The organism is Psychromonas hadalis ATCC BAA-638 (assembly GCF_000420245.1).
Taxonomy (GTDB): Bacteria; Pseudomonadota; Gammaproteobacteria; order Enterobacterales; family Psychromonadaceae; genus Psychromonas; species Psychromonas hadalis.
Window position 1 is genome coordinate 1 of the sequence record NZ_ATUO01000009.1, and the last position, 42608, is coordinate 42608.

General features: G+C 38.8%; 38 protein-coding genes and 1 pseudogene. 25 read left to right on the forward strand and 14 right to left on the reverse strand.

Going from position 1 to position 42608, the window contains the following annotated elements; genetic code table 11:
• Positions 1–199 (forward strand): annotated as a pseudogene (locus tag G322_RS0102155) (IS1595 family transposase); the annotation flags it as partial.
• Between the two features lie 94 nt (positions 200–293).
• On the opposite strand, the gene G322_RS0102160 reads toward G322_RS0102155, so the two are convergent.
• The 5 genes from G322_RS0102160 to G322_RS0102185 form a co-directional block, all read right to left on the reverse strand.
• Complete coding sequence (locus tag G322_RS0102160; protein WP_022940171.1) at positions 294–896, reverse strand: peroxiredoxin C; 603 nt, start codon at positions 894–896, stop codon at positions 294–296.
• A gap of 384 nt (positions 897–1280) precedes the next feature.
• Positions 1281–2117, reverse strand: a complete 837-nt coding sequence (gene menB, locus G322_RS0102170; RefSeq protein WP_022940173.1) for a 1,4-dihydroxy-2-naphthoyl-CoA synthase — start codon at positions 2115–2117, stop codon at positions 1281–1283.
• Positions 2118–2128: 11 nt separating this feature from the next.
• Complete coding sequence (gene menH / locus G322_RS0102175) at positions 2129–2908, reverse strand: 2-succinyl-6-hydroxy-2,4-cyclohexadiene-1-carboxylate synthase (protein ID WP_022940174.1); 780 nt, start codon at positions 2906–2908, stop codon at positions 2129–2131.
• Entirely contained in the window at positions 2895–4634 is a 1740-nt protein-coding gene (gene menD, locus G322_RS0102180) for a 2-succinyl-5-enolpyruvyl-6-hydroxy-3-cyclohexene-1-carboxylic-acid synthase (RefSeq protein ID WP_022940175.1), read from the reverse strand. The genes menH and menD overlap by 14 nt, the downstream gene beginning before the upstream one ends.
• Positions 4634–5902 (reverse strand): isochorismate synthase, encoded by a 1269-nt coding sequence (locus G322_RS0102185; RefSeq protein WP_022940176.1) that lies wholly within the window; start codon positions 5900–5902, stop codon positions 4634–4636. Before G322_RS0102185 ends, menD begins: the two co-directional genes overlap by 1 nt.
• Before the next feature lie 154 nt (positions 5903–6056).
• Here G322_RS0102185 and menA point away from each other — a divergent pair, with 154 nt between their 5' ends.
• Both menA and fusA read left to right on the forward strand, forming a co-directional pair.
• Positions 6057–6977 carry a 1,4-dihydroxy-2-naphthoate octaprenyltransferase gene (gene menA / locus G322_RS0102190; RefSeq protein WP_022940177.1) on the forward strand — a complete coding sequence of 307 codons (921 nt, stop codon included), beginning with the start codon at positions 6057–6059 and terminating at the stop codon, positions 6975–6977.
• 177 nt (positions 6978–7154) lie between these two features.
• Positions 7155–9251 carry an elongation factor G gene (gene fusA / locus G322_RS0102195; protein ID WP_022940178.1) on the forward strand — a complete coding sequence of 699 codons (2097 nt, stop codon included), beginning with the start codon at positions 7155–7157 and terminating at the stop codon, positions 9249–9251.
• Positions 9252–9690: 439 nt separating this feature from the next.
• On the opposite strand, the gene G322_RS19755 is transcribed toward fusA, so the two are convergent.
• On the reverse strand, positions 9691–10545 hold the full coding sequence (locus tag G322_RS19755) for an MBL fold metallo-hydrolase (RefSeq protein ID WP_022940179.1): 855 nt from the start codon (positions 10543–10545) through the stop codon (positions 9691–9693).
• On the reverse strand, positions 10542–11021 hold the full coding sequence (locus G322_RS19760; protein ID WP_022940180.1) for a PaaI family thioesterase: 480 nt from the start codon (positions 11019–11021) through the stop codon (positions 10542–10544). Before G322_RS19760 ends, G322_RS19755 begins: the two co-directional genes overlap by 4 nt.
• 265 nt (positions 11022–11286) lie before the next feature.
• Here G322_RS19760 and G322_RS0102210 point away from each other — a divergent pair, with 265 nt between their 5' ends.
• The 5 genes from G322_RS0102210 to G322_RS0102230 all read left to right on the forward strand — a co-directional run bounded on the left by G322_RS0102210 (position 11287) and on the right by G322_RS0102230 (position 13249).
• Positions 11287–11571: a DUF134 domain-containing protein gene (locus G322_RS0102210; RefSeq protein WP_022940181.1), complete on the forward strand. Its 285-nt coding sequence runs from the start codon at positions 11287–11289 to the stop codon at positions 11569–11571.
• Positions 11571–11825 (forward strand): YfgJ family double zinc ribbon protein, encoded by a 255-nt coding sequence (locus G322_RS0102215; RefSeq protein ID WP_022940182.1) that lies wholly within the window; start codon positions 11571–11573, stop codon positions 11823–11825. Before G322_RS0102210 ends, G322_RS0102215 begins: the two co-directional genes overlap by 1 nt.
• A complete protein-coding gene (locus G322_RS0102220; RefSeq protein WP_245542279.1) occupies positions 11822–12196 on the forward strand; it encodes a NifB/NifX family molybdenum-iron cluster-binding protein in 375 nt (124 codons plus the stop codon). Before G322_RS0102215 ends, G322_RS0102220 begins: the two co-directional genes overlap by 4 nt.
• A 66-nt stretch (positions 12197–12262) precedes the next feature.
• On the forward strand, positions 12263–12421 hold the full coding sequence (gene nqrM / locus G322_RS22570; protein ID WP_022940184.1) for a (Na+)-NQR maturation NqrM: 159 nt from the start codon (positions 12263–12265) through the stop codon (positions 12419–12421).
• A gap of 135 nt (positions 12422–12556) precedes the next feature.
• Positions 12557–13249 carry an endonuclease gene (locus G322_RS0102230; protein WP_022940185.1) on the forward strand — a complete coding sequence of 231 codons (693 nt, stop codon included), beginning with the start codon at positions 12557–12559 and terminating at the stop codon, positions 13247–13249.
• Here the strand turns inward: G322_RS0102230 and G322_RS0102235 are convergent.
• A complete protein-coding gene (locus G322_RS0102235; protein ID WP_022940186.1) occupies positions 13242–14033 on the reverse strand; it encodes a cytochrome C assembly family protein in 792 nt (263 codons plus the stop codon). The two genes, G322_RS0102230 and G322_RS0102235, sit on opposite strands and share 8 nt — an antisense overlap.
• A 139-nt stretch (positions 14034–14172) precedes the next feature.
• On the opposite strand from G322_RS0102235, the gene ffh reads away from it, so the two are divergent.
• From ffh to G322_RS0102270, 7 genes are all read left to right on the forward strand, one after another.
• Positions 14173–15585: a signal recognition particle protein gene (gene ffh / locus G322_RS0102240; RefSeq protein WP_022940187.1), complete on the forward strand. Its 1413-nt coding sequence runs from the start codon at positions 14173–14175 to the stop codon at positions 15583–15585.
• Between the two features lie 210 nt (positions 15586–15795).
• Positions 15796–16047 carry a 30S ribosomal protein S16 gene (gene rpsP / locus G322_RS0102245; RefSeq protein ID WP_022940188.1) on the forward strand — a complete coding sequence of 84 codons (252 nt, stop codon included), beginning with the start codon at positions 15796–15798 and terminating at the stop codon, positions 16045–16047.
• 24 nt (positions 16048–16071) lie between these two features.
• Positions 16072–16599: a ribosome maturation factor RimM gene (gene rimM / locus G322_RS0102250; RefSeq protein WP_022940189.1), complete on the forward strand. Its 528-nt coding sequence runs from the start codon at positions 16072–16074 to the stop codon at positions 16597–16599.
• A 19-nt stretch (positions 16600–16618) separates the two neighbouring features.
• Positions 16619–17368, forward strand: a complete 750-nt coding sequence (gene trmD, locus G322_RS0102255; protein ID WP_022940190.1) for a tRNA (guanosine(37)-N1)-methyltransferase TrmD — start codon at positions 16619–16621, stop codon at positions 17366–17368.
• 41 nt (positions 17369–17409) lie between these two features.
• Positions 17410–17766 carry a 50S ribosomal protein L19 gene (gene rplS, locus G322_RS0102260; protein ID WP_022940191.1) on the forward strand — a complete coding sequence of 119 codons (357 nt, stop codon included), beginning with the start codon at positions 17410–17412 and terminating at the stop codon, positions 17764–17766.
• A 217-nt stretch (positions 17767–17983) separates the two neighbouring features.
• A complete protein-coding gene (locus G322_RS0102265) occupies positions 17984–18352 on the forward strand; it encodes a YbaN family protein (protein WP_022940192.1) in 369 nt (122 codons plus the stop codon).
• Between the two features lie 210 nt (positions 18353–18562).
• On the forward strand, positions 18563–20470 hold the full coding sequence (locus G322_RS0102270) for an alpha/beta hydrolase family protein (protein ID WP_169337457.1): 1908 nt from the start codon (positions 18563–18565) through the stop codon (positions 20468–20470).
• A gap of 176 nt (positions 20471–20646) precedes the next feature.
• On the opposite strand, the gene G322_RS0102275 is transcribed toward G322_RS0102270, so the two are convergent.
• Positions 20647–22557 carry an ATP-binding protein gene (locus G322_RS0102275; RefSeq protein ID WP_022940194.1) on the reverse strand — a complete coding sequence of 637 codons (1911 nt, stop codon included), beginning with the start codon at positions 22555–22557 and terminating at the stop codon, positions 20647–20649.
• A 140-nt stretch (positions 22558–22697) separates the two neighbouring features.
• Between G322_RS0102275 and hldE the strand changes: the two genes are divergently transcribed.
• Positions 22698–24128, forward strand: coding sequence for a bifunctional D-glycero-beta-D-manno-heptose-7-phosphate kinase/D-glycero-beta-D-manno-heptose 1-phosphate adenylyltransferase HldE (gene hldE, locus G322_RS0102280; protein WP_022940195.1), 1431 nt, complete (start codon positions 22698–22700; stop codon positions 24126–24128).
• A 65-nt stretch (positions 24129–24193) separates the two neighbouring features.
• On the opposite strand, the gene tolC is transcribed toward hldE, so the two are convergent.
• Positions 24194–25540 carry an outer membrane channel protein TolC gene (tolC, locus tag G322_RS0102285; RefSeq protein WP_022940196.1) on the reverse strand — a complete coding sequence of 449 codons (1347 nt, stop codon included), beginning with the start codon at positions 25538–25540 and terminating at the stop codon, positions 24194–24196.
• 115 nt (positions 25541–25655) lie between these two features.
• Here tolC and nudF point away from each other — a divergent pair, with 115 nt between their 5' ends.
• From nudF to G322_RS0102315, 6 genes are all read left to right on the forward strand, one after another.
• Positions 25656–26291 carry an ADP-ribose diphosphatase gene (gene nudF / locus G322_RS0102290; protein ID WP_022940197.1) on the forward strand — a complete coding sequence of 212 codons (636 nt, stop codon included), beginning with the start codon at positions 25656–25658 and terminating at the stop codon, positions 26289–26291.
• Between the two features lie 189 nt (positions 26292–26480).
• The gene (gene cpdA, locus G322_RS0102295) at positions 26481–27305 is read left to right on the forward strand and encodes a 3',5'-cyclic-AMP phosphodiesterase (protein ID WP_022940198.1); all 825 of its coding nucleotides are present in this window, start codon (positions 26481–26483) and stop codon (positions 27303–27305) included.
• Positions 27305–27883, forward strand: coding sequence for a YqiA/YcfP family alpha/beta fold hydrolase (locus G322_RS0102300; RefSeq protein WP_022940199.1), 579 nt, complete (start codon positions 27305–27307; stop codon positions 27881–27883). The genes cpdA and G322_RS0102300 overlap by 1 nt, the downstream gene beginning before the upstream one ends.
• A 186-nt stretch (positions 27884–28069) precedes the next feature.
• A complete protein-coding gene (gene parE / locus G322_RS0102305) occupies positions 28070–29959 on the forward strand; it encodes a DNA topoisomerase IV subunit B (RefSeq protein ID WP_022940200.1) in 1890 nt (629 codons plus the stop codon).
• Between the two features lie 89 nt (positions 29960–30048).
• A complete protein-coding gene (locus G322_RS0102310; RefSeq protein WP_022940201.1) occupies positions 30049–31287 on the forward strand; it encodes a leucine-rich repeat-containing protein kinase family protein in 1239 nt (412 codons plus the stop codon).
• 191 nt (positions 31288–31478) lie between these two features.
• Positions 31479–33365 (forward strand): methyl-accepting chemotaxis protein, encoded by a 1887-nt coding sequence (locus tag G322_RS0102315; protein WP_022940202.1) that lies wholly within the window; start codon positions 31479–31481, stop codon positions 33363–33365.
• 742 nt (positions 33366–34107) lie between these two features.
• Here the strand turns inward: G322_RS0102315 and G322_RS24075 are convergent.
• Together G322_RS24075 and G322_RS0102325 are read right to left on the reverse strand one after the other, a co-directional pair.
• A complete protein-coding gene (locus G322_RS24075) occupies positions 34108–35280 on the reverse strand; it encodes a methyl-accepting chemotaxis protein (RefSeq protein ID WP_022940203.1) in 1173 nt (390 codons plus the stop codon).
• Positions 35281–35463: 183 nt separating this feature from the next.
• The gene (locus G322_RS0102325; protein WP_022940204.1) at positions 35464–36972 is read right to left on the reverse strand and encodes a CYTH and CHAD domain-containing protein; all 1509 of its coding nucleotides are present in this window, start codon (positions 36970–36972) and stop codon (positions 35464–35466) included.
• 159 nt (positions 36973–37131) lie between these two features.
• Here G322_RS0102325 and G322_RS0102330 point away from each other — a divergent pair, with 159 nt between their 5' ends.
• The 3 genes from G322_RS0102330 (at position 37132) to G322_RS0102340 (ending at position 39829) form a co-directional block, all read left to right on the forward strand.
• Positions 37132–37812: a TIGR00153 family protein gene (locus G322_RS0102330; RefSeq protein ID WP_022940205.1), complete on the forward strand. Its 681-nt coding sequence runs from the start codon at positions 37132–37134 to the stop codon at positions 37810–37812.
• A 19-nt stretch (positions 37813–37831) separates the two neighbouring features.
• On the forward strand, positions 37832–39097 hold the full coding sequence (locus tag G322_RS0102335) for an inorganic phosphate transporter (protein WP_022940206.1): 1266 nt from the start codon (positions 37832–37834) through the stop codon (positions 39095–39097).
• A 171-nt stretch (positions 39098–39268) separates the two neighbouring features.
• A complete protein-coding gene (locus G322_RS0102340) occupies positions 39269–39829 on the forward strand; it encodes a TIGR04211 family SH3 domain-containing protein (protein ID WP_051143719.1) in 561 nt (186 codons plus the stop codon).
• A gap of 55 nt (positions 39830–39884) precedes the next feature.
• Here the strand turns inward: G322_RS0102340 and G322_RS0102345 are convergent, their stop codons facing one another.
• Positions 39885–40640, reverse strand: coding sequence for a general secretion pathway protein GspB (locus G322_RS0102345; RefSeq protein WP_022940208.1), 756 nt, complete (start codon positions 40638–40640; stop codon positions 39885–39887).
• On the reverse strand, positions 40640–42232 hold the full coding sequence (locus G322_RS0102350; protein ID WP_022940209.1) for an AAA family ATPase: 1593 nt from the start codon (positions 42230–42232) through the stop codon (positions 40640–40642). The genes G322_RS0102345 and G322_RS0102350 overlap by 1 nt, the downstream gene beginning before the upstream one ends.
• Positions 42233–42608 lie beyond the last annotated feature (376 nt).

Consider the following 42608-nt stretch of genomic DNA (forward strand, 5'->3'; position numbering starts at 1 on the left):
AATAAACGGTAAAGTGAGAGTAATAGATAAGGTTTACCACATCCAGACCGTGAACGGTGCAATAGCGCATTTTAAGGGTTGGGTTAACGGAAAAATGAAAGGCGTAGCAACAAAGTATTTATCGAATTATCTTGCTTGGTTTAGGGAAAGCAACGCGAAGCTCAATAAACAAGAAATATTAGTCGCTGCCTATGGGTGACAACAGTGTTCTACAACAGAGCCTATTAAAAATACAAAAGGCCTCAAATAAGAGGCCTTTTAATTTTAGCTATTGGTTTAACGTTTTTAGCTATTTATAGGTCGTCAGCGTTTGCTGCTAGGTATTTTGCAACACCTTCAGGAGATGCTTCCATTGCAGGCTTGTCTTTAGCCCATTGTGCAGGACAAACTTCACCGTGCTCTTCGTGGAATTGCAGTGCATCAACCATGCGTAACATCTCATCAATGTTACGGCCTAGTGGAAGATCGTTAACCACTTGGTGACGTACAACACCCTTTTTGTCGATTAAGAAAGAACCACGTAACGCAACGCCTGCTTCTTCAAATTCTACGCCGTATGCTTGGCAAATTGTATGTTTCACATCAGCAACAAGTGGGTATTGAACTGCGCCGATACCACCGTCATTGATGGCAGTGTTACGCCATGCGTTATGCGAGAATTGAGAATCAATTGAAACACCAATCACTTCAACACCACGCGCTTGGAATTCACCAAAGCGTTTGTCGAATGCGATTAATTCAGAAGGACATACAAAGGTAAAATCAAGTGGGTAGAAAAAGATAACCGCTTCTTTACCTTTAGTGAACTCAGCAAAGTTAAAGTTATCTACGATGTCGCCATTACCTAGTACTGCGGCTGCTGTAAAGTCAGGTGCTTTTTTTGTTACTAATACCATGAGAATTTCCTATTAATAAAGAATGTTACAATCAGTTGGTTCGTGTTTATTTATACACGTAGCATGCAGGAAATGATAGGTGGAATCGAATTGTTTATATCAATTAGATTGATAGCTTATTCCTATCAATTGTTGGTAATTAAAAATTAATGACGATTAAAGTATCACCCTTATTGAGAAAATACTAATGAAATTATGGATAAGGCAGCCAAAACAATGGAAAAGCTAAAACCAAAAAATATCACCACGAAGTCACTACTCGACACAGAGAGCACGAAGACAATGCTGACAAAAGTCGGAAAAATCAAAGGGTCAGAGTCATTAATTTTTAATTTTTTTAACCTTCTTTTTTCTTCGTGCCTTCGTGGTTAATTATTTTTTGTGTTATGGGTTACGCCCAAACTTGGAGAAATCAGGTTTACGTTTTTCATTAAAGGCATTGCGCCCCTCTTGCGCCTCTTCGCTCATATAAAATAGCATAGTGGTATTACCTGCAAGCTCTTGTAAGCCTGCTTGACCATCACAGTCTGCATTGAGTGCCGCTTTTAAACAGCGTAGTGCCATTGGGCTATTTTGTAGGATTTCGCGACACCATTTGACCGTCTCTTTTTCTAAATCAGCAAGTGGCACAACAGTGTTGACGAGTCCCATATCAAGGGCTTCTTGTGCATCGTACATACGACACAGAAACCAAATTTCACGTGCTTTTTTCTGACCGACAATGCGTGCCATGTAACTTGCGCCCCAGCCACCATCAAAAGATCCCACCCTTGGGCCTGTTTGACCAAATTTTGCATTGTCAGCTGCTATCGTTAAATCACACATCATATGTAAAACATGACCGCCACCCACGGCATAACCTGCGACCATCGCGATAACAGGTTTGGGGCAGGTACGAATTTGACGTTGAAAATCAAGGACATTGAGGTGATGCCCGCCTTGTTCGTCTTTATAACCAGAATCACCACGCACACTTTGATCGCCACCTGAGCAGAAAGCAAGATCGCCTTCACCGGTTAAAATAATGACGCCAATTTTTGCATCGTAACGTGCATCACTCATTGCTTGCATCATCTCATTCACTGTTTTTGGACGAAAAGCGTTACGAATTTTGGGACGGTTAATGGTGATTTTAGCAATACCGTCCGCTTTAACATAAGTGATATCAGTAAATTCTAAGTCATTGTTTAACCATGTAATGGGTGCATAAAAATCGCTCATAAATCGCTCTTTTAGGTAAAGTTTTTTGAAATAAACGCCGCAAATTGTGTCGCGTTATATTGATGAATATTATGTCCTGCTCGTTCAAATTCGACCACGTTAATATTTGTTAGCTCATTAAGTTTACTTGAACCTTTTTTAAATTTTTTATCCTTTCCTCCATAACAGTAATGGATGGGTAACTGTGTTTTTTGCAAGTAGCTCAGGGAGTCTACTTGTTTACCAAGACTGGTTGCTAACAACATATTTGCTAAAGGCACACCGTAATTATTTAAGCGTTTACTGATAAGCATCTCTTTTTTTCGGTCGCTTAAATCGCTGAAAATATCTTGGTCATACCACTCAGAGAGTGTTTCGTTAATGCTTTGTATTGCAAATTTTCTTGCCCAACTATGATCCGACATAAAACGACGCTCTTTGGCCTGTTCATTGTCAAGTCCTGTGTGACTTGACTCCAGTAATAGTGCGATTAAACGCGGATCATGTTGTGTGCGTGCGTAATCCAATGCGATGCGACCACCGAGTGAGTAACCTATTAATGTGTATTCTTGTAGATTGAGATCGTCGAGTACATCTTTAATTAAATGATGGCAATGATTAAAGCCATCATGCAATGAGCTTTCCGTGCTCACTGACTTGCCGTGACCTGGCAAGTCAATGGCAACACAATGAAAATCATCTTTGAGTAATGTGATGGTTTCGCTCCAATCACTGCTACTGCCTAAAAAACCGTGTAAGAAAACCAGAGTGGGTTTGTTGTTACAACCTTGTTCTATTTTATGGAGTGGCATATTTTATTTGCTCTTTTAATTGTTCAAGTTGAATTGTGGTCTGCTGATTTTCTAAGGTTATCTCAATGAGTGAATGTTTTCTCTGTAAACATTGATTATAAATCGCTTTAAAATCGGCAAGTTGATTTGGATTGTGATAATCGATACAAAATTGATCACAACTTGCTTTAAAACTGAGACCGTGTGGAAGTTGATAAAAAGTCTGTTTTAGTTTTTCTGGCACGGGCAGTAGATTAAAAATAGCCCCCCCATCATTGTTGATAACAATAATAATAAAGGCTGTTTCAAGCTGCTTTAATAGTGCCAGTGAGTTTAAGTCATATAAAAATGAGTTATCACCAATTAACAGTGTGGTTATTTTTTTGCTGTTTTTAGCAATGCCTATGGTGGTTGCTAATAAACCATCAATGCCACTTGCACCTCGATTAGTGAAAATGTGCGCTTGGTTTGTATTCATCACCATATCAGTAAGGCGAATTGGCATACTGTTACCAATAAACAGTGGATTATCTGCGATTAACAAGGCATCTAACTGCTTAATAATGGTTATTTCACTTAAGGGTTGTTGTGCTAAAAAAGGCTCAACGACCTGTTTGGCTAACTGCTGATATGAGTGTTGAATGTTGTCAAACCAATCGCTTTTTATGACACTAAATTGCTGTACTTCTATCCACTGCGTGGCAGTGCAATTAAAGCGTTTATCGAGTTGATGATTTGCATCTATTCGTTGTTGGCTTTCATGTACCAAGTACAACGCACCATTGGCCTCTTTAATTAATAAAAGTAAACGTTTACTGACCAGTCGTTCCCCAAACTGAATGATTACATCTGCTTGTTGTAATTGTTTGTTGAAATTATCATTAATCAGTAACAGATCGTAATAAGCGAGATTGTTCTCTGCCCCCGATTGTGACGATTGAATATCGGCAAGCAGGGGGAACTGATGTGTTTTAGCAAATTGAACAACCGCTTTTGCCTCTTCTGTACAAGGTGTTTTAGCGAGAATAATTAATACTTTTTTGTCACTTAACGAATGTTCATTTGCCAGTTTGAACGTTTGACGATTAATATACTCTGTAAAAGGAAGGTTATTTTTTCTCCACTTTTTCAAACTGCTCAAATAATCACTGTAATCAACCATTTTCTCACTCGGATAGAGAGGCTCTGCAAAGGCAATATTAAAGTGAATGGGCGCAGGGTGGTTTTGTTGGCTATCTAAACCGTGATCAATTGTGGTGAGTAAATAATTAATATTGATCTCTGTGCTGGGTTGCACTATTTGACTGAAAAAAATGGGATAATTTGCAAATAGCCCTTGTTGATCAATCGCTTGATTTGCACCACAGTTGATAAGATCTGCCGGTCTATCTGCTGAGATGATAATTAACGGCAGGCCACTTTGTCGTGCTTCAATGACTGCGGGGTAAAGATTAGCAACGGCAGTGCCTGAAGTGGTAATAATTACCACGGGTCTTTGGCTTGATTGACATAAACCCAGTGCCAGAAAAGCTAATCCACGCTCATCAAAATGTAGGTGATGAGTGGCTTTTTTATGGTTAGCCACGGCAAGCGTTAAGGGCGTTGAGCGTGAACCTGGGGCAATACAAAAATCAGTAATACCATGACGTATTAACTCTTCAATAAAAAATGAAGCCCATAATAAGTTGATATTACTGGCGACAGCAGAGACAGTTGAGTTGGCAGAGCGTGCTTTTTTTTTGTTCATTAGTTGTCCTCTGTTTGGCTAATTATCTCTAAAACAGTATGGATTTTATTGTCAAGCTCCAGCCACTCTTGTTCCGCAATGGAGCCAGTGACAATACCCGCACCGGCAAAAAGTTTTATTTTGTTATTACTAATCAACGCGCTACGAATAGCGACACTAAAGTCACTTTTTTGCTCACTAATATAACCCACCGCACCTGCATACCAGCCCCGTAAATAGGGTTCATTATCATTAATAAATTGCAGAGCGGGCAATTTAGGAGAGCCACCTACAGCGGGTGTTGGGTGTAGTTTGTAAAGAAGATCTGCATCCGTTGTTTGTGGGGTTAATTGTGCATGAATAGGCACACAAAGGTGCTGTACATTATGCAGTTGCATTACTCTTGGCTGATCGCAAACAACATCGGCTTTTAAGCGTTTTAAGTTAGCAATAATAAATTCTTGTACCAAGTAATTTTCCCGATCAATTTTTTTGTCGGTGAGTAAGCTCTGTAATAAGATGGCATCTTCACGTGCATTGCGACCACGGTTTACTGTGCCTGCGAGTGCTTCTGTGTGTAGCTGGTTATTATGACGACTAAATAGACGTTCAGGAGAGCAACCGATAAAAATATAGTCTGCAGAGAATTGAAAACTAAAATGAAAGCTCGCGGGGTTGGCTATCTGCCACTGATAAAGTAGATCGCAGTGATTAATCGATTCACGGCAAACAAGTTCTGTTTGTCGTGATAGCACCACTTTAGGCAGTAGTGCTTTATATTCTATCGCGAGATCAACCAGTTCTGCCCACTGTTTTTTAGTGGGCAGATCGTGACGTGATAACAGTTCGGCATTCATATTTTGCAGTGCAACAGGGGGCTGTAGTTGGTCAATTAACGTTAAGCTTTGTGTTACCGAAAAGTGACTGTCAAAATGGCACGTTAATGTAAGTTTATTATCTTGTTCAATAAACTCAAGTGCGGGGCGAATAAAGCGTATCGCAGGAAAGTCTGGCCACTGCTCACCTTGTTGTTGGAACGCAAGCCCCCCATAATAACGTATATCACCCTTTACCTGTGGAATAGTCTCACTATCATCAATCGCGCCAAAGCAGACAATGGTTTGTAACAACTCTTTGTCTTGCCAATAGAGTGCAGGGAAAATAGTTTTTTGTGCTTTTAATAGCGCTAATAAGGGTTGTGATTCGAGTGTGATAAGTAAATTTTTATTGGGAAACTCTCCCTCAATCTCTCTAAAGTGTTGTAATTTTTTACGAATATTTTCAATCATTACATATACCCATGTACTAAACCGCTGTCTATATTTTTAAGTTAGATTTTGCTAATGTAGCGCGTAAATACCCATTAGCAATCAAGGTGCTGAGTTTTTCTCTTTGAATGATAACGGGTATATAGTCTTGTCACAATATAGAGTTGAATAATTAATGAAGAACCTTTCTGTTTGGTTAACTGCCTTACGTTTACGCACTTTACCACTTGCTACCGCTTCTATTATTGTCGCTGCTGGCATTGCTGTACATCATCAGATTTTCCAATTACCTATTTTCCTATTATCGCTTAGCACTGCTTTATTACTGCAAATCCTGTCAAATCTTGCTAATGATTATGGTGATGCAATAACAGGGGCGGATGATGAAAATCGCATTGGCCCATTGCGTGCGATGCAAACAGGAATCATTACACCTACTGCAATGAAAAAAGCGATACTGTTTACCACGTTACTTACTCTGCTCAGTGGCATTAGTTTGTTAATGGTTGCATTGGCAGGTGATCTGTTTAGCTGGTTACTTTTTTTAGGGTTAGGTTTGACCGCCATCATCGCCGCTATCACTTATACCATGGGCAAATTGCCTTATGGTTATCGTGCGTTAGGTGATATTGCTGTTTTTCTTTTTTTTGGTTTGCTCGGCGTGGTGGGCAGTTTTTACCTTTATGATCTGAGTTTTGATTGGTTATTGCTGTTGCCTGCATCAAGTATCGGTCTCTTATCGGCCGCCGTGTTAAACATTAATAATATGCGCGATCTGGAAAACGACCGAAAATATAATAAAACCACGCTGGTGGTTTTGTTTGGTCGAGCGCATGCTTTAAAATATCACCTCTTTATTATTTTGATAGCACCACTGCTTACTGCTTATTATTTATATCGCCTGCCTGAAACACAAACATGGCAATATATTTTTCTTTTAGCGATGAGCCCCCTGCTAAAAAGTTGTTTAGCACTTCATAATGTGATTAATGAAAAACAGCCCTCGGGTGAGCTGTTTAATGAGCAGTTAAAAAATACGGCCATTAGCACTTTTGTCTTTTCAATGTTATTTGCCTTGGTTTTAATTCCGCAATAGTCTATTTTTCAGATCTTAGCGTGAAATCCCTCATTTTTACTGAGTTCAACTAAAAATATGCTGAAAAAATCAACATATTTTTAGTTTTTTTCAAATTCTGTGTTCTGTTTAACAGAAAGATTGAGTATAATGCGCGCGGAATATTGACTACGATTTTTTACTAACAGAGTATAAAAAATGACAGAATTAAGTAAATACAGAAACATTGGTATTTTCGCGCACGTTGATGCGGGTAAAACCACAACCACAGAACGTATCCTAAAATTAACTGGCCAGATCCACAAAACTGGTGAAGTACATGACGGCGAATCTACAACTGACTTCATGGAACAGGAAGCTGAGCGCGGTATTACTATTCAGTCTGCAGCGGTAACTTGTTTCTGGAACGAGCACCGTTTAAACGTTATCGATACTCCTGGACACGTTGACTTCACTGTTGAAGTTTACCGTTCACTTAAAGTACTTGATGGTGGTATCGGTGTATTCTGTGGTTCTGGTGGTGTTGAACCACAATCAGAAACTAACTGGCGCTACGCGAATGACTCAAAAGTTGCACGTATTATCTTTGTAAACAAATTAGACCGTATGGGTGCTGATTTTTACCGTGTTGTTAAGCAAACTGAAACGGTTTTAGGTGCTAACCCACTTATCATGGTGCTACCAATCGGTATCGAAGATGAATTCGTAGGTGTTGTTGACTTGCTTACACGTAAAGCATGGATATGGGATGACTCAGGCGAGCCTGAAAACTACGAAATCACTGATGTGCCTGCGGACATGGTTGATAAAGTAGAAGAGTACCGTGAGCTGTTACTTGATACTGCGCTTGAGCAAGATGATGATCTACTTGAAGCTTACATGGAAGGCGATGAGCCATCTATAGAAGATATCAAACGTTGTATCCGTGCTGGTACACGTACAATGGACTTCTTCCCAACTTACTGTGGTTCTGCATTTAAAAACAAAGGTGTGCAAAACATTCTTAACGCTGTTGTTGATTACCTACCTTGTCCTACAGATGTTGATCCACAACCTCTTACAGACGAAGAAGGCGAGCCAAATGGTGAGTTTGCAATTGTTTCTACAGAAGAAACATTCAAAGCGTTAGCATTTAAAATCACTGATGACCGTTTTGGCGCACTGACTTTCGTTCGTATCTACTCAGGTACACTGAAGAAAGGCGATACCATCATGAACGCTGCCACAGGTAAAACTGAGCGTATTGGTCGTATGTGTGAAATGCAAGCGGATGAGCGTAAAGAGTTATCTTCAGCGCAAGCGGGTGACATTATCGCTATCGTTGGTATGAAAACTAACGTACAAACGGGTCACACATTATGTGATCCAAAAAATCCTGTTGTTTTAGAAGCAATGGTATTCCCTAACCCAGTGATCTCTATCTCTGTTACACCAAAAGATAAAGGTTCTACTGAGAAAATGGGTGTTGCTATCGGTAAAATGGTTGCAGAAGATCCAACATTTAAAGTTGAAACTGACATAGATTCAGGTGAAACAATCCTCTCGGGTATGGGTGAGCTTCACTTAGACATCAAAGTAGATATCCTAAAACGTACCTACGGTGTTGAGTTAATTGTTGGTGAACCTCAAGTTGCTTACCGTGAAACGATCACGCAAGCGGTTGAAGATTCGTACACACATAAGAAACAATCTGGTGGTTCTGGTCAATTTGGTAAAATTGATTACAACATCAAACCAGGTGAGCCAGGCACTGGTTTCGTATTCAAATCTACCGTTACTGGTGGTAACGTACCAAAAGAGTTCTTCCCAGCGATTGAGAAAGGCTTTAAAGGCATGATGGATAACGGTGTACTAGCGGGCTTCCCTGTACTTGACGTTGAAATCGAATTGACTGATGGTGGTTTCCATGCCGTGGATTCATCTGCAGTTGCATTTGAATTAGCAGCACGTGGTGCATTCCGTCAGTCTATCCCTAAAGCGGGTGCACAACTTCTTGAGCCTATCATGGCTGTAGACGTGTTCACTCCAGATGATCACGTTGGTGATGTTATTGGTGACCTTAGCCGTCGTCGTGGCATGATCGCTGGTCAAGAAGCGGGTGTTACAGGTGTTCGTATTAAAGCTGACGTACCTCTTTCAGAGATGTTTGGTTACATCGGTTCTTTACGTACAATGACATCAGGCCGTGGTCAGTTCTCTATGGAGTTCAAAAACTACATGCCTTGTCCTGCTTCTGTTGCAGAAGGCGTGATTGAGAAAGTGAAAGAAGAGAAAGAAGCCGCTAGAAAGAAATAAGTTTTCTTAACTAGCTAAGGATCGGCTTCAAAAGTACTTGCGCTTTTGTTTTCAAAATAACCAGTAATTTCAGGTTTCTTGAAAATAATTAAGGATCGGCTTCAAAATTACTTGTGCTTTTGTTTTCAAAATAACCAGTAATTTCAGGTTTTTTGAAAAGAATTTAGCGCAAGTTATTGTGTAACGATTCCTAAATCTTCTAAAGCCCTAACGATGAAAATTGTTAGGGCTTTTTTGTACCTGAAGTTTATTAATGTTTGGGTATTAAATTCAGTTTTTTACGTACAATGTTGCAGGGCGAATTAGACGGCAGTCTAGTGTTATGAGCGGAGGAACTCTGAGACTCCTTTGGTGGTCAGTTCTCTATGGCATTCAAAAATATCATGTTGTATCAGCTTGTCAATTAAAGTAAGGTGTAAGTTTTTTGTTAGGTGAAATATTAGTTTTCATTATAGATATCAAAACTAACTGTTAATCCTGCCTCACAACGCTGAACAACCTTTTCACCTAACCTCTCTTTAAGTAACGCCTGTGCTTCTTTACCTGTGCAATGGCCGGGGTAGAGTTGTTTGAGCTGTAATGATTGTAAAAAATCAGCACTGTGTTGTAAACGTTCTGAACGGGCATTGTGTAGATGTAGCCCACCTAAAATAGTATGGATCTGTTGTGTTGAAGATTGTTTTTGAATCTTGGTTACGGTGTTTTCAATACCGGCATGACAGCAACCTGTGATGATAACGATGCCCTGTTTTGTATTTATCCATAGGCTTTGATCATCGAGTAACAGATCTTCTTTATCGGCTTGTTTATCTAAATAAAACGGACCACTGCATAATTCTAATGGTTGTTTTCTCTCTATTTGACCCGTTAAGTTAATCGCTGATGTTACCTGACTCGGCTGAGAATTTGCTTTAACTCTGCATAGCAAGGTGTTTTTAATGGCGGTAACTGCACTTTCTGATAGTGCGATATTACGAATGCCTCTTGCATCTATTGAGTAACGGGTTTGTAGGCAATCTGGATGTAGGTGTAAATTAGCATTCGGGTTATTTTTTAATAACCATTCAAGATTGCCTCCATGATCATAATGGCCATGACTTAAAATAATCTCATCTAGCCCAGTTAATTGAATACCTAATTTTTTTGCGTTGTAAAACAGTGCCTCATTTTGCCCTGCATCAAACAGGATACGTTGATTATTATGTTCAATTAAAACTGCAAAGCCATGCTCCGCTTGTAAGTCCCCACTTACGTTGTTATCCACTAAAACGGTAATAGTTAATCTCTCACTCATTTTTTGATCGCCTTTTTCATAAAACGTGCATCTGCTTTGACCATTAATTTATTTCCAACGTAGATTTCTGCTTTCACTTTATAGAGTATGAAGTAGTTTGAAATGACTTCTGCTTTGATCAGTAGTTCACTGTTAATCGGCACTTCATGTAAAAACCGGATGTTCATATCGGCGGTGACCGCTTCAATATTTTTATTGAAAACGACCTGACACATTGCGCCATCTAAAAGAACCGATAAAAAACCACCATGAAGGATTCCTTGGTAGCCTTGTTGATGACTATTACCTTTAAATAAAGCCCATGCATGATGATATTGATCGCTATAAAAATTAATTTTTAAACCTAATAAAGAGTGTGATCCACACACCATACAATGTTGATGACTTTGCTGTTTATTTATCGCGTTTAATCGCACCTCAGATGTTGTTTGACTTAAGTCAGTAATTTTTTGTTTTAACCTTTTTTTAGTCTGCATTTTGATACCTATGTAAAAATAGTAGTTGGCATATGCTAACTACTGGGTTAGCATATCATTGCTACTCATAAATAGGTAATTGAACTTGTTGTCAATCAAAGTACTTTACTCAGTTGCTCGCTCAGATACCAAGGTGAATTATCTATCGACATTGATAAAATGAAAATATTTAACAATGTGTTAGGAAGTTCGATTAACTGCCGACTGGAGCCGATTCACTTCACCACTTACTAAATTTTACACCTTAAATAATAATGAGTATTAAATGAGACCAAAAATAAAACGCCATATTTGTAAAAGTAATTGTGCAAAATTCAGGCTATTCAAACCCAATGGTATACCCGCATCTGAGCTTGAAAAAATTGAACTTGCTGAAGATGAATTCGAAGCGATGCGCCTTGTTGATCTTGAGCTACTAGCACAACAAGATGCAGCACTTCAAATGCAGGTTTCTCGGCAAACATTTGCCAATATTTTAAAAAGTGCACGCCAGAAAGTGAGTAATGCGTTGGTCAATGGACATGCGTTAGTATTAGGAAAAAAAGAATAATGGATAAATTAGAGTGTAAAACGTGTGCTGGGAAATTGACAAAAATCGGCAAAGTAAATTTGTATTGTCCCACATGTGAAGTCCACTATGGTGTAAAGAGTAACTGTAAAGTGTGTGCTGATGAACTTGAACGATTGGTTGCCTGTGGTGCTGTCGATTTTTGGTGTAACCAGTGTAATGAGTTAAAAAGTAAATCATCGGCCAATTATCAATTAATACCGTCTACCGATTATCAAATAACAGAGGAAAAATGATGACTTATGCAATTGCAATGACCGATAAAAAACTATCACACCACTTTTCAAAAGCGGAAATATTTAGTTTTTATGATGAACAAAATAGAGAGGTTGCTGTTTATAAAAATCCAGTCTTGGCCGTGTCTGGGTATTCTGGAAAGAGATTGCTTATCAACTTATTAAAAGAGCGTCAATGCCATACGGTGATTGTGCGCAAGATTGGTGAGAAAACCTTAGCTAAGTTACTTAATGCGGGTTTCAACGTGGTGCAAGGAAATACACGTAATAGCGTTGAACTGCTATTAAATAACGCTCGCTTAGATACACATCGTCTCACTGATCCATCACAAGGGGTAAAGAAAAAAACAAATTGTTGTGGCCATCATTAAGAATCGGCTTCAAAATTACTGCGCTTTTGTTTTCAAAATAACCAGTCATTTCAGGTTTTTTTACTGATGTCGATAGGTGTTATTTTTAGTCAGAAAAGAATAAAGGGCAGTTGTGGTGGCCTTGCGAGTGTGGGTATTGATAAAAGTTGTGACTGCGAGGATAGCTGTGAAGCATCGATTCGATTATATCAAATTCAGGAGCCTTCGCGTCAAACCAAAAAATAATTTAGTGAGCTTTAATTAGTTAAGGGAGTTATTGAAGCTCTGTTAAACTCATTTTTTGTTTTTTCTTGGTAACCATTATTAACTATTTTTTTATCCTGCTTTTACTGCCTTTTACTGCCTTTTACTGCTTTTTCAATGCAAGGGAATCAAACGAATCACTCATTTTATCAAGCTAAAAAGATGCTTGAGGGGGATGTTTATCAAAAGGATAAACAACGCACTACTCTCTATTGTGAAGCGCGTTTTAACGTAAACAAGCAGATACGTTTTCCTGAGGGTTTTACCACCAGTAAATATAAAAAACGTGCTAAAAAAGTAGAGTGGGAGCATGTTGTGCCTGCTGAAAACTTTGGTCGTCACTTTAAAGCGTGGCGAGAGGGGGATAAGCATTGTGTGACCAGTAAAGGAAAAGCTTATAAGGGACGACGCGGTGCAGAGAAAACCAATCAAAATTACCGTTTGATGCAAGCTGATATGTACAATTTATATCCCGCCATTGGTGCTGTGAATGCAAAACGTAGCAACTATAACTTCGTGATGTTAAAGGGTGATAAAAATAGTTTTGCTCGTTGCGCCATGAAAATTTCCAATCGAAAAGCAGAACCGCCAAAAAATACACGTGGCATGATCGCCCGTAGTTACCTTTATATGCATGAGAGTTATAAAAGATACAGTATGAGCCACCAGCAACATCAACTGATGAGTGCTTGGAATAAACAGTTTTCTGTTACGCCGTGGGAATGTTTACGCGCACAGCGCATTGCTAAGTTACAAGGTAATGAAAGTGCTATTTTAGTGAAAAACTGTACGTTAGCTGGTTTTAACTAAGAATAATTTCACGCACAAATCGACTGCCAAAGTAAGCAAGTGTAAGCAGTGACGAACCAACTATGGTGATATAAACCGTTAAGCGTCCACGCCACCCCTGTCTGAAGTGCCCCCATAATAGAACACCATAGATAACCCAAGCAATCAGTGAAAGTATTGCTTTATGTGCTTTGCCTTGTGCAAACATATCTTCTAAAAAGATAAACCCCGTTAATAGCGTACAACTGAGCAGAATAAAACCGATAAAAATAAACTGAAACAAGCTTTTTTCAAGGGTCATCATGGGGGGCATATTGATTTTAGTGAGTGGTAATTTATGGTTTTTTAAGCGGTAATCTAAGTAAGCAAGTTGTAGCGCTAGTAGGCTTGCGATACTCAGTATTGAATAAGCAAGTAGTGCAAAAATAATGTGTGCTCCGACTTGTGGATGTGTTTCTAAATGGGTCACAAAATGGCTCGGAAGATAGCTTGCGGCAACAAAGTTCAGTGCGCTAAAACCATATACGATAGGTAACAGTACACCTGTATTTAAACGTTTACTGGCTAATGTACTGAGTAGCGAGATAATAAAAGTGACCAAGGAAACAACATTTAAGATTTGTAGATCTTGTCCATTAACGGTAAATAGGTGCTGGTATAACCAAAACGTATGTGTTGTTAACGCCACAACAATAAAGCTAACAAAGCTGTTTGAGAGTGTTTTTCTTGAAGAAAGTAGCTGATTGCTGGCAACCATAGCCGCCACTACATAAAAAATCCCACTTATTAATGCTAAATAATCCATATCTACCTTTCTACCTATTTCATATAAGTACTTAATTATATGCAAATTTGAGCAGATGAGAAGTTAATACTACTTTGAAAGTTAATGTTGAGTATAATATTGCACATTCTATTTTAATTTTTAGCAGTGAGAGCCAAGCATGTTTGAGAATTTAACTGACCGATTGTCGAAAACCTTAAAAACGATCAGTGGTAAAGGCCGCTTAACAGAAGACAATATCAAAGCAACGCTACGTGAAGTGCGTATGGCGCTATTAGAAGCTGATGTTGCTTTGCCTGTGGTACGTGATTTTATTAAAGCGGTAAAAAAACGTGCTGTTGGCCGTGAAGTCACTAAAACATTAAATCCTGGTCAGGCTTTCCTAAAAATTGTTCAAACTGAACTTGAATCGGCAATGGGTGAAGTAAATGAATCACTAAATCTTGCCATGCAGCCACCTGCTATTTTATTAATGGCGGGTTTACAAGGTGCGGGCAAAACAACCACGGTTGCAAAACTAGCGCGCTTATTAAAAAACAAAGAGAAAAAGTCGGTATTAGTTGTGAGTGCCGATATCTACCGTCCTGCTGCCATTAAACAGTTAGAAACGTTAGCGGGCGAAGTTGATGTTGAGTTTTTCCCGAGTGATATTACCCAAAAGCCGATTGATATTGCCAACGCGGCGATAGATCATGCGAAAAAGAAATTTATCGATGTGGTGATAGTCGATACCGCAGGTCGTTTACATGTAGATGGCGCAATGATGGATGAGCTTATCGACCTTCATGCTGCAATCAACCCAATTGAAACCTTGTTTGTTGTTGATGCAATGACCGGACAAGATGCTGCTAATACAGCCAAAGCCTTTAATGAAGCATTGCCGTTAACCGGTATTATCTTAACGAAAGCCGATGGTGATGCGCGTGGTGGTGCCGCGCTTTCTATTCGCCATATTACGGGTAAACCGATTAAGTTTATCGGCATGGGCGAAAAAGTGGATGCGTTAGAAGCATTCCACCCAGACAGAATCGCTTCTCGTATTTTAGGCATGGGTGACATGCTTACTTTAATTGAAGATCTTGAGCAAAAAGTTGATAAGAAAAAAGCTGAGAAATTGGTTAAAAAACTCAAGAAAGGCAAAGGGTTTGATCTTGAAGATTTTCGTGATCAACTGGTACAAATGAAAGATATGGGTGGCATGGCTGGCATGATGGATAAGCTGCCAGGCATGGGACAAGTCTCTGATACAATGAAAGAGCAAGTGAATGATAAAGCCACCAATCAAATGGAAGCAATTATTAACTCAATGACTAAAAAAGAGCGTAGTAAACCTGAAATCATTAAAGGCGGTCGTAAGCGTCGTATTGCCACGGGCTCTGGTACACAGATTCAAGATGTAAATAAACTACTTAAACAGTTTACTCAGATGCAAAAAATGATGAAGAAGATGTCTGGCAAAGGCGGTATGCGTAAAATGATGTCTGGTATGCAAGGCATGTTAGGTGGCGCTGGTGGCATGGGCGCAATGGGTGGTGCGGTGCCTCCTGGGTTGGGCGGTTTTAGAAAAAGATAGCGTCGTTTCCACATTAATAATTTAAAAGCCAGATGATTTTTATCTGGCTTTTTGTTTTATAGTACTTCGTTTTAGTGCCGATATTTTAATCAAAAGTGTGATTTTGATTGTTATTTTCGCGTAAAAGAGTATGATTCTGCAGCTTTCTACAAAAGCAGGCGGTCAGCATTTGCTGACTAATTATACGTTTAACAATATATAGAGGACGATATGGTAACTATTCGTTTAGCTCGTGGCGGCCAAAAAAAGCGCCCATTCTACCAAGTGGTAGTAACTGATAGCCGTAACGCACGTGACGGTCGCTTCATCGAGAAAGTGGGTTTCTTTAACCCAACAGCTCAAGGTAAAGCAGAAAAATTACGTTTAGATACAGATCGCATTGACCACTGGGTTGCACTTGGTGCACAGCTTAGTGATCGTGTAGCTAAATTAGTAAAAGATAACGCAAAAGTAGCTGCATAATTGCAGTTAGGTGAGGAGAAAAAGGTGAGCAACATAGCAGAGCCAATTGTAATCGGGAAGTTTGGTGCCGTTCACGGTATTAAAGGCTGGTTAAAAATTCACTCCTACACCGATGATGCTGAAAGTATTTTTCAATATCAGCCATTGTTAATGAAATACCAAGGGCAACTTCAAGCGGTGAATATCACTGAGTGGAAACGTCATAGTGGTACTTTTGTTGCAAAGATAAAAAGCTTTGATGTACGCGAAGAGTCACAAGCCCTTGTGGGCATTGAACTTCTTGTGAGCGAAGAAGAACTTCCTGAACTGGAAGATGATTTTTATTGGCGTGATTTGATCGGGTGTCAGGTACATACTGACCAAGGTTATCATTTAGGTGTTGTCACCGACATGATGGAAACTGGCTCTAAAGATGTGCTGGTGGTTAAAGCTAACTCGAACGATGCTTTTGGACAAAAAGAGCGGTTAATTCCGTTTATTAAAGAGCAGGTAGTATCGAATGTCGATATTGCAGGCAAACTAATTACAGTTAATTGGGAACCTGATTTCTGATTACCCTAGGAGAAAAGCGATGTGGATTGGGGTTATAAGCCTCTTCCCGGAGATGTTTCGGGCCATTAGCGAAAATGGGGTAACAGGTCGAGCGATTAAAAATAATCTGCTTTCTATTCAATGTTGGAATCCTCGTGATTTCACAGCGGATAAACATAGAACGGTCGATGATCGTCCCTATGGTGGTGGTCCGGGTATGTTGATGATGGTGCAACCTTTACGGGATGCTATCAAAGCAGCAAAACAGGCCGCTAATGAAGCAGGGCATGAGGCAAAGGTAATTTATCTTTCTCCTCAAGGTAGACGTTTAGACCATAATGGTGCACAGCAGTTATCGTCTAACGCGCAAGCGTTGATTTTAGTTGCTGGACGTTATGAAGGCATAGACGAACGCATAATTGAAAGCTTAATCGACGAAGAGTGGTCGGTAGGTGATTATGTGTTAAGTGGTGGTGAGCTACCAGCGATGGTCTTAATTGATGCTGTGGTACGTTTTGTACCGGGTGTTTTAGGTCACGCATTATCAGCTGAGCAAGACTCATTTGCGGATGGGTTGCTTGATTGTCCTCACTACACACGGCCAGAGGAATTAGACGGAAAAACCGTACCGAGTGTTTTATTAAGTGGTGATCATGAAAAAATTCGTCTTTGGCGATTGAAACAGTCACTACAACGCACGAAACAAAGAAGACCCGATCTATTAAATGGTCTAGCTCTGACTGACGAGCAAGTAAAACTACTTGCTGCTCTGGAAAGTGACTCCCACTGACTAGCGATGTTATTGGCTAACTAGATAAAAAAGGTATTAAAATGAGCAATATTATACAAGCAATTAATGACGAACAGTTACGTACTGATATCCCTGCGTTCGCGCAAGGTGATACTGTGATTGTACGTGTTCGCGTAAAAGAGGGTGATAAAGAGCGTCTTCAAGCATTTGAAGGTGTTGTAATCGCTAAGCGTAACCGTGGTCTACACTCAAACTTCACCGTTCGTAAAATGTCGGGCAGTGAAGGTGTTGAACGTGTATTCCAAACACATAGCCCACTTGTAGGAAGCGTTGAAGTTAAACGTCGTGGTGTGGTTCGCCAAGCTAAACTTTACTACTTACGTGAACTTACTGGTAAGGCTGCTCGTATTAAAGAGAAGCTTGGTAAAAAGAAATAATCTTTTTACCTAATCAATACCTTCATCAATTTTAATTTAAGCTTTAAATTGAATTTTACACCAGTAAAAATCAACTGCTTACATGTAAAAATGTAGCCAAAATGGGTTAGTTTCCAGTTTGGCTAAGGTGTTGATAATTGTAAGTAATACCGTTTAGGTATCGAAAAAGGCTCGCATTTGCGGGTCTTTTTTTTAACTATTAACGCATGAGGGAACGATGCAACAGATAAAGCGTTATCTACTTATCTCTGTTGGTTTTACCAGTGTCCTGTTGGGCATTATTGGTGTTTTTTTACCGCTACTACCTACTACTCCTTTCTTTATTTTGGCACTCAGCTGTTTTGCGCGAAGCTCAACACACTTTCATCAGAAATTATTAACAACGCCCTATATCGGCCAGTTATTGGCGGATTGGGAAACAGATAAAAAAATAGATAAACAGCGGAAAAAGCAGATTATGTTGTTGGTTATCGGTAGTTTTACTTTTTCTATTTTCATATTAACAGGGCGGATTTATCTGCAATTGATGTTGATTTCTACACTGTTTATCTTACTTTTTTTTATTCAGCGTATTGATGAGAAGTAAGCTAACTTTAATGTTTATCTATCTACTTAGGGGGTAATTTCCTCGTGTTGACGTTATGTATTATTTATTAAAATTACACTTTAAATGCACTATTGACTATTGATTTACTAATCTTTGCTAGTATGCTGTCGGCTTTGTTATGAGAAGTTAATTACTTCTTTTCCTACTGCACTTGTAAATGGAATTAATATGTTTTATCGAATAAATATTGTGTTAGGTTTAATAGCCGTTTTCTTTTTATCTGCTTGTTCATCTCCACAATTAGCAACACATCAATCCTTAATAAATACTAACTTACCAGATTTAATTACCGTCAATGATATAAATGGTAGTGATGATGCAACACATAGCTACCAAGTCTCACCAGATGGTAAAACATTAGCTTGGATAGGGCCGTTTTATAGCTCTAACTATATTGGTGGTCACTTATCGACTCTTTTTTATAAAAATTTAGCAACTGGAAGTGAAAATAATCTACGAGTATGGGCTGGTTATTATAATTGGATGCCAGGCAGCAAAAAAGTATATGCAGATCTTAGGCATCATAATGAGGTTTCAACACTTTATGTAATGGATCTTGAACACCCAAGTGATGAAAATAAACCTGTATTTGAATTAGCCGATACTCGTTTGTTTATTATCGACACCTTAAAAGATGATGTTAATCACATATTATTTTCACATAATAATCGTGATAAAAAAGAGTTTGATTTATATAGACTAAATATCAATACTCAAAAAACGACTTTATTATATAAAAATACTAATAACATATCGGGTTACGTACTAGACCGAACGGTTAAAGAAGGTGCTGTATTTGCTTACATACAAGAAGGTAAAAAGATATTAGCAATTGATGGCTCTGTCTTATTTGATGCGGGTGAAAATGGAGTTGTCCAACAAGTTGAATATGATAAAAAAAGTAATGCATTATGGTTATTAGCAAATAACAACAGTGATAAAATACAGCTGTTAAAGCTAGATATAAGCAGCATGGCAGTTCAAGTTGTTGTCGCCGATGAAAATGTTGATATCAGTTATTATGGAATGGATGAAAAGTACCAACCTGCTGTGGTTGTTAGTCATCCTGGTTACCAAAAGTTTACTTTATTAGATAAGCGCTTTCAGCCTATTTTAGATAAGTTTAAAACTGCAGATAATGTTCGTGTAGATATAACCAGTTCTGATGATAAGAGAGAGTTATTCACTATCATCAAATATACTGATTTTGGCTCTGAAACTTATTTATATGATCTTCGGGACGATAGTAGTGAGTTATTATCAGAAAGTCGATCACTGGCTTTTTCTGAAAAACTTTCTTTAAGAGAGCCTATCCAATTTACAAGTCGTGATGGTTTAACTGTTAATGGATACATTACTAAACCAAATGGCGTTGAAGCTAAAAATTTACCAATGGTATTATTAGTACATGGCGGTCCAATGTTTAGGGATTATTGGAGCTACAGTCAAGAAGTACAGCTGTTAGCAAATCGAGGTTATGCGGTATTACAGATTAACTATAGAGGCTCCGTAGGTTACGGAAAAAAATTCTTTGAAGCTGGTTTTGGTGAGTTCTCAAAAGCAATGCATAATGATCTTATTGATGGTGTAGATTGGGCTATTCAGGAAGGTATTGCAGATCCGAAGAAGGTCGCAATTATGGGGGCAAGTTATGGTGGATATGCAACACTCGTGGGCATGACTAAAACGCCAGAAAAATTTGCTTGTGGCGTAGATATATTTGGAATGTCAGATATTGAGCTTATGAGTAAAAACTTTCCTGTGCACTGGGAAGCGTACCGACCTATTTGGGATAAATATATTGGAAGCCATACTGATTCGGTGGAGCTTAAAGCAATGCGTGAAGCTTCACCAATTAATTATGTTGAAAAAATACAAGCACCTATATTAGTTATTCAAGGTAGTAAGGATATTCGTGTCATTCCTGCGCAATCACGTGAATTTGTAAAAAAAGCCATCGCAGCAGGAAAAGACATTCAATATTGGGAGATGACGGGGGTTGGGCATAATTATGGAGATCAATATAATCAGGAAAAATTACGCAGTAAAGTAGATAATTTTTTTGCTCAATGTCTTGGCGGACAAAGTGCAGGGTAATTTTATACCAACCTCAATAATTAACTGATCCTCTTTTTTAGGAAGTGTCATTTTGGCTACGCCAGTGGTAAAAATAAAATTCACTCCTCTCAAAAAAAGTAGAAATTTAATGAGAATTTATATTCTATAAAAAAATCCCATATTATTTGTGGGATTTTTAATATTTTAAGTTTAGGTTATTTTGTACTTTCAATATAAGCATTAAAAACAGGAAGAGTGATCGTAAAGCGCGTAAATTTATTTGGCTCGGATTCAACCTCTATCATGCCACCATGACGTTTGATTATTTGTGAGCAGATAGTCAGTCCAATACCTAACCCAAAATTCCCCTCTCGCTTACTGGTGTAATTAAGTTCAAATATCTTATCTAAAACTTTTTGAGGCATACCTGGGCCGTTATCTTCAATGATTACTTGTACCTTAGGCGACTCATCATAGGGTAAGTAGAGTGTGGATATTTTTAAACTCCCTTTACCTTCTGTTGCATCAATTGCATTGGCGATGATATTGGTCCATACCTGCTCTAATTCGATGGGATGACACTCTATTTGTGGGAGTTGTTGGTATTCTTTAATCACTTGGTAATTTTTGAGTTTATTTTCAAAGATGACCAGTGTTTCCTCTAATCCTTCATGGATATCCGTCGGTGCAGAAACGGCACTGTCTTGACCTGCATAATGTTTTAAGCTTTTGACCAGATCAGCGATGCGGGTTGCACAAGCATTACTGTTACGCAAAATAGTGCCTGCTTGGTGGTACTGATTAAGCAAGGTGACGGTTTGTGCAAAATCACGGCCATTTTCCAGTGGAATATCAACCCTATCAAGATGCATCTTGACCAGTTTTTTAGCCAATTTTTTATCGTTAACGCGACTTAATAGTTTCTTAGTACGTGCGCGAAGCTCTGATGTTGAAAGTGGGATCACTGTTAATCCTTGCTGTAACGTTTGTTGAGCAAGTTGAGAAAACGCACTTTTGCTATCATGGCGAAGCAATGTAGATATCAATCCAATCAGTGTATCTGAGCCTCTCAAAATAGCAGCAACGGGGTTGTTGAGTTCATGGGCGACCCCGGTAACTAATTGTCCTAATACCGCCATTTTTTCACTTTCAATCAACTGGTTGTGAGCCGCATCTAATGATTGTAGCGTTTCTTGTAGCGCTAGCTCGGTGGAGATGCTGTGTTGTAGGCGTCGGTTAAAATTACGTAATAATAAGTTGGTAAAAGGGGCAAGTAACACTGCATTAGACTGCATGATTTGCGAAAAAATAGCGTTATCAACCTTTAATACCTCTGTTTTGACTAATGTGATACCGGTGCTAAAAGCCGCCTCTTCGGTTAAAAAGGACATGCCACCTACCATGCTACCTGCTTGCATGATGGTGATATCTTGCGTTTCACCTTGGGCATTACGCTTTTTAAGCAGTACCTCCCCTTTGCTAATGAACCACAAAAAGCGATTTTTTTCCCCTTCTCGGGTAAGGATATGGTTAGCACGGTAAACGCGACGTACCTTATGTTCATCGTTATTTTCTAATATATTATACAAGGACTTAATCACTAAATTAGAGAGTTCAGCATCACTATACAGTGAGTAATCGAGGAATTTATCTTGAAATTCTGCACGCGATGCAGATTCGTTATTGCCCAACAAGCAGGTTTTATTAAGGATCTGATCTTTTTTTGAAAGTTGTTTTTGCTGATGGTGGGTAATTCGATAATTGCTCATTTGTGTTTGAACAAGCTGTTTAAGCAACTCTTTTTGATAAGGTAATTGTAAAAAATAGTCTATATGCCCTTGATTGATGCAGTCCGTTAATTGTTTCACACAAGGATCTTGTGCATACACAACTTTGCGGATGAGCTGGCATTGAGAATGCTTGAAAAGAGCAAGCGCATCCCCATCAACAAGGTGTTGCGCAGTGAGGATTAAGGCAAATTCTTCACTTTTTTGGAATATTAATAATTGTGCCTCTTTGAGCGTGCATGCTTCAACAATCTTGAGCGTTGCACTTAATGGCAGTAAATCTTGTTTAATCTGGGCAAGTCGTTGTATATCACTATCAACACATAACAGGGTCAACATCACTGATACTCCATGGGTAGAAAAATAGTATAACCCGATTGTTTTATCTTCCTATGATATTTATCAATCGTTGCAATTGTTAAGCTCTAAAAGTGTGATAACCTTATTGTTTTCCAAGTTTTATAAAATAGAGAGAGTATATGAAAATAACATTACCCGAATATGAGCAAGCACAAGTATTAGTGGTTGGCGATGTTATGTTAGATCGTTATTGGCACGGTCCAACAGAGCGTATCTCTCCAGAAGCGCCCGTACCGGTGGTTAGAGTGGAACAAATTGAGGAGCGTCCCGGTGGTGCTGCCAACGTTGCTTTGAATGTGGCTGCGTTAGGTGCTAAAGCCCATTTAATTGGTTTAGTGGGTAATGATGAAGCCGCCAGTGCATTAGTAAAAGGGCTTGAATCCGTTCATGTCACCACAGACTTTGTTCGTGTTGATAACTTCCCAACCATTACTAAATTACGTGTATTAAGTCGTCATCAACAACTATTACGTTTAGATTTTGAAGAACGTTTTCATGATGTTGACAGCGCGCCTATTTTAGAAAAGATGCAAGCGGGGTTAATGGCGAATAACAGTGTGGTTATTTTTTCTGATTATGACAAAGGTTCATTGGCTGATGTACAAAAAATGATTCAACTTGCTAAAAAACACAAGGCAAAAGTATTAGTCGATCCGAAAGGCTCTGATTTTGAAAAGTACCGCGGTGCAACATTATTAACACCTAATCTTGCTGAATTTGAGGCGGTGGTAGGTCATTGTAAAACTGATCAACAGCTTGTTGAACGCGCACTGCAAGTGGTTAAGCAGTTTGATTTAGAAGCGTTATTAGTAACACGCAGTGAAAATGGTATGACCTTAGTGCGTGAGGGTGTTGAACCTTTCCATCTAGCAACACAAGCGCAGGAGGTTTATGACGTAACAGGGGCGGGTGATACCGTTATCTCTGTATTAGCAACCTCGTTGGCTGCCGGTAGCTCTTTTGAAGATGCGTGTACCCTTGCAAATGCAGGAGCGGGCGTGGTGGTGGGTAAAATTGGTACTTCAACAGTGAATACCATTGAGCTTGCTAATGCGGTTTATAGTCAACAAGAGATTGGTTTTGGTGTACTCACTGAAGAGCAGTTAAAACTTGCAGTGAAATTGGCACAACATCGTGGTGAAAAAGTGGTGATGACCAATGGTTGCTTTGATATTTTACATGCGGGTCATGTTTCTTATCTGAATACGGCACGTGAACAGGGTCAACGTTTAATTGTTGCGGTTAATAGCGACCAATCAGTACGTGACTTGAAAGGCTCTGGGCGCCCTGTAAATCCTGTGGATCGTCGCATGGCAGTACTTGCAGGGTTAGGTGCTGTGGATTGGGTGATTGAATTTACCGAAGATACACCACAACGTTTAATTACTCATATTTTACCTGATATGTTAGTCAAAGGTGGTGATTATAAAGTGGAAGAGATTGCGGGTGGTAAAGAAGTGATTGCCAATGGTGGTGAAGTGCGTGTATTGCAGTTTGAAGAGGGTTGCTCTACCACTGAAATTATCAAAACTATTCGTAATGAGCGATAAATAAAAACTAAAAAGGGGCAAATCGTTGCCCCTTATGTTTACTGATTTACAAGTCTAAATCTTAATTATGATTTCTTGTTATCAATTACTTCAAGCTCTGCTTTTGGATCAATCTCTACTAACCCTGCAGAAACATCCATAATATCCTGCTCAGATAACGTACCTGCTGAATATTTAAGCTGTAGCATGTTGATGATGTAGTCATAACGCGCATTTGCAAGCTGATTTTCAGAAGCGTATAAACTACGTGTTGCATCTAACACATCAACGATAGTACGTGTACCCACTTCAAAACCTGCTTCAGTTGCTTCTAGTGCACTATTTGATGATTTAACTGTTTGCTCATAAGCGCTAATTGAGCTTAATGAAGCACGTACATTGTTATAACCACTGTTAATTTGTGCTTCCGTGCTACGGAATGTTTGTACTAAATCTTCACTGGACATTACATAAGCGTACTGTGCCTGTTTAACACGTGAAGTGATTGCACCGCCAGTATAAAGTGGCACATTTAACTCAATACCAATAGAGCCGTTGCTCATATCGGTATCACGAATATCCATATCATAATCGTTGTTGTTATATCCAATACCCGCAGTAAAATCTAGCGTGGGTAGGTGTCCCGTTTCTGCTAGCTCGATTTGCATTTTAGCGAGCTCTTTAGAGATACGTTTACCGTGTAACTGTAAGTTATGTTCGAGGGCTTTATTGCGCCAAGATTTAACATCACCTTGTAGGTCTTGAGGATCAAATGTCTTAGTATTAAGGTAGGAGATATTTAAGACATCTTTCCCGGTTAATTCACGTAATACATAATAACTATTAGCGAGCTTATTCTCTGCAAAAATAAGATCCGCATTGGTACGGTCATATTCCGCTTGTGCTTCATGTACATCGGTAATGGCAATTAAACCCACATCAAAACGCTGTTTCGTTTGTTCAAGTTGACGTTCTACTGCACGCTTGTTGGCTTTTACCGATTTTACCGCTTCGTCTGCACGTAACACATCAAAATAAGCCGTTGATGAACGGAACAATAGGTCTTGTGCTGCATAGCCATAAATAGTGGCATATTGTGTTGCTTGCTTTTCTGCTAAATCAAGTTGTTGCCAATATGAACCATTGTATAATGACTGTGTTAAAGAGAGGTTTGCACCGTAATTTGAGTTACTTAAATTACTATCACTGGCCACAGTATATCCTGCGTTTAGACCAAACCCAACCTGTGGTAATAAAGCGGCATCAGCTTCATTTATCTTTTCTAAATAAAGGTCGTATTGTGCTTTGCTTTTAAGAATAATGGGATCTTTAATTTTGGCAGTTTGGTAAACTTGCAATAGATTGTCTGCGCTAACTGCAGAATGGAGGGTGCTTAAGGCGACTATTGAAGCGATAGAGAGTCGTTTGATCATCACAAAGGTTCCTGTTTGGCAATGCATAAGTTAGATTTAATCAGGCTATCATACAATTGCTTAAGTGTATTAAAAAATATGAAATAGTTATCTATAACAGAGAGGTTAACAGTAAATGAACGAACATTCACTTTTTGAAAGCGATCAATTAATAAATTATGGAAAAAAAGATCTACAAATTTTAGATAAACAACCTCTTTATAAAGGTTTCTTTCAATGTAATAAATACACGCTAAAACATAAGCTATTTGCGGGGGGGTGGAGCCCTGAAATTCAACGCGAGATTTTTGAACGCGGTCACGCAGCCGCCGTTCTACCTTATGATGTTAAAAATGACATGGTTGTTTTAATTGAACAATTCCGTTTTGGGGCGATTGATACAGATCAGTCTCCTTGGTTGTTAGAGTTGGTTGCTGGCATTATAGAACCGGGTGAACAGTCTGTTGATGTTATTCAGCGCGAAGCATTAGAGGAAGCGGGATTAACCATTCAATCCAGCCAGTTTATTCTTAATTGCCTGCTTAGTCCCGGCGGTTCAACCGAGCATGTTGATATCTTTATTGGCTCTGTAGATAGTACAAAAGCGGGTGGTTTACACGGTTTAGCAGAGGAGGGGGAAGATATTCGTGTGCATGTAGTGCCAAGAGAAACGGCTTATCAATGGGTGTTACAGGGGAAAATAAATAACTCTGCAACGGTGATTGCACTGCTATGGTTACAAATAAATAAAGATAAAGGCTTGAAATTATAAAATTAAATTCATTTGTACCTTAAATAAGGGGAATAAGTGAGGCATCACCCACATTTTTTATCATTAGTGCATATCCAACTGTTCACAAATGATAAAATTGTGGGCTTGCCTGATGATAGATGAAACGTTTGATTTATAATCAGTTTGACTTTTTTTTGAATAAATTAATGAATAAATAAATTAGGTGTTATGAACAGTCAGACCGTCCCATTAAAAGCAGATACACAAGGTAATTTAGCTTTTTTACAAATAACTGATACGCATCTATTTGCTGATAGAGACAAAGCGCTACTTGGCATTAAAACGGTGCAAAGCTTTGAAGCTGTGGTGCAACATGCTGGAAAATATAAGCAGTGTCAGGCGGTTTTATCAACGGGTGATCTGTCTCAAGATCACTCCGCGCAGTCCTATTTGGGTTTTAGCAAACACATAAAAACGTTAAACTTGCCTTGTTACTGGTTACCGGGTAACCACGATGTACAATCGGTGATGTTGCCCAATTTATTATCTGAAGGTCTGGCACAAACAACGCTGATTGAAAGTGAATATTGGCAAGTGATTTTACTTGATTCACAAGTTGAAGGTGTACCACATGGCTTCTTAAGTGCAGAGCAACTCGAATTCCTACAACAGGCACTGCAAAATAACCCGAATAAATACACGCTTATCTGTGTGCATCATCATGTGTTGCCTGTTGGTAGCGCGTGGCTTGATCAGCACATATTAAAAAACAGTCAGGCATTTTTAGAGGTGATCAAGCCCTTTGTAAATGTGCGTGCGGTCATTTCAGGTCATGTGCATCAAGAAGGTGACACCAACAAAAATGGCGTGCGTTTTATTACGACTCCTTCAACTTGTGTACAGTTCAAACCTAATAGTGATGATTTTGCACTAGACAGTGTTGCCCCTGGTTATCGTTACTTATCTTTAAAGGCAGATGGCACGCTGGAAACAGTGGTCGAAAGAATTAACCAAGATGCTTTTTCAGTGGATACAGATGCAACAGGATATTAATGACAAAGGTTCTGTTATCATTGCATGGGTTTCATAGTTCTCCTGCGTCACTCAAAGCGCAACAAATGGCAGTGTATTTAACAAAACATCACCCGGAAATAACCTTTATATGTCCACAATTACCCTGTTTACCAGAGCAGATGTGGCATCTCATTGAGTCTATTTTTGATACGCATAAAGATGATGATATTGCTATTGTCGGTAGCTCGTTAGGGGGATACCTTGCAACCAAGGTGGCCGACATCTACAAAACGCGTATTATTGTTGTTAATCCCGCCGTTACTCCTTATCTGTTATTGCAAATCTATGCTGGTGAGCAGACCCATCCTTATACTGGGCAAAAGTACCTGATAGATGATAATTATATGGCAGAGCTAAAAGCATTGGATGTCAAAAATGTCAGTCTAACAGCGCATTGTTGGGTACTTTTACAGCAGGGTGATGAGGTTTTGGATTATCAACAAGCACTGCATAAATATCAAGGTTGCAAAATAACCTGTGAAACAGGAGGAGACCACAGTTTTGTAGAGTTTGAGCGCTTTATTCCTGATATAATTAAATTTCTATTCTATTTTTAGTCCATTCCGCTGAATAAAGTGGTCAGAATTTGTGTAGGAAAAATAGTTAAGAGCAAGACGCGTAATTGAGTAATAGCAGGCTATTACGATTGAGTGCAACGAAGATATTAACTTTTTTAACAAGCAAAAATGACCCAATATTTAGGCGGACTGGTATTAGTCCATTCATTTTAAATAGGCATTCCCATGAGCGAGCAATACAATTCCGATTCCATTGAAGTATTAAACGGACTTGATCCTGTTCGTCATCGCCCGGGCATGTACACCGAAACAAGTCGCCCTAACCACCTTGCTCAAGAGGTAATAGACAACTCAGTCGATGAAGCACTTGCAGGTCATGCAACCTCTATACAAGTCATTCTACATGAAGATCAATCCTTAGAAGTTATCGATGATGGTCGTGGTATGCCGGTCGATATTCACCCCGAAGAAAAAATATCAGGTGTTGAACTTATTTTTTGTAAATTACATGCGGGTGGTAAGTTTTCGGGTAAAAGTTATGAGATATCGGGGGGACTACATGGTGTTGGTATTTCCGTAGTAAACGCACTGTCTACCCGTGTTGATGTACATATTCGCCGTGATGCGAAGGTTTATCATATCGCCTTTGAAAATGGTGATAAGGCTGAAGAGTTACACACAGTTGATACTTGTGGAAAACGTAATACGGGTACTAGTGTGCATTTTCATCCCGATCCAAAATACTTCGACAGTGCTAAATTCTCCGTTTCTCGTCTGTTACATTTACTGAAAGCCAAGGCTGTTTTATGTCCTGGTTTAATCATTAAATTCAAAGATAAAGTTAATAAGAATAGTTATGAATGGTGTTATCACGATGGTTTAAATGATTACCTTTTGGAAGCAGTCTCTGAAAATGAACTATTGCCTAGCACCCCTTTTATTGGTCAATTTAGTGCTAACCGTGAAACGGCAGAGTGGGCAGTGGTTTGGCTACCTGACGGTGGAGATTCTATTTCTGAAAGTTATGTGAATCTTATTCCGACTACCCAAGGCGGGACGCACGTTAATGGTTTTAGACAAGGCTTGTTAGATGCAATGCGTGAGTTTTGTGATATTCGTAATCTGCTACCGCGTGGTATTAAATTAACGCCTGAAGATATTTGGGACAAATGTGCATATATTCTCAGCATAAAAATTAAAGAACCACAATTTGCAGGGCAAACTAAGGAACGTTTATCATCGCGCCAGTGTGCCGCCTTTGTTTCTGGTGTGGTAAAAGATGCCTTTAGTTTATGGCTTAATGCAAACGTTAATGAAGCGGAAACATTAGCTGAATTCTGCATCAGCAATGCACAAATTCGTACTCGTAAAAGTAAAAAAGTGGCACGTAAAAAAATAACCCAAGGGCCTGCGTTACCCGGTAAATTAACCGATTGTTCTGGTAGCGATCCAACAGCGGGTGAGCTGTTTTTAGTGGAAGGTGATTCAGCGGGAGGCTCTGCAAAACAAGCGCGTGATCGTGAGTTTCAAGCTATTTTGCCGTTACGTGGGAAAATTAAAAATACTTGGGAAGATGACTCAGATGTCATTTTAAACTCAGAGGAGATCCATAATATTTCGATTGCCATTGGTATCGACCCTGCCTCTACCGATTTGTCTGGTCTGCGTTATGGGAAAATATGTATTTTAGCTGATGCCGATTCCGATGGCCTGCATATCGCAACACTGATTTGTGCCCTGTTTGTAAGGCATTTTCGCGCCGTGGTTGATGCAGGGCATTTTTATGTGGCAATGCCGCCTTTGTATCGCATCGATGTGGGTAAAGAGGTGTTTTATGCACTGGATGAAGATGAAAAAGAGGGCATTTTAGACCGTATCGAAGCAGAAAAAAAACGCGGTAAAGTGAATGTACAACGCTTTAAAGGATTGGGTGAAATGAACCCTGATCAACTTCGTGAAACCACTATGGACCCGAATACTCGTCGCTTAGTACAATTAACCACGGGCGATGCTGATGAAATGTTAGAGATGATGGACATGTTGCTGGCGAAAAAACGCGCGGGCGATAGAAAAGCATGGTTAGAAAGTAGTGGTGATATGCTGTCGGTAGATTAATATTTTCAATACAGAAATAAATGCTTTTTAAGTTTTAATAAACGCTTTAAACTACGCCTTTTTTGTGAACTCATGAAAGGCTCTCTATTTTGCATACTCTCGCGCAATTAAATGCTGGTGAATTGGCTGGCATTACACGTTTATCACTCTCTGAAAAACTCACTGAATTTCCTACTGCCATTTTTACACTCGCCGATAGTCTTGAAATTTTGGACCTGTCTCATAATCAGTTATCAACACTGCCTGATGAGATAACACAGTTACACAAATTGAAAATCATTTTTGCTTCGCATAACTGTTTCGAGACATTGCCTGAAGCACTCGGTCAATGTAAAAGTTTAGAGATGGTGGGGTTTAAATCGAATCAGATTAAAGTTGTGCCAGAGCAATCTTTACCAGAAAAATTACGCTGGTTGATTTTAACCGATAACCAAATTGAAACGCTACCAGAGAGTTTAGGTGAGCGTTCTCGTTTACAAAAATTAGCATTAGCGGGTAATCGTTTAAAGACACTACCAAGCACCCTACATCAATTGAAAAATCTTGAGCTATTACGACTCTCTGCGAATCAGTTAACAGTATGCCCTGATCAATTATTAAATCTACCTAAGCTTGCTTGGTTTGCCTTTGCGGGTAATCCATTTTGTCAATCAGATGTTGCTATTAAATCTGTACCTACTATTAAATCTGCAAGTTATACCCTAAAAAATGTATTAGGGCAGGGCGCTTCGGGTATTATTTATCAGGCTAGTTGGAATGCTTCACAGTCGCAATTTCCGACTGATATTGCGGTTAAGGTTTTTAAAGGGGAAGTGACCAGTGATGGCTATCCGCAAGATGAGTTACAAGCGTGTTTGAAGGTTGGTAACCATCCTAACTTAGTGCAATCGCTCGCACAGGTAGAGAAACCCGATACGCTTTCACTGATCATGGATTTGATCCCCGCACATTATAAAAACTTAGGTTTACCGCCCTGTTTACAAAGTTGTACGCGAGATACCTTTCCTGTGGGTTTTAGCTTATCGATTAAACAGATAGATAAGATTGTAAAACAGATGCAAGCGGTGTTTGAACACCTACACAAAAATCAGGTTTGCCATGGTGATCTTTACGCACATAATACTTTAGTGGATGAGCAGGCTAATATTATTTTTGGTGATTTTGGTGCTGCCAGTATGTACCACATGTTAACGGCGGAGCAACAACATAAAGTGAAAAAGATAGAGTTTCGTGCCTTACAGTATTTTACTGATGATCTACTTTCTGTTTGTGTTATTGAGGATAAGAAAGGTGAAGTTTACCAACAGTTAAAAATGTTGTCTTATTAAGTAAAAGTCACAAATTAAACATTTTTAATGTGGTTTTTATAGCCGTTAATAATGAAAATTGCTCTAAATGTAAACAAATGCTTAGCTTGTTGTGATTACCTTTAATAAACAATAATGTAATAAAGATAATTTCTGAATTTCTTCTATAGTCTATCTATTAAAATTATAAAAATAGGTCTATAAGGAATAGTATGGCTAATTTAAGTTTCACCCAAAAAATAACAGTAACTTCTGCAATTATTATTAGCATTGGCTTAATTATATTGTCGATTGTAAATTATGAAATAGTAAAGAAAAACACCCAAAATAATTTGCAAAATAATTTAGAGGAAACGTCAAAAACGGCTTCTATTAACATTGCTAATTGGTTAAATGGAAAATTACTCGCCATTCAATCTATCGCCGATGTGAGCGTTGATATTTCTAATGGGATGGATCGCTCTTTGCTGTCTATCGTTAAAAAGGCCAATAAATTCATTTACGTCTATGTTGCCAGTGAACAGGGGGCGATGGTGATGGATGATCCCGCGGAAGTCTTACCTGCCGATTATGATCCTAGATCACGTCCTTGGTATATTACCGCTAAAAAATTAGGTTCAGGATCTTTTACTGAGCCTTATCGTGATGCAACAACAGGGGATATGGTTATTTCTGGGCTAGCGCCTATTAAAAAGAATGGTCAGTTTATCGGGGTAAGTGCAGGAGATATATCATTAACTTACATTTCTAAAATGCTTAGTCACGTTGATTTTTCAAATACTGGACAAGTTTTTTTGGTGTCTAAAAGTGGCGATATTTTAGTTCATAATGACAGTCAAATGCAGGGTAAAAACCTCAGAGATATTTACCCTAATTATAATAATAGTTTGCTGGCTAATTTAACGGAGCAACAGCGCGCAGGAAAAGACTACCTTGTGGGTTATTATGCCATTAAAGGTGTGCCATCATTGGATTGGTACTTAGCCGTTGAAGTTGATCAAGATAAAGCCTTTGCATCGATGGATGAGATACGTAATAGCGCATTATTATTAACGCCTTTATCAGTCATTATTGCCATTATATTATTAACTTTTTTATTAAATCGTTTAACAAAACCTTTAAGAGAATTAAAAGTCGCTATGCAAGATATTGCAGAAGGTGATGCTGATTTAACGCAACGTTTAGTGCTAAATAGCCAAGACGAGCTAGGAGAATTGGCTAAATATTTTAATCGTTTTGTAGAAAATATTCACCTAATGATGCAAGACTTTAAAGTACAATCTGACGATATGAATGTTATTGCTCAGAAAATGAATGATATTTCAGAGCAAAGCAAACATGAGATGGGGCAACAACGTCAAGAAACTGAGCAGGTTGCAACTGCGGTGGCGGAAATGTCTGCTGCAGCCGCTGAGATTGCTATCAATGCACAGGGCGCAGCAGAAGCTGCTCGGGATGCAGATGAAGAAGGGTTAGTGATAAATCAGGTGGTTGAAGAGGCTATCTCTTCCATTCGAGGCTTGGCAGATAATCTTAGCTCAGCAGAAAAAGATATTGCCGATCTCGAAGTTGAGGTGGCGGGTATTAGTACCGTACTTGATGTTATTCGTGGCATTGCAGATCAAACTAACCTATTAGCACTAAATGCAGCAATAGAAGCCGCAAGAGCGGGAGAGCAAGGGCGAGGCTTTGCGGTTGTTGCCGATGAAGTAAGAAGTTTGGCGGGTAAAACTCAGGAAAGCACCAAAGAGATTCATGCTAAAATTGAAAGCTTACAAAATGGCGCCCATCGTGCTGTTGAATCAATGAAAAAGAGCCGTATCACCAGTGATATTAGTGTACAAAAATCGGGAGAAGCTGGTACATCGTTAGAGAAAATATCACAGTCTGTTTCACGTATTTCTGATATGAATTTACAGATTGCAACCGCTTCTGAAGAGCAAACTAACGTAACGGAAGAAATTGCGCGTAACATTACTAATATTTCTGACTCAACAGAAAGAACGTATGAAGGCGCTAACCAGACCGTACTAACTAGTCAGCAACTTTCTGATATTGGTGAAAATATTAATAAAGAGGTTAATAAGTTTATTATTTAGTGTTAATCAATACCTTCGATAAAATGGAAACTAACCCATTTTGGCTGACTTTTTTGCCTGTATATATTTGATTTGTATTGGTGTGAAATTCCATTTTAAGCTTAAATAAAAATTGGCGAAGGTATTGTTAATAACAAGCCATTATTAATTGAATAATGGTTAGCACCTCTTAGTTTCATCCATATTTTATTTCGCGTAATTAATTTTCTATAAGCCTCTTGAGGTTATTACTTAGATTCAAAAAATCAAATGCATAACTTGAATTTTTCATGCGTAATACTTCTTCACAACATTACTGTTTTTTGCATCCATAAGCGTTAAATTTACATTAAGTAATCTGCAAAACTGAGTATGGATTTAATGTAATTGATGCTTTCATTTAATGATGACGATAAAGCACGGATAGCTATTTAAATTCCTGACTTCTAACAGGATTGAGCGGTCGCTTTTATTTAACCCTGCCATGCTGGAATGTCTTGGAGCATTGTGCATATACAGAGAATAAGCAGAAATTGTTATGTATTTGAAAGGCTCTGTTCCATTTTGCTGTTGTCGCCACTACAACTACTTAAATTACAAAGAGTTATGGATAAAGCAAGTTAACGTAATCTCAACATTTACAAGGTGTTAGATTGAACAATAAAACCAGCAACATTGTTATGGAACAGAGCCATTTGCAATGAGTGATTAAAATAGAAAAAAACAGCTCAATTGAGCTGTTTTTTATGTGAGAGAAAGAGAATTAAGCTAAGGCTTTCGCATGAGCCGTAATGGCATCCGCCATCTCAGTAACTTCTTTAAGTACGGTGACAGAGCCTTCAACGACCTCTTTTACTAGTTCTAAATTTTCATTAATATCGGCAGCTACTGTGGTTTGTTCCTCGGCGGCTGACGCAATTTGATAGTTCATATCAGAAATATGATGCACTTTTTCAACGATGCCAGATAGTTTCGTGCCTGCTTGGGTTACTTGGTCAACCCCTGTATCAGCCTCTTTTACACTCTGGCCCATTAATGTTACCGCTTCTTGTGCACTTTTTTGTAATTGCTCAATCATGCCTTGTATTTCAACCGTTGCATCTTGGGTGCGTTTCGCAAGATTACGTACTTCATCAGCAACCACTGCAAATCCTCGACCCGCTTCACCTGCGCGCGCAGCTTCAATGGCTGCATTAAGCGCTAATAGGTTGGTTTGTTCTGAAATACTACGAATGGTATCAACGACGCTACCAATTCCCTCAACTTTAAGCTCAACATTATTTACCGCATCAGAAGAAGCGCCAATATTACTTGATAATGAATTAATGGTGGCAATCGTCGCATTAACAAATTGACTACCCTCTTGGGCAACATCGGATGCTTCAGTTGTTGATGCAGAGGCGCTACTTGCATTAGCTGCAACCTCTCTGACTGTTGCTGTCATCTCGTTCATTGCCGTGGCAAGTTGCTCTATTTGACCAAACTCCTCTTCCATTGAGTCGTTAATAATTTCCATACAGATACCTAAATGTTCTGCTACCTCGGTTAATTCTGCAACCTCTTTTTTCTTGATGTCAGCATCTTGTTGGTTACTGGCTACGCTATCACATAATAATCGCATCACCGCACCGGTTTCAGTCTTTGCTAAAGAGGTGGCGTAGTCGCCTAGGTTATGGTTTTTAATCGCTTCGGTAATTTGTTGTTGACTGTTTTCTAGCTGTTTCTTCTGTAAAAAAACACCAAAATATAAGATGGCAACAAAGCAGAGTAAAAAGAAGATGTCCAACCACAGAGGATCAGTGCTTGTGAATGCATTGCTCATTAAATTGTTAAAAACAAACAGTATTGCACCTAAAACGACTAAAGTAGTGGCTTTAGCGTTGAGTGATAATTCAGATATTTTTCTACTTAGCGTTGTTGGTTTTGATTGCGACATGTTAGTCCCTACGTAATTAATAAAATATTTATGCACAAAGCGTTACTGTCTTTTTTCTCTGTGCTTAAGTTGCAATAATACTCGATAAAGTCTAGAACGAGTTACTAAAAAAGGTAGTTAACTTGACAATAAAAAACAGAACTGTGAAGTTTGCTTGAATGTGGTTTTTTTGTCATATAATTGTTATTTTTGTACTTGCCAATATACATCTTTAAGTAAGGCTTGTTGTTTTGATTGTTGCAGGGCGTGTAAGAGGGAATCTTCTTTGCGTTTTATCCACTTAAAATACTCATACTGTACCGTGCTATCACTCTCGTCATGGGCTATTTCACTGATGATATTAATCATTGAAAATTCATTTAATCCTAGTTTTATATCTAGCCAAGGACGATGAAAAAGTTCACTTTTCTGTTTTGAAAGAACATGACCGAGACTCAACCCCGTTAACAAATTACTTTCCAGTAGACCTTGGTAGGAGAGGAACTGCTTAGCGCTAAGTATTTTGTCATTTTTAAGTGTATTGCTGACGTGTCCCCAAGCCTTATCAAGATGTTTACTTGAAAAAAGGGTGATGTTGTTGCTTTCTCCATCTGAGAAACTCTGTTTTTCAAGCTGAATTAACCACTGAGTAAAGGTTAATATAAACTGACAGTAACGGCTTGAGGTTAATAGCTCACCGATTGACTCATCGTTAGGCAGAGCTTCTTTTTGCAACGCTATGTTTTTAATCAGTGATTTAAATTTAGGTAATTTACGCAGGTAATAAGCTTTATTTTCTAGTAGGCGTAGTTGGATAAAGTATTCATCTAACCATGAAAATGAGCGTGCTAACCAGTGCAAATCTTCAATCCATGTGGCTTTATTCAGATCATCAAGTTCATTTTTAAACAGAATAATATTTTGATGCAGGAACTTAACTCCTTTTAAAAGTTCTTTGAGTGCCTGCCTTTCACCACTTTCAATAAAACAGTTTTCATGGTACTGAATCTGTTTTAAGCCATGTTGCATATTAATTAATAGAGCTTGTTGAATAGAATGCTTTGGGTTGATTTCTGAATGGCTGAGTTTTTTGACTTGGAAAGTGCTGTTATCAGTGAGCATGTAACCACGTTGGGCTTTGCTGACATTGCCTAAGCGAACATGAGGTAACTTTGCTATCTCGCTACCTAATATAAATAACTGTTTTTCATCACCTTTTACCAGCTCAAGTTCTACTTCGCAGAGTGATACTTTGCCTCGGTTGGTTGCAATGAAACCTACGTCATAAGCGACCTCGATTAACGTGCCTTCAGCCATTTCAATCAGCCATGTTTGGCGTTCAAAGTCAGTACTAAAAATAGGAGTAAGTTCGCTTTCCAACTGTTTTACATCACAATTATCTGGCCATATTTTACTTTTGAAACATGATAATTTCGGGCGTAATCCTTCGATTGGTTCATTATATTCTGGGCGTTGATGCAAACCGCCAATCACGCGTCCTGCTGTTTTGATGGTTTGTACTGATTTCCCCGCACAACTGCGTACTCGTAATCCCATATTAAATTGACGCAAACGACGGGTGGCTGTGTCAAAATAGACGTTATGTAAAAACTGTGTTTTATTAGAGATACAGTGGAATTTATTCAGTGTATTGTACAGATCGTCGGCAAATTTTGCGTTAAAGATGAATTTTAACTCTATTTCTATTTCCATAATTTTCTTGATAAACCTATCTACTTGGGCGTTGTATGTGATGATTACGTAATAATTTTATGAATTATACTAAATTCAGGTTCAATTGTGTTGAAAAGAAAGTTAACATGCGCCGCATATTTGTTGTTCAATTTGATCATTTAAATAAAAAGGTAAATTATGCCAGTTAATTCAATATTTGGAGTGTTTGCAAAATCTCCAATTAAACCGATTCAGATGCATATCGATAAAGTCGTTGCTTGTAGTGAGTTATTAATTCCATTTTTCCACGCCCTTGCTAAGCCTGATTGGGTTGAAGCGGAAAAAATGCGTAAAGCTATCTCTATGGCGGAAAAAGAAGCCGATGAGTTTAAACGTGAATTGCGTTTAAGCTTGCCCAAAGGTTTGTTTATGCCCATTGCGCGTGGTGATTTAATCGAGTTGGTTAATCGCCAAGATAAAATTGCGAATACTGCTAAAGATATTGCGGGGCGTCTGTATGGTCGAAAATTACAGATTCCTGATGAAATTTTTACTGATTTTATGGCCTATGTACAACGCAGTATTGATGCGGTGAAACAGGCGAATAAAGCCATTAATGAGCTAGATGAGTTACTTGAGACGGGGTTTAAAGGCCGCGAAGTGGATATTGTCACCAAGATGATTGCTGAGCTTGAGAGTATTGAAGATGATACAGACTCTTTGCAAATTCGTCTGCGTCGTAACTTACTGGCAATTGAACAACACTACAATCCTGTTGATGTGATGTTCTTATATCAAATCCTTGAATGGGTTGGCCATCTTGCTGACCATTCAGAGTTAATCGGTACGCAGCTTGAACTTATTCTTGCTCGTTCATAATATTCACTAGGAGTTAAACATGGATATTTTAGCAGTACATGGCGAAACATTAGTTATTTTTGCCGCTCTTGTTGGTTTTTTAATGGCATGGGGTATCGGTGCAAATGACGTTGCTAATGCAATGGGCACCTCGGTTGGCTCAAAAGCATTAACCATTAAACAAGCAATTATTATCGCCATGATCTTTGAGTTTGCAGGTGCTTACTTAGCGGGTGGTGAAGTTACGTCTACTATCCGTAACGGTATTATTGATGCAAGCTTTTATGTTGAGCAACCAGAACTACTGGTATTTGGTATGACGGCAGCATTATTAGCCGCGGGTACATGGCTTATTGTCGCTTCCTATTATGGCTGGCCTGTTTCAACCACTCACTCTATTGTTGGTGCGATTGTGGGCTTCTCAGCGGTCGGTGTGGGTATGGACAGTGTCATTTGGACAAAAGTAGGTGGCATCATTGGTAGTTGGATCATTACACCACTGATCTCGGGTATTATCGCTTACCTTATTTTTATGAGTTCACAAAAGCTTATTTTTAATACTAAAGATCCCATCGCTAATGCGAAAAAATATGTACCTCTGTACATGTTTATGGCGGGTTTCATGTTGTCGTTAGTGACCATTGTGAAAGGGCTAAAACACGTTGGTTTACACTTTTCAACGAGTGATGCGTTTCTTTTAGCTGCGCTTGTTGGTGCGATTGTTGCAATTATAGGTAAATTTTTTATAAGTCGCGTTAAGATTGATCCACAAGCAGATAAGAAGATGCACTTTGCGAATGTTGAAAAAATATTTGCGGTGTTGATGATCATAACCGCTTGTGCAATGGCGTTTGCTCATGGTTCAAACGATGTTGCAAATGCAATTGGGCCTTTGGCAGCCGTGGTTAGCATTGTTGGCCATAATGGTGAAATTGGCGCTACAGCAGATCTTGCATGGTGGATATTGCCATTAGGTGGCGTCGGTATTGTCTTAGGTTTGGCTATCTTTGGTAAGCGTGTCATGGCAACGATTGGTACAGGCATTACTCACTTAACACCAAGTCGTGGTTTTGCTGCAGAGCTTGCAGCTGCTTCTACCGTGGTCATTGCATCGGGTACGGGTTTACCTATCTCTACCACCCAAACGCTTGTTGGTGCGGTATTAGGTGTTGGTATGGCGCGTGGCATTGCCGCATTAAACTTAGGAGTCGTACGAAATATCGTTATCTCTTGGGTCGTCACTTTACCTATTGGTGCGGGTCTTTCGATAATATTCTTCTACATATTAAAAGCGATTTTCAGTTAAATTTTTTCGCTGATTAAATCAAAAAGAGAGCTTCGGCTCTCTTTTTTGTTATTAGCGCTTTTTCTTATGTAAAAAAACGTTAGAATGAGCGCTTACTTTATTTTCAAGAACAGGGCAACGCCGTTGAAAACAATTAAATATCTACTTACAAGTTTCGTTTTGACGCTTTCTATGAACAGTTTTTCAGAAACACGTTATATCAGTGATGATGTCTTTATTTATCTGCATTCAGGACCAAGTTTAGAGTATCGTATTATCGGTACGCTAAAAGTAGGCAGTAAAATTAGTACCTTGAAGTATGATAAAACCACTAAATTTATGCAGATAAAAACAGCAACGGGTAAAGTTGCTTGGATGAAAAATACAGAATTACAGAAAACACTGCCAGCAAAAAACTTATTACCTGTTGTGCAAAAAGAGTTACAAGCTTCACAGCAAAAATTAGCTAATATTATTTCTGAAAATAGTGAAAATTTAGCAACTAAAGAGCAACTTTTTCAACAGCAAATTATATTGGTTGATAATATAAATCAGGAAAAGTCTCTGCTACAGCAAGAAATTTTGGATCTAAAAGCACGTAATTTAGAGTTAGATTTATTACAAGAGACAAAAGACTCTAGTGTGCAAATGCAGTGGTTACTTAATGGCGGAGGAGTGCTGTTTTTGGGTTTGTTAATTGGGTTAGTGATCCCATTTTTACCACGGCGTAAAAAACGCACCAATAACTGGTAAAAATAGCGCTAAAAGGTGGGAAGGATTAGTATCTTCAAACCTTTTAGCTAATTGCCTAATAACCCTTCCAATCAACCAATGATTCAAGAGTAAAGCTTTGTCGTCCCAAGCGAAACACACTACGTTGTGGTTGTACCTCAATCAGTTCAAGTTGTCCTGTCTCATCAAATTCACCCTCTTTTAATGTTTCACCATTAATGCGTATCCAACGATCTGCAACGACTGACGAATACATATGTGAGTCATAACGAATAAGTGGCACTTTATCTTGGAAATTGTTGCTCATATCATGAATGTCGCTGCCATCATTGATGTCTTCTTCATGAGTAAAATCATCTTCTATTTCGTCATCTTTTTCAATATCACTGAGCAACAGTGCCAGTTCAAAACGTTTTTTTAGGTCGCTGGAGGTCTCGCCATAGTTAACCGTCTGTTGTTGTTTCTTGTCATTTTCAACTAATATTTTTTGTGGCGCTATTTTTTTAGGGGCCGTGACTACTTTCACTGGTGTTACTTTAATGGGTTTAGGGGGCGCTGTGGGTAACGGTTTAGTTTCAAAGGTAACCTTTACTAAAGGGAGGCTTGGCTGTGATTGTGTTATTGCACTGCTGGCGCTTATTGGGCTCTGTTGTTGATGGCGAGGATTAAGTAGTAGGTAAATAAGTGTTATTAACAGAACAATAATAATAAACAGTGCAAAAAAGATAGCGATTTTCCAGTTTAATAGTCTATTTTCTTGCTGTATGACAGGTGGTGGTCCGCCTGCTTGGTCAAATTTGTTTTTTTGTAAGGCTTGTAAAATTGTCGACATTAGTTTGCTTCCTGCAATAATCGAGGTGAATTTGGATCCGCTAGTTGCATCAGTGGCATCAATGTCCGCGGGCCTACCATACCATCGTCCATTAATCCTTGCTCACGTTGAAATGCACTCACTTGCTCCAGTAAACGTAGGTCAAAGCGTGTTTTATGCTCGCTTGGCCACCCCTGCTCTCTGTTTAATTGGTTCGCAAGCCATGTCACTTGTTTACCTTGTTGGCCGAATTTAATCGCCCCTTTCAATGGGAACGGCATTTTCCACAACAGTGTTGCTTCGCCATTCCAATATGTTTTAAACCATGCTTCTGTGACAGAAATTAACTGATCATTGATAAGCAACTGGTAGTTATCTGTGATTTTATAAACGACCGCATATAAAGCGTTGTTACTTTCTTTTTCTAAACGTACCACGCTTGGATAGTTTAACTGTTTTAGTTTTTTCAAATCTATTTTTTTTGAGTAACAATGAAGTAATACGGCACTGCCTTGCTCACAGTTGGCATTACTGCTTTCCACTTGATAACCCCATACTGCGTAAAGATTAGCGAGTGCATGCTCATATGTGCTATGGGTCAAATCTAAATTTGGGGTTGCATCAAACCACTGTTTATTTAATTGTGCCGTTGTTATAGGAGATGAAAATTTATTTTTAACCTCATTAAAGAGTGTGTCCGCACCTATATATTTGGATATCTGTGGTGCTTGTAACAGGGTAAAAGCGACTAATATTGTCAGTGTCGCTAAGCGCCAGTGTGTGGCCATGAAATTTCTGGGGTTATTGTAGTGGTTAAAATTGACCTCTTTGCTCACCTGTTTGACCATTTTAAGCGTGACGATATGACTATCTTGCGTGTAGGCAATCAGCAGACTTCTATCACAAAGGATATTGGTTAAACGCGGGATACCAGCACAGTTTTTAAATATCTCTTGCAGTGCTGATTTATCGAAAATAGCGTGGATAGAGCCAGCCACATTTAAGCGATGCTGAATATAGAAACTACTCTCCTGCTGGGTTAAAGCAAGTAGGTGGTAGCGTGCGGTAATGCGCTGTGCTAATTGGCGAAATTCACGCTGTTTTAACTTCTCTTGCAGCTCTGTTTGTCCAATTAAAATAACTTGTAGCAATTTTTTATCGTTACTTTCAATGTTGGTCAGCAAGCGCAATTGCTCTAAGGCTGCAAAATTAAGGTGTTGTGCCTCATCAATTAATACCACTGCGTGGCGGTTTTGTAGATGGTTTTTAATCAGCCAGTTACTGAGTTCATTAAAGAGTTGTCTTAAATTGTTTTTTTGAATGTGAATATTGAAGCTCTCGCAGATAGTCGTCAGTAACTCCACCTCATTCATGGCAGGATTTAAGATAAAAGCGATATCAGTATTCGCACTCATATCTTTAACTAAAGAACGACAAATGGTTGTTTTTCCTGTGCCCACTTCCCCTGTTAATAGGGCGAATCCGCCATGACCTTGTAAGCCTTCTTGCAGATGGGTGATCGCTTCTTTGTGGCGCACACTTAAAAACAGAAAGTCAGGGTCGGGCGAAATTGAAAAAGGTTTCGCTTTTAATGAAAAGAACGCTTGGTACATAAATAACCTAAATAAATAAAAATATCGTCCATGATGTGAGTATTTTAACCTAATTTTTCATCAGGAATCGTTACACAATAACTTGCGCTAAATTGTTTTCAAAAATCCTGAAGGAATCGTTACAAAATAACTTGCGCTAAATTGTTTCCAAAAAGCCTTAAGTGACTGGCTATTTTAAAAACAAAATCGCAAGTAATGTTGAAGCCAATCCTAAATGACGGGTTATTTTGAAAACAAAAGCGCAAGTAATTTTGAAGCCAATTCTAAACAGGTAAAAACAATAATTCAACTTGCTAGGTTTTAAGATCGCTGTGTATTGTTTTGTAATCCTTTATCCATGGTGAAATTTTAGGAAAACGCTTTTTTAGTTCTTTGC

Bases quoted from the DNA above. Each gene is read 5' to 3' on its own strand.
- G322_RS0102330 (WP_022940205.1), top strand. From the start codon at position 37,132: ATGCCAGTTAATTCAATATTTGGAGTGTTTGCAAAATCTCCAATTAAA.
- nudF (WP_022940197.1), top strand. From the start codon at position 25,656: ATGAACGAACATTCACTTTTTGAAAGCGATCAATTAATAAATTATGGA.
- G322_RS0102275 (WP_022940194.1), bottom strand. From the start codon at position 22,557: ATGTTGACCCTGTTATGTGTTGATAGTGATATACAACGACTTGCCCAG.
- menH (WP_022940174.1), bottom strand. From the start codon at position 2,908: ATGCCACTCCATAAAATAGAACAAGGTTGTAACAACAAACCCACTCTG.
- trmD (WP_022940190.1), top strand. From the start codon at position 16,619: ATGTGGATTGGGGTTATAAGCCTCTTCCCGGAGATGTTTCGGGCCATT.
- ffh (WP_022940187.1), top strand. From the start codon at position 14,173: ATGTTTGAGAATTTAACTGACCGATTGTCGAAAACCTTAAAAACGATC.
- G322_RS0102315 (WP_022940202.1), top strand. From the start codon at position 31,479: ATGGCTAATTTAAGTTTCACCCAAAAAATAACAGTAACTTCTGCAATT.
- G322_RS24075 (WP_022940203.1), bottom strand. From the start codon at position 35,280: ATGTCGCAATCAAAACCAACAACGCTAAGTAGAAAAATATCTGAATTA.
- G322_RS0102325 (WP_022940204.1), bottom strand. From the start codon at position 36,972: ATGGAAATAGAAATAGAGTTAAAATTCATCTTTAACGCAAAATTTGCC.
- G322_RS0102335 (WP_022940206.1), top strand. From the start codon at position 37,832: ATGGATATTTTAGCAGTACATGGCGAAACATTAGTTATTTTTGCCGCT.
- G322_RS0102235 (WP_022940186.1), bottom strand. From the start codon at position 14,033: ATGGATTATTTAGCATTAATAAGTGGGATTTTTTATGTAGTGGCGGCT.
- G322_RS19755 (WP_022940179.1), bottom strand. From the start codon at position 10,545: ATGAGTGAGAGATTAACTATTACCGTTTTAGTGGATAACAACGTAAGT.
- G322_RS0102345 (WP_022940208.1), bottom strand. From the start codon at position 40,640: ATGTCGACAATTTTACAAGCCTTACAAAAAAACAAATTTGACCAAGCA.
- tolC (WP_022940196.1), bottom strand. From the start codon at position 25,540: ATGATCAAACGACTCTCTATCGCTTCAATAGTCGCCTTAAGCACCCTC.
- fusA (WP_022940178.1), top strand. From the start codon at position 7,155: ATGACAGAATTAAGTAAATACAGAAACATTGGTATTTTCGCGCACGTT.
- G322_RS0102220 (WP_245542279.1), top strand. From the start codon at position 11,822: ATGATGACTTATGCAATTGCAATGACCGATAAAAAACTATCACACCAC.
- G322_RS0102230 (WP_022940185.1), top strand. From the start codon at position 12,557: ATGCAAGGGAATCAAACGAATCACTCATTTTATCAAGCTAAAAAGATG.
- G322_RS0102265 (WP_022940192.1), top strand. From the start codon at position 17,984: ATGCAACAGATAAAGCGTTATCTACTTATCTCTGTTGGTTTTACCAGT.
- G322_RS0102185 (WP_022940176.1), bottom strand. From the start codon at position 5,902: ATGATTGAAAATATTCGTAAAAAATTACAACACTTTAGAGAGATTGAG.
- cpdA (WP_022940198.1), top strand. From the start codon at position 26,481: ATGAACAGTCAGACCGTCCCATTAAAAGCAGATACACAAGGTAATTTA.
- nqrM (WP_022940184.1), top strand. From the start codon at position 12,263: ATGTCGATAGGTGTTATTTTTAGTCAGAAAAGAATAAAGGGCAGTTGT.
- hldE (WP_022940195.1), top strand. From the start codon at position 22,698: ATGAAAATAACATTACCCGAATATGAGCAAGCACAAGTATTAGTGGTT.
- rpsP (WP_022940188.1), top strand. From the start codon at position 15,796: ATGGTAACTATTCGTTTAGCTCGTGGCGGCCAAAAAAAGCGCCCATTC.
- G322_RS0102300 (WP_022940199.1), top strand. From the start codon at position 27,305: ATGACAAAGGTTCTGTTATCATTGCATGGGTTTCATAGTTCTCCTGCG.
- menD (WP_022940175.1), bottom strand. From the start codon at position 4,634: ATGAACAAAAAAAAAGCACGCTCTGCCAACTCAACTGTCTCTGCTGTC.
- G322_RS0102215 (WP_022940182.1), top strand. From the start codon at position 11,571: ATGGATAAATTAGAGTGTAAAACGTGTGCTGGGAAATTGACAAAAATC.
- G322_RS0102350 (WP_022940209.1), bottom strand. From the start codon at position 42,232: ATGTACCAAGCGTTCTTTTCATTAAAAGCGAAACCTTTTTCAATTTCG.
- G322_RS19760 (WP_022940180.1), bottom strand. From the start codon at position 11,021: ATGCAGACTAAAAAAAGGTTAAAACAAAAAATTACTGACTTAAGTCAA.
- G322_RS0102340 (WP_051143719.1), top strand. From the start codon at position 39,269: ATGAACAGTTTTTCAGAAACACGTTATATCAGTGATGATGTCTTTATT.
- G322_RS0102160 (WP_022940171.1), bottom strand. From the start codon at position 896: ATGGTATTAGTAACAAAAAAAGCACCTGACTTTACAGCAGCCGCAGTA.
- rplS (WP_022940191.1), top strand. From the start codon at position 17,410: ATGAGCAATATTATACAAGCAATTAATGACGAACAGTTACGTACTGAT.
- G322_RS0102210 (WP_022940181.1), top strand. From the start codon at position 11,287: ATGAGACCAAAAATAAAACGCCATATTTGTAAAAGTAATTGTGCAAAA.
- parE (WP_022940200.1), top strand. From the start codon at position 28,070: ATGAGCGAGCAATACAATTCCGATTCCATTGAAGTATTAAACGGACTT.
- menB (WP_022940173.1), bottom strand. From the start codon at position 2,117: ATGAGCGATTTTTATGCACCCATTACATGGTTAAACAATGACTTAGAA.
- menA (WP_022940177.1), top strand. From the start codon at position 6,057: ATGAAGAACCTTTCTGTTTGGTTAACTGCCTTACGTTTACGCACTTTA.